This is a genomic window from Flagellimonas algicida, assembly GCF_049629585.1.
Lineage (GTDB): Bacteria > Bacteroidota > Bacteroidia > Flavobacteriales > Flavobacteriaceae > Flagellimonas.
Genome location: NZ_JBMYIX010000002.1, coordinates 1,036,093 through 1,093,763, shown reverse-complemented (window position 1 = coordinate 1,093,763; position 57,671 = coordinate 1,036,093). Strand labels below are relative to the sequence as shown.

Annotated in this window: 48 protein-coding genes and 1 tRNA gene (2 of these 49 only partly in view); 29 read left to right on the top strand and 20 right to left on the bottom strand. The window is 45.1% G+C overall.

The window, feature by feature from the left end; all coding sequences use genetic code 11:
• From lysS to ACPD8L_RS13730, 3 genes are all read left to right on the top strand, one after another.
• On the top strand, positions 1-438 hold the 3' portion of the coding sequence (gene lysS, locus ACPD8L_RS13740; RefSeq protein WP_423943842.1) for a lysine--tRNA ligase. 1,254 nt of this gene lie to the left of the window's left edge; 438 of the gene's 1,692 nt are visible here — the last part of the coding sequence; its start codon lies beyond the left edge, outside the window; its stop codon occupies positions 436-438.
• Between the two features lie 243 nt (positions 439-681).
• Positions 682-3,534 carry a TonB-dependent receptor gene (locus tag ACPD8L_RS13735; protein WP_423943841.1) on the top strand — a complete coding sequence of 951 codons (2,853 nt, stop codon included), beginning with the start codon at positions 682-684 and terminating at the stop codon, positions 3,532-3,534.
• Positions 3,535-3,638: 104 nt separating this feature from the next.
• The gene (locus tag ACPD8L_RS13730) at positions 3,639-5,069 is read left to right on the top strand and encodes an SLC13 family permease (RefSeq protein WP_423943839.1); all 1,431 of its coding nucleotides are present in this window, start codon (positions 3,639-3,641) and stop codon (positions 5,067-5,069) included.
• Between the two features lie 498 nt (positions 5,070-5,567).
• Here ACPD8L_RS13730 and ACPD8L_RS13725 read toward each other — a convergent pair whose 3' ends face one another.
• Positions 5,568-6,299 (bottom strand): hypothetical protein, encoded by a 732-nt coding sequence (locus ACPD8L_RS13725; RefSeq protein WP_147300787.1) that lies wholly within the window; start codon positions 6,297-6,299, stop codon positions 5,568-5,570.
• A 267-nt stretch (positions 6,300-6,566) separates the two neighbouring features.
• Between ACPD8L_RS13725 and ACPD8L_RS13720 the strand changes: the two genes are divergently transcribed.
• The 6 genes from ACPD8L_RS13720 to ACPD8L_RS13695 all read left to right on the top strand — a co-directional run bounded on the left by ACPD8L_RS13720 (position 6,567) and on the right by ACPD8L_RS13695 (position 12,416).
• Positions 6,567-9,065: a zinc-dependent metalloprotease gene (locus ACPD8L_RS13720; protein ID WP_423943838.1), complete on the top strand. Its 2,499-nt coding sequence runs from the start codon at positions 6,567-6,569 to the stop codon at positions 9,063-9,065.
• 176 nt (positions 9,066-9,241) lie between these two features.
• Positions 9,242-9,430 carry a hypothetical protein gene (locus ACPD8L_RS13715; protein WP_116216141.1) on the top strand — a complete coding sequence of 63 codons (189 nt, stop codon included), beginning with the start codon at positions 9,242-9,244 and terminating at the stop codon, positions 9,428-9,430.
• A gap of 105 nt (positions 9,431-9,535) precedes the next feature.
• A complete protein-coding gene (locus tag ACPD8L_RS13710; protein WP_423943837.1) occupies positions 9,536-9,982 on the top strand; it encodes a hypothetical protein in 447 nt (148 codons plus the stop codon).
• A gap of 172 nt (positions 9,983-10,154) precedes the next feature.
• Positions 10,155-10,970, top strand: a complete 816-nt coding sequence (locus ACPD8L_RS13705; protein WP_116216143.1) for an SH3 domain-containing protein — start codon at positions 10,155-10,157, stop codon at positions 10,968-10,970.
• Between the two features lie 127 nt (positions 10,971-11,097).
• The gene (locus tag ACPD8L_RS13700) at positions 11,098-11,697 is read left to right on the top strand and encodes a transcriptional regulator (RefSeq protein WP_116216144.1); all 600 of its coding nucleotides are present in this window, start codon (positions 11,098-11,100) and stop codon (positions 11,695-11,697) included.
• Positions 11,694-12,416: a DUF3307 domain-containing protein gene (locus ACPD8L_RS13695; RefSeq protein WP_116216145.1), complete on the top strand. Its 723-nt coding sequence runs from the start codon at positions 11,694-11,696 to the stop codon at positions 12,414-12,416. The genes ACPD8L_RS13700 and ACPD8L_RS13695 overlap by 4 nt, the downstream gene beginning before the upstream one ends.
• A 48-nt stretch (positions 12,417-12,464) precedes the next feature.
• On the opposite strand, the gene ACPD8L_RS13690 is transcribed toward ACPD8L_RS13695, so the two are convergent.
• The 5 genes from ACPD8L_RS13690 to ACPD8L_RS13670 form a co-directional block, all read right to left on the bottom strand.
• Positions 12,465-13,295, bottom strand: coding sequence for an NAD(P)H-binding protein (locus tag ACPD8L_RS13690; RefSeq protein WP_423943834.1), 831 nt, complete (start codon positions 13,293-13,295; stop codon positions 12,465-12,467).
• 31 nt (positions 13,296-13,326) lie between these two features.
• Entirely contained in the window at positions 13,327-13,731 is a 405-nt protein-coding gene (locus ACPD8L_RS13685; protein WP_423943832.1) for a DUF5367 family protein, read from the bottom strand.
• A gap of 130 nt (positions 13,732-13,861) precedes the next feature.
• Positions 13,862-14,719: a helix-turn-helix domain-containing protein gene (locus ACPD8L_RS13680; RefSeq protein WP_423943830.1), complete on the bottom strand. Its 858-nt coding sequence runs from the start codon at positions 14,717-14,719 to the stop codon at positions 13,862-13,864.
• Between the two features lie 99 nt (positions 14,720-14,818).
• Complete coding sequence (locus ACPD8L_RS13675) at positions 14,819-15,373, bottom strand: FMN-binding protein (RefSeq protein WP_423943828.1); 555 nt, start codon at positions 15,371-15,373, stop codon at positions 14,819-14,821.
• The gene (locus ACPD8L_RS13670) at positions 15,357-16,280 is read right to left on the bottom strand and encodes a DUF6607 family protein (RefSeq protein ID WP_423943827.1); all 924 of its coding nucleotides are present in this window, start codon (positions 16,278-16,280) and stop codon (positions 15,357-15,359) included. Before ACPD8L_RS13670 ends, ACPD8L_RS13675 begins: the two co-directional genes overlap by 17 nt.
• Before the next feature lie 101 nt (positions 16,281-16,381).
• Here ACPD8L_RS13670 and ACPD8L_RS13665 point away from each other — a divergent pair, with 101 nt between their 5' ends.
• The 6 genes from ACPD8L_RS13665 (at position 16,382) to ACPD8L_RS13640 (ending at position 23,401) form a co-directional block, all read left to right on the top strand.
• Entirely contained in the window at positions 16,382-18,523 is a 2,142-nt protein-coding gene (locus tag ACPD8L_RS13665) for a TonB-dependent receptor plug domain-containing protein (protein WP_423943825.1), read from the top strand.
• Positions 18,524-18,546: 23 nt separating this feature from the next.
• The gene (locus tag ACPD8L_RS13660; protein WP_423943823.1) at positions 18,547-19,965 is read left to right on the top strand and encodes an HmuY family protein; all 1,419 of its coding nucleotides are present in this window, start codon (positions 18,547-18,549) and stop codon (positions 19,963-19,965) included.
• A gap of 350 nt (positions 19,966-20,315) precedes the next feature.
• Positions 20,316-21,056: a hypothetical protein gene (locus tag ACPD8L_RS13655; protein WP_423943822.1), complete on the top strand. Its 741-nt coding sequence runs from the start codon at positions 20,316-20,318 to the stop codon at positions 21,054-21,056.
• 151 nt (positions 21,057-21,207) lie between these two features.
• A complete protein-coding gene (locus ACPD8L_RS13650; RefSeq protein ID WP_136567390.1) occupies positions 21,208-21,618 on the top strand; it encodes a hypothetical protein in 411 nt (136 codons plus the stop codon).
• 597 nt (positions 21,619-22,215) lie between these two features.
• A complete protein-coding gene (locus ACPD8L_RS13645) occupies positions 22,216-22,410 on the top strand; it encodes a helix-turn-helix transcriptional regulator (protein ID WP_423943820.1) in 195 nt (64 codons plus the stop codon).
• Positions 22,411-22,501: 91 nt separating this feature from the next.
• Positions 22,502-23,401, top strand: coding sequence for a leucine-rich repeat domain-containing protein (locus ACPD8L_RS13640; protein WP_423943818.1), 900 nt, complete (start codon positions 22,502-22,504; stop codon positions 23,399-23,401).
• A gap of 3 nt (positions 23,402-23,404) precedes the next feature.
• Here the strand turns inward: ACPD8L_RS13640 and hemL are convergent, their stop codons facing one another.
• From hemL to ACPD8L_RS13620, 4 genes are all read right to left on the bottom strand, one after another.
• Positions 23,405-24,682, bottom strand: a complete 1,278-nt coding sequence (gene hemL, locus ACPD8L_RS13635) for a glutamate-1-semialdehyde 2,1-aminomutase (protein ID WP_423943871.1) — start codon at positions 24,680-24,682, stop codon at positions 23,405-23,407.
• Between the two features lie 273 nt (positions 24,683-24,955).
• Entirely contained in the window at positions 24,956-25,810 is an 855-nt protein-coding gene (locus ACPD8L_RS13630) for a glucosaminidase domain-containing protein (RefSeq protein WP_423943816.1), read from the bottom strand.
• Entirely contained in the window at positions 25,807-26,712 is a 906-nt protein-coding gene (locus ACPD8L_RS13625; RefSeq protein WP_423943814.1) for a 1-aminocyclopropane-1-carboxylate deaminase/D-cysteine desulfhydrase, read from the bottom strand. The genes ACPD8L_RS13630 and ACPD8L_RS13625 overlap by 4 nt, the downstream gene beginning before the upstream one ends.
• A 9-nt stretch (positions 26,713-26,721) precedes the next feature.
• Positions 26,722-27,051, bottom strand: a complete 330-nt coding sequence (locus tag ACPD8L_RS13620) for a hypothetical protein (protein ID WP_116216163.1) — start codon at positions 27,049-27,051, stop codon at positions 26,722-26,724.
• A 173-nt stretch (positions 27,052-27,224) separates the two neighbouring features.
• Between ACPD8L_RS13620 and ACPD8L_RS13615 the strand changes: the two genes are divergently transcribed.
• The 3 genes from ACPD8L_RS13615 (at position 27,225) to ACPD8L_RS13605 (ending at position 29,881) form a co-directional block, all read left to right on the top strand.
• Positions 27,225-27,386 carry a C1orf53 family protein gene (locus ACPD8L_RS13615; protein WP_165357291.1) on the top strand — a complete coding sequence of 54 codons (162 nt, stop codon included), beginning with the start codon at positions 27,225-27,227 and terminating at the stop codon, positions 27,384-27,386.
• Between the two features lie 63 nt (positions 27,387-27,449).
• The gene (locus ACPD8L_RS13610; protein WP_116216164.1) at positions 27,450-28,022 is read left to right on the top strand and encodes a DUF4136 domain-containing protein; all 573 of its coding nucleotides are present in this window, start codon (positions 27,450-27,452) and stop codon (positions 28,020-28,022) included.
• A 101-nt stretch (positions 28,023-28,123) separates the two neighbouring features.
• Complete coding sequence (locus ACPD8L_RS13605; RefSeq protein ID WP_423943812.1) at positions 28,124-29,881, top strand: aromatic amino acid hydroxylase; 1,758 nt, start codon at positions 28,124-28,126, stop codon at positions 29,879-29,881.
• On the opposite strand, the gene ACPD8L_RS13600 is transcribed toward ACPD8L_RS13605, so the two are convergent.
• The 4 genes from ACPD8L_RS13600 to alaS are packed head-to-tail and all read right to left on the bottom strand — an operon-like array spanning position 29,849 to position 34,731.
• Complete coding sequence (locus ACPD8L_RS13600; RefSeq protein ID WP_293304563.1) at positions 29,849-30,475, bottom strand: DUF4230 domain-containing protein; 627 nt, start codon at positions 30,473-30,475, stop codon at positions 29,849-29,851. The two genes, ACPD8L_RS13605 and ACPD8L_RS13600, sit on opposite strands and share 33 nt — an antisense overlap.
• Positions 30,476-31,435, bottom strand: coding sequence for a GSCFA domain-containing protein (locus tag ACPD8L_RS13595; protein ID WP_423943811.1), 960 nt, complete (start codon positions 31,433-31,435; stop codon positions 30,476-30,478).
• A 12-nt stretch (positions 31,436-31,447) separates the two neighbouring features.
• Positions 31,448-32,104 carry a hypothetical protein gene (locus ACPD8L_RS13590; protein WP_116216168.1) on the bottom strand — a complete coding sequence of 219 codons (657 nt, stop codon included), beginning with the start codon at positions 32,102-32,104 and terminating at the stop codon, positions 31,448-31,450.
• Between the two features lie 2 nt (positions 32,105-32,106).
• Positions 32,107-34,731, bottom strand: coding sequence for an alanine--tRNA ligase (gene alaS, locus ACPD8L_RS13585; RefSeq protein WP_423943810.1), 2,625 nt, complete (start codon positions 34,729-34,731; stop codon positions 32,107-32,109).
• A 104-nt stretch (positions 34,732-34,835) separates the two neighbouring features.
• Here alaS and ACPD8L_RS13580 point away from each other — a divergent pair, with 104 nt between their 5' ends.
• The 5 genes from ACPD8L_RS13580 to ACPD8L_RS13560 are packed head-to-tail and all read left to right on the top strand — an operon-like array spanning position 34,836 to position 37,971.
• On the top strand, positions 34,836-35,813 hold the full coding sequence (locus ACPD8L_RS13580) for a M23 family metallopeptidase (protein ID WP_116216170.1): 978 nt from the start codon (positions 34,836-34,838) through the stop codon (positions 35,811-35,813).
• Complete coding sequence (locus ACPD8L_RS13575) at positions 35,813-36,142, top strand: MerR family transcriptional regulator (RefSeq protein ID WP_116216171.1); 330 nt, start codon at positions 35,813-35,815, stop codon at positions 36,140-36,142. Before ACPD8L_RS13580 ends, ACPD8L_RS13575 begins: the two co-directional genes overlap by 1 nt.
• 17 nt (positions 36,143-36,159) lie before the next feature.
• Positions 36,160-36,759, top strand: a complete 600-nt coding sequence (locus ACPD8L_RS13570; RefSeq protein WP_423943807.1) for a LemA family protein — start codon at positions 36,160-36,162, stop codon at positions 36,757-36,759.
• Between the two features lie 2 nt (positions 36,760-36,761).
• The gene (locus tag ACPD8L_RS13565) at positions 36,762-37,199 is read left to right on the top strand and encodes a TPM domain-containing protein (RefSeq protein ID WP_116216173.1); all 438 of its coding nucleotides are present in this window, start codon (positions 36,762-36,764) and stop codon (positions 37,197-37,199) included.
• Entirely contained in the window at positions 37,180-37,971 is a 792-nt protein-coding gene (locus ACPD8L_RS13560; protein WP_423943805.1) for a TPM domain-containing protein, read from the top strand. Before ACPD8L_RS13565 ends, ACPD8L_RS13560 begins: the two co-directional genes overlap by 20 nt.
• Positions 37,972-37,985: 14 nt before the next feature.
• Here the strand turns inward: ACPD8L_RS13560 and ACPD8L_RS13555 are convergent, their stop codons facing one another.
• Together ACPD8L_RS13555 and ACPD8L_RS13550 are read right to left on the bottom strand one after the other, a co-directional pair.
• The gene (locus ACPD8L_RS13555) at positions 37,986-40,685 is read right to left on the bottom strand and encodes an outer membrane beta-barrel protein (RefSeq protein WP_423943803.1); all 2,700 of its coding nucleotides are present in this window, start codon (positions 40,683-40,685) and stop codon (positions 37,986-37,988) included.
• 290 nt (positions 40,686-40,975) lie between these two features.
• The gene (locus ACPD8L_RS13550) at positions 40,976-41,389 is read right to left on the bottom strand and encodes a nuclear transport factor 2 family protein (protein ID WP_293304545.1); all 414 of its coding nucleotides are present in this window, start codon (positions 41,387-41,389) and stop codon (positions 40,976-40,978) included.
• Positions 41,390-41,607: 218 nt separating this feature from the next.
• Here ACPD8L_RS13550 and ACPD8L_RS13545 point away from each other — a divergent pair, with 218 nt between their 5' ends.
• Positions 41,608-47,163 carry an alpha-2-macroglobulin family protein gene (locus ACPD8L_RS13545; protein ID WP_423943802.1) on the top strand — a complete coding sequence of 1,852 codons (5,556 nt, stop codon included), beginning with the start codon at positions 41,608-41,610 and terminating at the stop codon, positions 47,161-47,163.
• Between the two features lies 1 nt (position 47,164).
• Complete coding sequence (gene pbpC, locus ACPD8L_RS13540; protein WP_423943800.1) at positions 47,165-49,543, top strand: penicillin-binding protein 1C; 2,379 nt, start codon at positions 47,165-47,167, stop codon at positions 49,541-49,543.
• Here the strand turns inward: pbpC and ACPD8L_RS13535 are convergent.
• Positions 49,540-50,127, bottom strand: a complete 588-nt coding sequence (locus tag ACPD8L_RS13535) for a hypothetical protein (RefSeq protein ID WP_421810102.1) — start codon at positions 50,125-50,127, stop codon at positions 49,540-49,542. The genes pbpC and ACPD8L_RS13535 overlap by 4 nt on opposite strands.
• 36 nt (positions 50,128-50,163) lie before the next feature.
• On the bottom strand, positions 50,164-51,465 hold the full coding sequence (gene der, locus ACPD8L_RS13530) for a ribosome biogenesis GTPase Der (RefSeq protein ID WP_423943799.1): 1,302 nt from the start codon (positions 51,463-51,465) through the stop codon (positions 50,164-50,166).
• Positions 51,466-51,541: 76 nt separating this feature from the next.
• On the opposite strand from der, the gene ACPD8L_RS13525 reads away from it, so the two are divergent.
• Positions 51,542-52,051 (top strand): GTP-binding protein, encoded by a 510-nt coding sequence (locus ACPD8L_RS13525; RefSeq protein ID WP_116216178.1) that lies wholly within the window; start codon positions 51,542-51,544, stop codon positions 52,049-52,051.
• Here the strand turns inward: ACPD8L_RS13525 and era are convergent.
• A complete protein-coding gene (era, locus tag ACPD8L_RS13520; protein WP_423943797.1) occupies positions 52,048-52,929 on the bottom strand; it encodes a GTPase Era in 882 nt (293 codons plus the stop codon). The genes ACPD8L_RS13525 and era overlap by 4 nt on opposite strands.
• A complete protein-coding gene (locus ACPD8L_RS13515; protein WP_423943796.1) occupies positions 52,919-54,283 on the bottom strand; it encodes an alanine/glycine:cation symporter family protein in 1,365 nt (454 codons plus the stop codon). The genes era and ACPD8L_RS13515 overlap by 11 nt, the downstream gene beginning before the upstream one ends.
• Before the next feature lie 114 nt (positions 54,284-54,397).
• On the opposite strand from ACPD8L_RS13515, the gene ACPD8L_RS13510 reads away from it, so the two are divergent.
• From ACPD8L_RS13510 to ACPD8L_RS13500, 3 genes are all read left to right on the top strand, one after another.
• Positions 54,398-54,470, top strand: a tRNA-Met gene (locus ACPD8L_RS13510).
• Positions 54,471-54,734: 264 nt separating this feature from the next.
• The gene (locus ACPD8L_RS13505; RefSeq protein ID WP_116216181.1) at positions 54,735-55,460 is read left to right on the top strand and encodes an NUDIX hydrolase; all 726 of its coding nucleotides are present in this window, start codon (positions 54,735-54,737) and stop codon (positions 55,458-55,460) included.
• Between the two features lie 20 nt (positions 55,461-55,480).
• Positions 55,481-57,671: the 5' portion of a ThuA domain-containing protein gene (locus ACPD8L_RS13500; RefSeq protein WP_423943793.1), read on the top strand. The gene runs 326 nt beyond the window's last position; 2,191 of the gene's 2,517 nt are visible here — the first part of the coding sequence; its start codon is at positions 55,481-55,483; its stop codon lies off the right edge, out of view.

The following is a 57,671-nucleotide window of genomic DNA, read 5'->3' as shown; positions in this document are numbered from 1 at the left end:
TACTCGGAGCTCAATGATCCCATTGATCAACGGGAGCGTTTTGAAGATCAGCTCAAACTTTCCGAAAAAGGGGATGATGAGGCCATGTTCATAGACCAGGATTTTCTCCGTGCCTTGGAATATGGTATGCCACCAACCTCTGGAATCGGGATCGGGATAGACCGTTTGGTCATGTTGATGACCAACAATTCCTCTATCCAAGAAGTGTTGTTCTTCCCACAAATGCGACCCGAAAAGAAAAAAGTGGAGCTTACTGAGGAGGAAAAAATCATCATGGACCTCCTCAAACCTCTAGGCGAAATGCCCTTGGCAGAACTCAAGGAAAAAGCCGGTCTCAGTGGAAAAAAATGGGATAAAAGCACCAAAGGCCTATCCAAACATGGGCTCTTAAAAATTGAGAAAGTAGACGATACCCTTTTAGCCAAATTTACTGGATAAAATAGTATTCTTTCACGGCTGATTGAACTAAAAAATCCAGTTGGTTGAGTCAATATTTAACGCTATTTACAATCTAGCAATTTCATAGATAAAAGGCCCATTTAGGGCCTTTGTTTTTTCATTAAAGTACTGTGCCTCAATACCCATATTAAAAAAAACCTTTACCTTAATGGGTAATTCCTTCGAAATATGAAAGGAATTTCAGCAGCCCCCATCATAATATCTAACTTAAAAACTAATGACATGAAAAAATTGAAACTACCATTTTTTCTGGCCTTCTTGGCTACATTAACCACCATGGCACAAGAAATTACCGGAACGGTTTATGATGACCAAAACATTCCTTTGCCAGGCGTATCCATTTTATTAAAAGGTACAACTACGGGAACCATTACGGATTTCGATGGGAAATATACCATAGAGGCAGATTCTGGCGATATCCTTGTATTTTCCTATGTTGGCTTCAATACTCAAGAAAAAACTGTGGACGGTCCCCTACTCAATGTCACCCTACAAGCAGGACTCGAATTGGAAAATGTAGTGGTCGTAGGTTCACGGAATGCCAATAGGACCGCCACGGACACCCCGGTACCTGTGGATGTTCTGGACGTTACCGAATTGGTACAATCCGCTCCCCAAGTATCCGTTACGGAAATCCTGAACTATGCAGCCCCTTCATTTTCATCCAATCCGCAAAGTATTTCGGATGGGACCGACCACATCGCTCCAGCCTCGCTACGTGGACTTGGGCCAGATCAAGTATTGGTGCTCATCAATGGAAAAAGAAGGCACAAAACTGGCCTTGTCAATGTAAATGGGACCTTTGGTCGCGGTAGCGTGGGAACCGATATGACGACCATACCATCCAACTCCATCTCCCGCATTGAAATTTTGAGGGACGGTGCAGCGGCACAATACGGTTCTGATGCCATTGCAGGAGTCATTAACATTGTGCTTAAAAAGAGTGTGAACGAACTGCAGGTAGACTTGACCACTGGGGCCAATTTCACCAGTGAACATGGCCCTGATAAAAGTGTAGACGGTGAAAAGGTAAACCTAGGGCTCAACTACGGTCTCCCCATTGGCGAGGATGGAGGATACATCAATTTCACAGGAAACTTTAATTACAGAGGTTCCACCAATCGCATGCAGGAATGGGAGGGCACCATTTTTAATGCATACAACAGCATTGAACGGGTTGCTTCCAATGATAATTATGATATTTCCTTGCTTTTGGATGACGATTTGGATGATATTTTCCAGTACGCCGGAAGTGCAGGAATCACCCTTAATGGCGATGAGACCAAGGAGGAACTTCAAGGTATTCTCAGTGCAGATGCCACGGATTCCGAGCTCTCCGCCAGAGGCCTCCAACGAAGCGATTTCAATATGCAGGTAGGACAGTCCGAAATACGCGGGGCACAGTTCTTTGCCAATCTTTCCATCCCATTGGGTGAAAATTTGGAACTGTACAGTTTTGGGGGACTTAGCTTTAAAACTGGTACTGCCGCAGGGTTTTACCGATTGCCCAACCAATCCAGAACCTATACCCCTGCCTATCTCAATGGATTTCTACCAGAGATCAACTCAAACATCTCCGATCAATCAGTGGCATTTGGGATAAAAGGTATGTTGGGCGATTGGAATGTTGATTTTAGTAACTCCTACGGAAGAAATGAATTTTTGTATCGCATCACCAATTCCAACAATGCCTCTTTGGCCAACTCCACTCCTTTTGAAGCAGATTCGGGAGGTTTCAACTACAGTGAAAACACCACCAATTTTGATATGAGTCAGTTTTTCGATGATATTTTGGCCGGTCTCAACATTGCCTTTGGTGCAGAATATCGAGTAGAGAACTATGCCATTGTAGCTGGAGAAGAAGTGTCTTATGCACAATACAACACCCTAGGAAATGTGCATGATCCCACGGACCCCGATTCTATGGTTCCTACAGACTTTTTTGGTTCTTCCCGTCCCGGCGGCATCCAAGTGTTCCCTGGTTTTAAACCTGACAATGAAGTGGATGCTTTTAGAAATGCCATTGCTGGTTATTTTGATGTGGAGGCAGATTTTACAGAAAGTATTTTGGTGAGCGGAGCCGTCCGTTATGAAAATTTCTCCGACTTCGGGGGAACCTTGAACTTTAAGCTGGCTTCCCGGATAAAAGCCTCGGAAAATTTCAATATCAGAGGTGGATTACAAACTGGGTTCAGGGCACCTTCCCTGCACCAAATCCACTACAGTTCTACATCCACATTGTTTGTTGACGGTATACCCAATGAGGTGGGGATTTTCTCCAACACATCAAGGGTGGCCCGCCTTTTGGGCATAGAAACCCTAAAGGAAGAGACTTCTTTTGGGGGAACGGTTGGTTTCACGGCCAGAGTGCCCAGTGCCAACCTTAAAATCACCTTGGACGGGTACTTGGTCAACATAGATGACCGGGTCATATTGACCGGGCAATTTGATGACAATGGAAATGCGGAACTGGCCAACCTGTTTCAGCAAGCCAATGCAACCCAAGCTGCGTTCTTTGCCAATTCGGTGGATACCCAAACCAAGGGGATAGACCTTGTAATTGACCACAAGGCAACCCTTTCAGACGAAATTTCATTGACCAATACCTTGGCCTTTACCTTTTCAGAAACTACGGTAGAAAAAGTAAAGGTTCCCGAGGCTGTTGCCAATGCAGGATTAAGTGACACCTATTTTGACCCCACCAGTCGAATTTATTTGGAATCTGCGGTTCCTACCACCAAAGGAAATCTCTCCCATAACCTAAAGGTAGGAGACCACTGGAACTTCTTTTTACGAAATGGATATTTTGGTGAAGTCGAGGAAGCTACCAACAACGATGACCCAACCATAGACACCACCTTTGGTGGAAAAATCATCACCGATCTTACTGTGGGTTATAATTTTTCAAGCAATCTAAGGCTTACGGTTGGGGCCAATAATCTCCTTGATGTGTATCCAGACGAAAACGACCCAGCCTTTAGATCCGATGGAAGGTTTATCTACTCAAGACGGTCGGTGCAGTTCGGCACAAATGGGCGACACGTTTTTGGAAGGCTCACGTTTAAAATAAGATAATTGTTATATCACCCTCCATATAAAGCCCCACATTTGTTGGGGCTTTTTTTGAAATGAAAACTGAATTTTCAAGTTTTCCTAAAAAAGCATAGCTTAGGACCTCAATGGAACTAAGCAAAAAACTAGGGCTCTTTCTTGGGCCTATCGCCTTTCTTATTCTTGTTAATTTGCCCGTGGAACTGGTTTCGGAAAAAGGGGATGCCGTAATTTCCGTTGCCGTATGGATGCTGATTTGGTGGATTACCGAAGCGGTCTCCATTTCAGTCACAGCACTTCTCCCCTTGCTGTTGTTGCCCATACTTAAAATATTGCCCATTGCCGAAGTGGGGGCCAATTATGGGAGCCCCATTGTATTTCTCTTCTTTGGAGGGTTTGTCATGGCCTTGGCCCTGGAAAAGGTAAATCTGCATCGGCGCATAGCGCTCAACATCATAAAATTGACAGGTACCACACCCAACAAGGTAATCTTGGGCTTTATGATCGCCACGGGCTCGCTGAGCATGTGGATCAGCAATACGGCCAGTACCGTGGTCATGCTGCCCATTGCCCTATCCGTGATCAATTTATTGATCAATGATGAGGATGGTTTCACCAAAAACGACCAGAATTTTGCCCTGAGTGTTATGCTCGGAATTGCCTTTTCGGCCAATGCGGGTGGTATAGCCACCGTGATCGGCACCCCGCCCAACTCGGTACTCATTGGGCTTTTGGAAAACGAATACAATACCGAGATTTCCTTTTTAAAATGGATGACCATAGGACTTCCCTTTTCCATTGTAATGATCAGTATTTGCTACTTGGTCTTGGTAAAATGGATGTATCCCAACCGAGATTTGAAGTTCAATGCTTCCAAAGAGGTCATACAATCGGAGTTGGAGAAATTGGGCCCTACTTCGGGCAAGGAAAAACTGGTATTGGCCATATTTGGAGTTACCGTATTCCTATGGATCTTCCGGACCTTGATCAACAGTATTTTTCCCGACCTAGGTCTAACCGATACCATGATCAGTATTTTTGCGGCCCTTGCCTTGTTCTCCGTTCCATATAGCCTAAAAAGAGGAGACTTTATTATTGAATGGAAGGACACCAGCAAATTGGCTTGGGGCATATTGATCTTGTTTGGAGGTGGACTCGCCTTGGCACAGGGCATGTCCAGTAGCGGTATAGTGGATATGGTGGCCAACGCCATTGCGCAAAGCGAGATAAGCATTATTCTGACCGCTTCCCTATTGATTTTCCTGATGTTGTTTATGACGGAACTCATGAGCAATGTGGCCCTTGTCGCAGTTTTGGCCCCTGTGGTGGCAGGTATTGCCTTAGGGTTGAACATTCCCATCCTCTACCTCTTGATCCCGGTTACCATTGCCAGCAGCTGTGCCTTTATGCTGCCTATGGCCACACCTCCCAATGCCATTGTATTTGCCAGCGGGCACGTAAAAATTGCCCAAATGGCCCGGGTAGGCATCATCTTGAACCTGATAGCGGTACTCCTTTTGATATTGGTGTTCCAGTTTGTGATTCCAGTATTGTTCTAAAAAAACAATGCCCCTCCGATGGGAAGGGCATTGACAAACTAACTAACTCAAAAAAATAGTAGAAACTAACTCAACTCTATTCCAATACATACTTTTTAAATCCTCCTTGGTTCAACTTGTTCATTTTTCATCTTTTCAGAGTACTTCGGAAAGATTTGAAAGCGACGTCACCTGTTTACCATCGTGGCGTCTATTTTTAATAACACTACAAAGATATAACCCTAAATAGTGAAGATTATTATAATTAGTTTTTTGTTAACGTAGTAGGAAAAGCAACACGAAAATAACATTGTCAAACTTGTCCATCATCCGTTGAAAGACCTTCGTCCTTTGTTTTCAAAATTTAATGGATTGACAAAATAAGTGCTGTTTCTTTGCTTTCTGCGCTTTGCTGATTTTTGTGTTATATTTTTGTTAATCAGCATTTTGAAGATGAAAGACCCTCAAAAAGAGGGCCTTCCTAATTCAAAAAAATTGTAAAATGAAAACCAACTCATTTTACCTCGTCTGACCCGCGTAGGGATCAAAGTTTTCGGGCAGATACTTGGATGTATCAAAACCCAATTCCACTTCGTCATCTTCCATATAGTTCACCGATGCGATTTCAATAACATTGGTGTAGGGATCAAAATCCTCAGGAAGCATGTACTCGGTATCCAGACCAAGTTCCAGTTCCACATCGTCCTCGATGTAGGCAATGGTGTTCAAATCCACATAGACCTCATAGGGAGAGAATCCTTCCGGGAGATAATCCCATGTATTGAAACCCAACTCCATGTCTTCTTCCTCAAGAAAGTTGATTCCATGTACATCCACTACTTCGGTGTAGGGATCAAACCCATTGGGAAGGTAGTTCTGGGTGTCAAACCCTAGATCCAGTTCAACTTCGCTCTCTAGGTATATAACGGAATTCAAATCAAAATAGGTTTCATAGGGGTTAAAGCCCTTGGGAAGATACTCTGAGGTATTGAACCCAAGGTCCATATCCATTTCTTCCTCCATAAACTCTATTTCGTCCAAATTCAGTTCATAGAACCCTGTATTTGTCCCATCGGAAAAATTAAAGGTCGTTTCGTTCCAATCAGCATTAATATTCAATGCTGTAAAACTGTTTTCAAAAGTGCTTTTGGTCTCCGGTTTCGATTGTTGGACCACACCGGGTTGTTGGTCTGCGGCTATGGCGGAACTACTTAAAAGTACACATCCATACATTAATAATAACTTGTTCATTTTTTGATTGAATTTTTTGATTGATGATATGCTTATAAGACTGCTCAACTTCTAGATTGTTACAGTATTTTGAAATTTTTCACAAAAACCAGATGCCCGTTCAGCCCAGACATACATGGGGTTTTAACTCGAATCATTAGTAAAACGCAGGACTCCCAAGGATTGCATCATTTCACAAAAAAAACAATCATTAATATTTATTTAACAGTTCATTTTGTCCATTTTTTAGTTCTTTGACCTCATTGCTTTTTTCAAACCGACGAGAAAATGATCAAAAAACTACTTCCTCAACTATTCATTGTATTTGTTTTATTGGGTGCTTTTCAATCTGCTGAAGCACAACTTTTCAAAAAGAAAAAAAAGGACACCGAACAAAAAAAAGAAGACAAGCCGAAACCCGGTGACATTCAACCGTATGACAAAGTCATTACCAAAGAGGCCAAAACCGATGCTGGTCTTTTTAGCGTGCATGAGGTTGAAGATAAATATTACTACGAAATTCCAGATTCACTCTTCAACAGGGAAATGCTAATGGTGAGCCGTATTTCCAAAACTGCCACTGGAATAGGTTTTGGTGGGGGAAAAATCAACACCCAAGTGCTCCGTTGGGAAAAAAAGCCCAAAAAAGTATTGCTCCGTGTGGTTTCCTACGGAAATGTTGCCGCGGACTCATTACCTGTACACGAAGCGGTGGTCAACTCCAATTTTGAACCCGTACTCTTTGCGTTCAATATAAAGGCATTCAACAAAAAAGACTCCTTGAACCCGGCAACGGTAATCGAGGTGGATCCACTGTTCACCAAAGATGTAAATGCCTTGGGCATGCCCGATGGGTATCGCAAGCAGTACAAGGTTAGCCGTGTGGATGGTGATCGTAGTTTTATCGAGTCCATTAAAAGTTACCCTTTGAACATTGAGGCACGGCACGTAAAAACCTATATGGCTGGAGAGCCACCCAGCAATCAAAGTACCGGTTCCATATCCATAGAGATCAACAATTCCATGATCCTATTGCCCAAAGAACCCATGAAACGCAGGTATTTTGATGAGCGTGTGGGATGGTTTGCCAGAGGCCAAGTGGATTATGGTTTGGATGCCCAAGAGAGCAAAACCGTTCGCTATTTGGATCGTTGGCGTTTGGAAGTAAAAGATGAGGATATTGAAAAATACAAAGCGGGCGAATTGGTAGAGCCCAAAAAACCTATTGTATATTATGTGGACCGTGCCACCCCAAAAGAATGGGTCCCTTATATTAAAAAGGGTATTGAAGATTGGCAGGTAGCCTTTGAGGAAGCAGGGTTTAAAAATGCCATTATTGCCAAAGACCCTCCCACCAAGGAAGAAGACCCGGAATGGTCCCCCGAGGACGTTCGCTATTCCGTGGTCCGTTATCTGGCCTCCCCTATCCCCAATGCCAATGGTCCGCACGTAAGCGACCCCAGGAGTGGGGAGATTTTGGAATCCGACATCAACTGGTACCACAACGTCATGAGCTTGTTGCGCAATTGGTTCTTCGTCCAAACGGCAGCCATCAATCCCAATGCACGAAGCGTACAGTTCAAAGAAGATATTATGGGTAGGTTGATACGTTTCGTTTCTGCCCATGAAGTAGGACACACCCTTGGGCTTCCCCACAATATGGGAAGTAGTGTGGCTTATCCAGTGGATTCACTACGTTCCGCAAGCTTTACCAAAAAATACGGTACGGCACCCGCCATCATGGACTATGCCCGATTCAACTATGTGGCCCAGCCCGGTGATGAAGGGGTTGCCCTTATGCCCAATATTGGTGTGTATGACAAGTATGCCATTCGATGGGGATACAAACCCATTTTGGACAAGTCGGCCGAAGAAGAAAAACCCATCCTGAACAATTGGATCAGAGCACATGAGAACGACCCCATGTACCGATTTGGACATCAACAAGTTGGGGATATCCATGACCCAAGCTCACAAACAGAGGATTTAGGGGACGATGCCATAAAAGCCAGTTTATATGGTATTGCCAATCTTAAGCGTATTGTGCCCAATCTTATGGAATGGACCACGGAGGATGGCAAGGATTACGAAGACCTGAAAACCATGTACGGGCAGATCATTGCGCAGTTCCAAAGATATATGGGGCATGTATCCAATAATATCGGAGGGGTATACGAATACCACAAAACTGCCGATCAAGACGGTGCCGTGTATACCCATGTAGATCGCGAACATCAAAAAAACTGCATGGACTTTCTCCAAGAGCAGCTCTTTGAAACCCCTGAATGGTTGTTAGACCAGAACATCATCAACAAAATCCAATATTCGGGTTCGGTAGACCGTATCCGTGGCATGCAGGTACGCTACTTGAACACGGTTCTGCATTTGGGCAAGTTGGCCCGGATCATAGAAAATGAGACCATCAATGGTAAGAATGCCTACGGTCTGTTGGAAATGATGCGTGACCTTCGCAGGGGAATCTGGTCCGAAACCCGAAGTGGAAAGGCCATTGATACCTATAGAAGGAACCTCCAAAAAGCCCATATAGATCGTTTGGAATACTTGATGACCGCAGATAATTTGGGTAAGCTTCCTGATTTTGGAGGGTACCAAAAATCGACAGTGGTCAATACCAGCCAATCCGATATTCGTTCCGTGGCCAGAGCCGAGCTCAACAATTTGAAAAGCGATATCCGAAGTGGATTGGGTGGAATTTCAGATACGATGAGCCGGTACCACCTTCAAGATGCCTTGGAGCGTATTGATATGATTTTGGAACCAAAATAGTCATAACCCTTTTGTAAGAATTTACTTTGGAAATGGGTTCTTGAAGGGTAAACCGTGCATTTTATCGGTTATACCATACATTTTATCCCGTTCACATCTAAAACGAGGCGTTTCGCAACATATCGTGGAGTTTGATATTTGGATTACCTACTTTAGTAGTCCCAAATCTCAAAATCATGACCTACAAAACAAAAAGCCTTATCTATTTTTCGTGCTTTGTAGTTGCCTCCTTGATGTACTACCAAATTGAGCAACAGGACGAGTTCCAAGAGCACATGGATTCCGAAACCTTCGTAGAGGCAGAGTTCCAAGATGAAATGGAACCTGAAAACCCACAACTTGATTTTGAGGAAGATCAAAAGTAATCTCCCTTTGACCCACTACTGTTAAAAGCTTCACAATTGTTGTTTTAGTGATTAAACCATGGAACAGAACCCATGTCCAAGGACAAATCATTAAAATTTAAACATATGAAACGATTCGCAGTATTGATGGCACTATTGGTAAGCCTTGGTGCCATGGCGCAAAAGCAAGGTGGTCCTAAAATGCACAAAGGTCCCAAAATGGACATGACAGCAGAACAGATGGCCACACTCCAGACCAAAAAAATGACGTTGGCCCTTGATCTGACCGATGCGCAACAACAAAAGGTCATGAAAATACATTTGGATGAGGCACAGTTCAGAAAAGCCAAGTGGGATGAAATGAAAGCCAAAAAAGAAAGTGGCGAAAGGACAAAACCCACTTCCGAGGAACGATTTGAAATGGAAAACGCCAGATTGGACCATCAAATCGCCCATCAGGAAAAAATGAAAGAGGTATTGAACGATGAGCAATACCAGATCTGGAAAAAAATGAGAAAGCATAAAGCCATGCATGGCAAAAAGAGAATGCAGGAGAGAGGAAGAAGAGGATAGTGTTTTTTGTTGATTTTTAGAAGCCGCGCCTGCCATGGACGCGGCTTCTCTGTTTTTATAAACTTGTTCGGGACCCTTTTCGCATGGCCCGTAAACCATTCCCCTATTTCTGGCCGTATATATTAAGACCTCCCTAAGAACTGCCTTAGTCTAATCTTTAAAATTTATAATCATGAAGGCACGTTTTTATATCACATTACTCGTTTCCGTATTTACATTTTCTTCCATTTTTTCCCAGCACATCCCAGAGCAGTCCGGTTTCGGTGAATTTCAACCTGGCCAACAAGTCTACGTCTTTGGCAATGAGGCACAACTGAGAACAGCTCCGGACACCTCCTCGGACGTTTTACAAAAACTGAAAATCGGGGAATGGGTCAAAATCATTGAAATAACCCCAAATTCTTGGCCCTACAACGGTTTTGATTCCCCGTTTTACAAAGTAAAGTACAATGAAATGACCGGGTACATCCTTGGTGGACTGCTATCCATCCAAAGGAAAACCTTGAAGGGTACCCATTACTATTTTGCGTTTTCCAAACAGGGAAACTCCATTTTTTTGAACATCAGGCATGTACAGGACGGTACCTATTGGGAAAAAAAGACCCGCTTGGTCCATACGGATTTTAAGATCACGGTCTTGGGCGATAAAGGGGTACCTAATTTGGATGGAATCCTTTTTATTGATTATATGTCCAATACCGAGGATAGGGAAAATGGGGGTATTTATTTGTTTCCCCACAACCATATGCTCACCGAAGTGGTCCGACTTTCCCAAGTTTCGGACACCGGGAGTTCCTATTATGCCGAAAATCTCATCTTTCCGGATGATCAAGGTGGCATCCCTGATAAAATTTTCTATAAGAAAGAGCAAGGGAAAAACTTGGATGCTTCCTCCAATTGGATACAGACTGCCGTGGAGACCCGTGAGCTAAGTTGGGTGGATGGTAAACTAATCCCCAATTACAACGAGAAGGTTCCCAATCCTTGATTAGGGTCATTGTACAGATATCTCCCGTTATCTGCCCATAAACAGATATTTGCAATTATCTGCTATTTTACAGATATTTTTGTTTATCTGCCAATAAACAGATATTTTTACACAAACAAAGATCAAAATGGTAGGTATTCTTACGGGAGATATCAAAAACTCCACAGACCATAAGACGGCAAAGTGGTTGCCTCTTTTAAAGCAGGCCTTGGACCAATATGGCCATGAACCTTTGCAATGGGAAATCTATCGTGGGGACAGTTTTCAACTACAGACCATTCCAGAGCAGGCTTTGGAAGCCGCAGTGTATATCAAGGCCTGCATAAAACAGATTCGCCAAATGGATGTAAGGATAGCCATTGGCTTGGGTGAAAAAACCTATGAGGCACAAAAAATTACGGAATCCAATGGGCCGGCCTTTGTATATTCGGGAAAGTGTTTTGAAAATCTCAAAAAACAGAATCTGGCCATCAAAACAGCGAATGCCCAATTTGATGACCACATCAACCTATTGCTGGAATTGGCCCTTCTGACCATGGACAACTGGACCCCGGCCATATCCAAAACAGTGCAAAAGGCGATTGAAAACCCCAAAATGAACCAAAAAGAACTGGCCTCCATATTGAACAAGTCTCAAGGGAACATTAGCGAGGAACTGAACAAGGCCGGATTTGACGAAGTGCAAAAAATGATCCATTTTTATAGAACCCAACTCGCACAACTATGATACTCGCCCTAAAACTCATACTCGCCCATTTTATCGGGGATTTTGTTCTGCAACCTGCCCATTGGGTGGATGGCAAGCTCCAGCACAAATGGAAATCCAAATACCTCTATTGGCATATTGGGGTGCATTTGATCACTTTGTTGGTTATCCTACAGTTTCAGCATTTGGGGGCCGTTGCCATCATCATCGTCACCCATTACCTCATCGATATGGGAAAATTGGCCTTGACCAACGAAAAAAACTTCCGATGGCTCTTTGCAGCGGACCAAATCCTACATCTGGTGGTTCTTGGAATCGTGGCACATTGGATAAGCCCTTTTGAGGTTGATGTCCAGTCCATCATTACAGAGCAACATCTCCTACTCGCCACTTTCTTGGTGTTTGTCACTTTTGTGTGCGGTATTCTTATGCGGATGCTCTTGGCGCCCTACATTGATGAAATCGCCCGCGATGATGAATCTGAAGAAGGGGGTTCCCTAAAAAATGCCGGAAAATACATTGGCATGCTGGAACGTCTTTTTGTGTTCGGATTCATTTTATTGCAACAATGGGCGGCCATAGGCTTGTTGATTGCGGCCAAGTCCGTGTTCCGGTTTGGCGACCTCAACAAAGGAAAAAATAGAAAACTTACCGAATATGTCCTCATTGGTACACTATTGAGTTTTGGGTTGGCCATACTATCTGGATTGGCTTATAGTCATTTAAAAGAATTGCTCTGATCAGAAAACAGGCCCTATGGGCCTGTCTTTATCTTTCCATCCACAAACCTAAGCGGGTGGGTTCCAAATTCCGGTAGCAGCGGTTTCCTGTACGTATTCCGAAAAATCCTTGGGCTGTCTTCCCAATATGTTTTCGATATCATGGGCAATTACCTCATTTTCCTTGTTTCCCAACACTTCTGAGAACAAATAATTGATCAACCAGACATAGTCTGAGGGTACGCCAACTTCCTCCATCATCTTGGTATAGGCTGGAAGCGATATTGGGGTAAAGGCAATCTCCCGACCGGTTGCCGTGGCAATATCGTTCACCACCTCTTCAAAAGTCAAGAAACGGGCCCCGGTCAATTCATAGGTCTTGCCATCATACCCGTCGTTCATCAATACCTCAACCACCACATCGGCAATATCATCCGTATCCACAAAAGGTATTTTTGCCTGGGCCATGGGCAAGGCTACATGCCCGGCCAAAATGGGATCTAAAAAGAAGCTCTCGCTAAAATTCTGGTTGAACCAACTGGCCCGGACTATGGTATAGTCTATCCCGGAATGGACCACCACCTGCTCACAAAGCTCTGCTTCCCGCTCTCCCTTTCCGGACAAAAGCACCAACTTTTTTACGTTTTTCTGCTGGGCCACTTTCACCAATTCCTCAATGGCTTTTAAAGCGCCTGGTACAGCAAGGTCAGGCTGAAAGGTAATATATACCTTGTCCATACCCTCCAGTGCATCTGCCCAAGTGGCCCTCTTCTCCCAATCGAAAGGGATGGCCTCACTGCGCGAACCCACTCGCACATGTTGTTGCCGCTTTGTAAGCCGCTCAACAACCTTACGTCCTGTTTTTCCTTTTCCTCCTAAAACTAAAATGTTACTTGTCATGATTCTATTGTTTATGATTTGATTTCAATGTTTATGTATTGATGGTCCTTCCTGATTCGGACTTCACCCTGAAATACCAGAACAGTACTGTGGTGATAATAAATTCAGTCCCTATCAGCCAGAAGCCGGGTGCCGTAAAAAAACTGTAATACGAACCTCCGAACGGAACCATTAAATAAGGTACGGTGACCAAGGCATCCATCAAGGCGCTGGTCGCGAACAACACCATGCCTAGCTTAAGTCCATGGATAGTACCATTCTTTTGGTAGTACATCCAGGCCCCAGCCCAAACCAAGGGCAGAACGACCAATGAAAGAACCAGATTGGCCTGAAAATCCAAATCCTTCATGATGGGAAAGAAATAGGAAAGTAAAAAAATGCTTACCCCTAAAACCCAAATGATAAGTCCGATCAATACTGCTCTAAAAAATTTCATCTTGCTATGGCTTTTTTGATTACGGGACAAAACTAGAGCAGTACCTTATGGCCCATTTGTTCCAAAAGCAGTAAGATTTGTTTGAAAAGGATTATGATGAAAAAGAGGCGTGTTTTAGCGGTATAGCCTACTATTTACGAATCTCGCTGGGCCGAAATCCATATTTTTTGGAAAATGCATTGGAAAAGGAGCTCAGACTATCATAGCCCACCTGCCATGCGGCTTCCTGTACCGAGGCTTCTTGGTTGCGAAGTAGCTCATGTGCCCTTTCCATACGCTGGTTTTGAAGGTATTTGAACACGGGTACGCCAAAGAGTTCCTTGAAATTTTTCTTCAACTTAAAACTATTGAGTCCTATTTCCCGGGAAAGTTCGGTGAGGGATGGAGGATTCTCCAAATGGGCAGAAAGGATTTCCTTGGCCTGAAAAAGTTTTTCCTGTTCGGTTTTTTTGATGGAAGGCCGGTCCATTTGGGCCAATTGCCCAAAAAAATGGGACATCAGGGCCGTCATCTGGCTTCGAAAGAACATCATTTTGGTCTTTCCTTCGTAGGTGTTGTGAAAAACCCCATCCACAATGGACTGCATGGCAGGGGTCATCAAAAAATCGGGGCCCTCTACATAATGGTCACTGGGATCAACCAGTTCGTTCAACATACTCGAGAACAGTTCCCCCTCCTGATTGGGCAGCTTTTCAAGGTTTCTGGGCGAAGTGGCGATTACAATACACTCCAGCGGCTTGTCTGCATGGACGATATGCTCAAATTGCACATTTTCATCTGCGTAGAAGGACAATGCCAAGCCTTTGGTATTCTGAAAATTCTTTTGTTTGTCCCCATACTTCACGGACAAATCCACATTACCGGAACCATAAAAGGCCACCGCTATGACGGGCTCATCAAAGGTACAGACATCCTTGGTGGCTTGCCCCACCCGTGCCTCTTCCACCAAGATGGTAAAGTCGTTGATATCCAAAATGTCCCTGGTCATACAACTGCCTTTGTTCAAATGTAACCAGAATGTGGATTCCCTTCAACAAAAAAGCCACCTTAAGGTGGCCTCTTACTGATTGATATGTGATTTCTTCCATTAAAAAATTTGGTTCTCGTCCAATATCTGCATGCTTTCCAGAACTTGGCCCACGGCCAAGGTCATGGATTTTGCGGAAATGGTAGCTCCGGAAATGGCATCGATGTCCTCGCCATACACCAAACTTTCCCCAGGTTTTTTGCCAATAAACTGTTTCAACCACCGTTGGCTGCCCACCTGCCGTCCATAGTCTTCGCGATAGATAAGGATCTTGGATTTTTTTATGCTCCTATCGGGATTGAACAGGACCACGTAATCAAAAATGTTCTTCATACTGGGTGCCTGGCCCACATACACATAACCCAAAATGGAGCCATCCACAGTAATTTTGAACAGATTTTCCCCACCCAATTCCGAAGGGGTCTGTCCATTCAGTTCGCTATTGACCAAAATAGGCTCCAGACCAAAATCCGAGACTTCGTAAGTCGTTTGCACCGCTTGGTCAATCTTCGCTTGGAGCTTTGGTGAAATCTGTTGGGTCCCAAACCCAAAAAGTAAAAGGGCCGCAATACATACGGCCCCACTGAGCACCTTAAACTTACTTACCCTCAGCATTTACACTAGCTTTTTCCGTGATGAATTTTTCTATGGTCTTGGATATTTCCTTCTTTTTGGCATTGGCCTTTTCCAATTCATAAAAATGTATGAACAATGGTTTTTTATCCACACTTTTCAGCAAGGTCAGGTCTCCTTCCCGCTTATACACCTTATCCCAAGACGCCCTGGCATTGGCCCAAAAGTCTTTATGCTTGGCCCACCATTCTTGTGCTATCTTGCATTTTTCATCGGCAATCTTGGTGTAGATGTTCATTCCCTTTTCCTGGGCCAACAACACATCCTCGGCGCCCTCCTTACGAATGATCTTGTCATTGTCTTGCTCATGTACCCATCCGTACGAAGTGATCTCTTGTCGATTACCACGCTTCATAACATTGTAATCACTCCTTTTGCTATATTCTCTTCGCGGCAGGGGCGAATCCGAAGTGTTTTCCCAATAATGTTTTCCATCATAGTGCACCCATGTGGCCGAACCGGAATATCGGGGGCTGTCATCCACCTGGTACACTTTCTGGGTCCACTGCCCTTTCACGGCATCCGCAGGCAATTTTGAAAAAGTCCAGTTGTTGTCCTTGTCATAGTGGAAGACCTCTTGGTTTTCGTACAACCAATCCTGTCTCCAGTGTTTGATGATGGTGGTGTCATGGATCACCAACAAATGCTGGATCGAGATTTTGTTCTCCTCATCAATAATGGGAAGGGCCAATTCCAACGCCTTGGCCGTGTAATCCAATTTTTTCTCATAATCGATTTCAGGGGCGAAGGTCTCGGTATACTTAAAAGTGATCTCGTAGCACCCGCACATATCCATGATGGCCTGTCGGTCCAATTCTTTCTTCTCTTGGGCTTTCAAAACGGTAAAAACACCCATAAGGGCCATGGAAAGCATCAATGATTTTTTCATAATAGTTTTCAGTTAGACGGTTAAAGATTGTGAAACAAAAATATTAAACTTATTTAGATTCAATAAAAATAAAATATATATTTGCCACAAATCTAAATAGAATGAGTCTAAATAAAAATAAGTTGTTCATTTATTTTTCATTTTTCTTCAGTGTGGTGATTCTTGCCCAAGAACCCGCTTCCGTTGAAAAAGACTCAATGGCCATGCAAAACCTGAATGAAGTCGTGGTCACCGGACAGATCAACAAACAAAGTGTGGACAAATCTGTTTTTGAGGTCAAAGTGATCCCTCGGGAAACCTTGGACCGCTTGGCAGGCAACACCTTGGCCGATGTACTCAACCAATCCCTCAACATCAGCATCCAGCCCAACCCCTCCTCTGGCAAGAGCAGTGTGGAACTGTTTGGGTTGGACGGACAGTACTTTAAAATTCTGGTGGACAATATCCCCCTGATCAATGACGAGGGACTGGGCAACAACACGGACCTCACCCAAATCAATCTGGATGACATAGAACAGGTTGAAATCGTGGAAGGGTCCATGGGGGTCCAATATGGCTCCAACGCCGTTTCGGGCATCATCAACATCATTACCCGAAAAGATTCCGATTACCAATGGGAAATCACTCCGTATGTACAGGAAGAGACCATTGGCAATGAATATGGTTTTTTTGATCAGGGCAGGCACATTCAATCCTTAAAAGTGGGACATCGGTTCTCGGACCAATGGTATGTGAACGGCAATGTGACCCATAATGATTTTACTGGGCACCAGAACAACCGAGAGGGTGAGTTCCATGCCTTGAATGATGGCCGAAGGGGCTACGAATGGCTCCCCAAACTCCAATACTCGGGCAAAGGACTGGTAAGTTATACAGGGGACCATTTCCGTTCCTTCTATCGGATGGAGTACTTCAACGAGCAAGTGGATCGCTATGATTCCGTGGTACGGGAGAACTTCAACCCCTCTACCCAAACGAGCAACCCTACCGCATCCGACGATATTTTCACGTCCAGACGGTTCTTTAACCACCTTAATGTTGCCGGGCAGCTCTTCCAAAAAGTCAACTACGATATCTCCGCCTCCTACCAACAACAAAAACGGGATGTGGAACAATTTACCTATCGCATCAATAGCCGGGAAAAGTTCGATGTGGAATCGCAAGAATACGAATCCAGGAAAGGGTTCTACTCCCGGGGCACGTTCAACAATTTCTTTGCCTCTGAAAAGGCAAATCTTCAACTGGGGTATGAACTGAGCAACATCAACGGGTATTCCTCTTCGGCCGCCATCGCTTTCAGTGGCAACAACATTGCACGCAGGTTGGAGTCCTATGATGCCTTTGCCACGGCCGAGTTTGCCTTGGGGGAACGCTTTTCGTTCCGACCGGGTACGCGGACCATGTTCTCGTCCCAGTTCAAGACCCAAATGGCCCACTCGTTGAGTGCCAAATATGCTTTTGACAACGGATATCAGCTTCGGGCCGTGGTAGGAAAAGCGCCCCGTAACCCCAATTTTGATGAACTCTTCACTTATTTTGTGGATGTCAACCACGATGTGCAGGGCAATATCAACCTGGAACCAGAGCGCAGTCTGTCCACCTTCCTGCACCTCAAAAAGAATTTTTTCCAAAAAGACCTGAAATGGCGCTTGAGCTCCAAGATCTCGGCCTGGTACCTTACCGTGGACGACCGTATAGAGCTGACCGTGGTCAATGAGACTCCCTTGGCCTTCCAGTACAACAATATAGATGAATACCGCAACTGGGGTACTTCCTTTACCAACAAACTGGTCCATGGCGATTTTCAATTTGACCTGGGCCTGTCCCTCTCCGGCGAAAGCAAGGTATTGAACAGCGAGGACTCCTTCAATGACGATTACCTCTATGCCTTGCAGGTGAGTTCCAACGTGGGCTATCAAATCCCCAAGATCAACACCACTTTCTCCCTGTTCTTCAAATACAATGGGCCCGAGTACCAGTTTGTATTGGACCCCGAACAGGACGACCCCACATTTATCCGCTCCAAACGGGAAGGCTATGGTTGGATGGACGCCTCCATCAAAAAAACCTTTATGGAAGATAAGCTCCAACTGACCCTTGGCGCACGAAATCTACTGGACATTACCCGGGTCAATACCTCATCGGTTTCCGGAAGTGGAGTACACTCCTCTCCCAACACGGGATTACTCTTGGGATATGGCAGGTCCTTATTTATAAAACTTTTATACAACCTTAAAATTTAATCTTAATCCTAAAACCAAATTTTATGAAAAATCATTTTCTATATGTAGCCGCATTGGCCATGACGCTCTTCGGTGCCAGTTGTAGCAGCGATGACGGTGGAGGGTCCATCCCTGCGGAATTTGTGGTCGCCTTTCAAAACCCTTCCCTGAGCTTTGATGCGGTGGACAGCCAAAAGCAGATCAACCTTGTATTTTCCACCACGGCCCCCGAGGATGGGTCCATCACCATTTCGTTCACCACGGAGAATACGGAATACGATACCGATTTCACCACCGAACCCGCCGCGGCTTCGGGCCAACTGACCGTTGATTTCACGGGCGGCGCCACAGGGACCGCATTTACCTTCAACAAGTTGCAGGATGCCATTGAAGGCACCACCAAGGCCGTGAACTTTACCATATCCGCCGTAAGTGTGGCCGATGCCAAGATCCAAGGGAACACCCAATTGGCCGTGAGCTTTACCGAAACAGCGGCCCCATCCGGCAGTGTATCCCCCGAAGTGGGTGGTCCCAATGAGGACAACCAGGTGTATGTGGACCTGAGCTCCCTGACCCAGACCAGTGCCAAGCGCGATAGCTGGGACCTTGGATTTTATAGCGGAAGTGACTTTAGGGTAGCCATCAACGGTTCCATTTATATGGCCGTGGCCGCTTTGGAGAGCACCGATATCGATGCCGTTACCGAAGCCGATGTGGAAACCCTTCAGCCCCAAGTGGCCGTGGGTACTTTTGATGCCGCCAACACCATCTATGTGGATGATGTTACCGGCAGCTTGGACGGAACCGCCATTGCCGCCATTTCGGAAACCGATGCCGATAACCCCGTATACTTGGTAAACCTCGGCTTTGCCGTGGGCACCACAGAACCAGAGGTCGGTAGCGAAGCCGTCAAAGGCGATGCCAGGGGATGGAAGAAAATACGCATCCTGCGCAGTGGGGAGGATTACGTACTGCAATATGCCGATTTGGACGCCACCGACCATGAGGAAGTGACCCTTTCAAAAGCTGCGGGACACCACTTCACCTTCTTTAGTTTTGATACCGAAGAGGTGGTGGACGTACAGCCGCAAGCGGACCGTTGGGACATCAACTTTACCGTGTTCACCAACGAGATTGAAGGGTTTGGTTCTTACGGCTATGCCGATTTTATCACCACCAATAGCTTAAGCGGCGCCTTGGCCTACCAAGTGGAAACCGCCACAATAGCCTATGCCGATTTTGCCTTGGCCGATGTGGACGAAGCCTCTTTTGAGGACGACCAACGTGGTATTGGCAGCCAATGGAGAAACGGTGGAGGACCCGGCACCTTGCCCTCTTTGAAGAACGATGTGTTCTTTGTGCTCAAGGATACCGACGGCAATCTGTACAAGATCAGGTTCACGGCGTTGACCAACGAAAGCGGCGTACGGGGCTACCCGGCCTTTGAGTTTGAACTCTTGTAGCCGAACGATTTTTATTTGGATGCTCTGGGCTGGACCGTTGCCCCCTTTTGTTATCGTTTTCGAATGTAACGGTTTAGTTTTGAGTTAGTTTGTGTGAAGGCCGGGGCAGGTAAACTGTCTCGGCTTTTGTTTTGGCCTTATGGAAAAACCCTAGTTTTTTTAAGGTTTTGGTGCAATCGCCAGTTTGGGAAAAGTGGTATTTTGTACGGCAACTCCCCTCCCTCAAGTCTTAACGGAACATGCTTTATTTAAAATAAAGATGACTGGTCATAAGCAGTTACCTACCCATTTGGGATGCATAGGAATGCATTTTATGCTGATATAAACAAGTTGTGCATAATTAAAACTGAATGAATAAAACAGAATTTCTGAAAATAGCTGGGCAATACAGAAGTCAAAAGCAAAAACTTATAAATGATACTTTTTTATGGGTTTCAGTTTCAATTATCGCTATGGAGACTATAGCTGAATCAGATGATTTCCTTAACATTAAAAAATTTGAAGTTCCTTCTCGAGTTAAAGGAAAAACTGTAAAAAGAAAACCCGAAGATTTAAAGAAGATAATAGGTTTGGCTGTTAATACGGATTTGTATCAATCAACATTTATATACATTGTAGCCCAATTTGAAGCATTTCTATCCGATATTATAAGCTTATGTCTAAAATATGACCAAAGAAAATTAAGAATGAATGTTTCTGGTGGTGCGAGTAATAAAAAAGTTGATATATCAGAAGTATTAAATTGTAAAACACAGGATAATATCATTGACCTAATAATTGACAAACAACTTGGAGACCTTTTTTACGCTGGACCAAAAAAACAAAGAGAATACATTGAAAAGGTCCTGAGTGTTGAACTTGAGGAAGCACAATGGCTTAATTGGTTTGAATATAAGGCTACTAGAGATTTATTAGTACATAATAGTGGGAAAATTAACTCAATATATCTTGAAAAAACCGGAGAAAAAGCTAGGGGAAAGTTAAACGAAAAAATTGAATTAAATAAAGAATATTTTGATGACGCATTGTCAAATATAAAATCGATGATTGGTAGAATTGACAAAGGAATTAGAAAATCAGTGAAAGATTAATAACTATGCACAACAATGGCTATAAGTAATGGCGCCGTTCTCGCCTACTTATGAAAATCCTCGCGGATTTTCAGTTTGGTGTGTACTTGCAAAGTTAAGTGTTAAACCACGCAACTACTCATAGTCGAGACAGTTGTGGTGCATTAAGAAAATGGACGAGAAAATAGGAGCATATAAATCACCAGGAAAAATTCACGGATTTGACTTCATATTTGAAGGAGAAATCAGATTTGGACCGACTTACTATAAACTGAAGTTGGACGGGGAGTTGATTAAGGACAGAGTTTTTGGATTTGAATTTAAATGGCATCCTGAATCAAAATATTTGGCGTTACAAGAATGGCTGACAACTGACTACCAAAAAGGACCTATTACGGCTTTGACGATTGTTGATTTGAAAACAAGGAAGTTTGCAAAAATCTCAAAAGCCGAAAAAGGATTTATAAAACCACTAAAATTTCAAAACGAATTGATAATTTTTGAAAAAGAGTATTTGGCATCAGGAAAAACGGTTGAATATGAAATCAACTATGAACAAATAAAGAATTGGGAAAAAGAATAAAAAAAACACCACAACAATGGCCGTAAGTAATGGCACCATTCTCTCCTACCCCTCCAAACACCCCAACAACTTTTTATAACACTCTTCCGCCACGGGCAACAAGGCTTCCCCTAAATAGGTGGTGGGGTACTGTGGCGCTTCGTCCAAAAAGGTGCCATACACTTGTGCAAAATCATCCATTTGGTGGGGCGGTACTTTCATAAGTTGGGCTACGATAGTGATCAGGTCCAAAGCATACAATCCGCCATCGTCCAAACCCATATGGCGGAGGGTTTCGGTAAGTTGGCTATGCTTTAAATCTTGCTGTATGAGCTGCACCAAAAGTTCTCTGTTGTNCAAAGCATACAATCCGCCATCGTCCAAACCCATATGGCGGAGGGTTTCGGTAAGTTGGCTATGCTTTAAATCTTGCTGTATGAGCTGCACCAAAAGTTCTCTGTTGTTCATTTTATATTGTTTTTCAATATAAATATATATTATAATATATTATTTCACAACATTTTTTTGTATTGTATTTTGCTATATGATAAAAATTCAGCTTGTGATATGGTACAATTTCATATTACAAAGTAATATGCTGTGGTATCGCATCTGCGTATGAATAGAATCAAAGCCGTATTAAAACAACAGGGCAGGACCCAAACCTGGCTGGCCGAGCAAATTGGCAAAAGCTATGTGGTGGTCACCAATTACTGCAACAACAAAACACAGCCCAGCATTCCCATTTTATATGAGATGGCCAAGGTCTTGGACGTGGATGTATGTGAACTGTTGGTGCCTTCCAAAGAGTAATCCTAAAAGTTAATAAAATGCTAAAGCCTACCTATGCTGTAACGCATGGGGCATAATCCCGTCTTGTAGGCAATCATCAAAAAACCTAAACATGAAAAAAGCCTACGCTATCGTAGCACTCCCTTTATTTTTCCTTGCCGCATGCTCCAAAAGCGATGAGCAATCCAATCCCAACGAAGATGCCTACCTGCACATTCCAGACCCTCATTTTGAGACCGTTCTGGTGGAACAGGGCATAGACACGGACGGTACCGTGGACCAACAAATGCTGCGCACCGATGCGGAAAAGCTAACCTATTTGGACCTCAGCCCTTCGGGCCAGTTTGGCGATATTGCCGACCTTACCGGTATTGAGGGTTTTGTAAACTTGAAATTCCTGGCCGCCAGCGGGCAAAAATTGGAGGAAATCGATTTAAGTGCCAACACCCAGTTGGACACCCTGTACCTGCAGGCCAATTACCTTACCCATATTGATCTGGCCAACAACCCCAACCTTTTATTGGTGAACGCGGAGTCCAACGAACTGACTTCCATTGAAGGTCTGTCCGAGGCCGCTCAATTGAAAAAGTTGTACCTGTCCTTTAACAACGTGGAAGATCTGCAGTTGGACAATCCCGATTTGGAGTTGTTGCACATGGGCCAGAACCTGTTAACATCCATCGATATCAGCGGGGCGGTGAACCTCAAGAACATCTTCTTGATCAGCAATGCACTCACCTCGGTGGACCTGAGCCACAACACTTTGGTGGAGACTATTTTACTTTCGGACAATGCGATCCAAACCATTGACCTTTCGCACAACAGCAGCCTGACGCATCTTTATATTTCGAGCAATACGCTGACCAGTCTCGATGTGAGCAGCAACCACGAACTTATCGATCTACGTGCCGATAGGAATCCGACCTTGAGCTGTATCAAAATTGGGTCCGGGCAGGAGATTCCCACCGTATCAAAATCGGATTACCAAGAACTGAACACTGTTTGTGAATAGGGACTAAAACACTTTTCGGACCGCCTCAATGGTCCTGTCCAGATCGTCGTAGCTGAGGGCATCGTTCAAAAAGTAGCTTTCAAAGGCAGAGGGCGGTAAGTATACCCCGTTCTCCAACATGCCGTGGAAGTATTTCTTAAAGGTATCGTTGTTCCCTTTGGCCGAGGAGACAAAATCCACCACAGGTTGGTCCGTAAAGTGTACGGAGATCATGCTTCCATAGCGGTTGATTTGGTGTACCACCCCTTTTTCGGTAAGCACCTCGGCAATGCCCTTGTGCAGGTGTTCGGTTTTTTCCGCCAAGCTGGTAAACACTTCAGGGCGATTGTTGAGTTCGGTGAGCATGGCCAGTCCGGCACTCATGGCCAAGGGGTTCCCACTGAGGGTCCCTGCTTGGTACACTGGCCCTTCGGGGGCCAAATGTGCCATGATCTCGGCACGTGCGGCAAAGGCCCCAACGGGCAGTCCGCCCCCGATCACCTTTCCGAACATCACCATATCGGCATCCACGCCCAAGGCTTCCTGCGCACCGCCTTTTCCCAAACGGAAACCGGTCATCACCTCATCGAACAGCAATAAAATGCCTTCCTCGGTGCAGAGTTTTCGGAGTCCATGAATAAATTCATCGGTGGGGATGATACAACCCATGTTCCCGGCCACGGGTTCCAGAATAATGGCGGCTATCTCGCCTTTATTGGCCTCCGTCAACGCCTTTACACTGTCCAAATCGTTATAAGTGGCCAAAAGGGTGTCCTTGGCCGTACCTTGGGTGACCCCGGGACTGTTGGGGCTCCCGAACGTAACGGCACCACTCCCCGCCTGGATCAAAAACGAGTCGGAATGGCCATGGTAGCAACCCGCAAACTTGATGATCTTGTCCTTGCCCGTGTACCCGCGTGCGAGGCGAACGGCACTCATACAGGCTTCGGTGCCACTGTTCACAAAGCGAATTTTGTCAATGTTGGGCACCATGGAAACGGCCAGTTGGGCCAGTTCGGTCTCAATTTCGGTGGGCATCCCGAAGGAAGTGCCCTTTTTGGCCTTTTCCACCACGGCATTGATCACGGGTTCAAAGGCGTGGCCCAAAATCAGCGGGCCCCAGGAGGCAATGTAATCGATAAGCTGGTTGCCGTCCACATCATAGAGGTAGGCGCCTTTGGCTTCCTTTACAAAAATAGGGTCGCCGCCCACGGCTTTAAACGCCCGAACGGGTGAATTGACCCCTCCGGGGATATATTTTTTCGCCTCGGCAAACAAGGCACTGCTTCGTTGGTAGATCATAAATTTAAATATCCATGTCATTCCCGTGGATGCGGGAATCTTTTTAATCTATAATTGTCAGTTCGAGCGCAGTCGAGAACAACATCAATAAGCACCCCTCGACTGCGCTCGGGATGACAGAAACGTGCTATTCGAACAGCTCCCCGCAAAGGTAAGTAACCTCATACTTTCATGGAAATTGAAAATGTCAGTTCGAGCGCAGTCGAGAACGACAATCAATAAGCATCCCTCGACTACGCTCGGGATGACAGCTCGACATAACAAAGGAAAAAATTATTTTGATTTTTCTTTTCGGATGTTCAATACCTGCCCGATGGATAAATGGGTGCCCTTCAAATTGTTGAGCCTTTGGATCTCATCCACGGAGATGGCATATTTTCTGGAAATGGCATATAGCGTTTCCCCTTTTTCCACCACATGGGTGAGCACTTCAAAGCTTTTGGGTTCCCGGACCACTTCCAGACCTCCTCGAACCACATCCTCGTCATATTGGTGCAGATTGTATCGCTCAATCAAAGCGATAAGCTTTTGCGGATATTTACGATCGGTGGCATAACCCGCCTGACGCAAACCGTGAGCCCATTTTTTATAGTCGTCCTTCCGGTAATTGAACAAAAAGGCATATCGGGAACGGGACGAAAGGAAAATGCTATGGTCCCGGAACGAAAACATGGGGTGGTTGTATTTTCTAAAACACTCCCCTTTGGCGTCATCGTCATGAAAATCGTATTCGCCCTGCCATCCGGTATGGCATTTGATCCCAAAGTGGTTGTTGGTCTTTTTGGTCAACTCCCCTCTTCCCGAGCCACTCTCCAAAATACCTTGGGCCAAGGTGATACTGGCCGGAATGCCAAAGGCACGCATTTCGTACTGGGCAATTTCGGCAAAGGTTTCAATATATTCCTCGGTATTTGTGATGGGAAAGTGCTCAAACCTTCCTGGATCCGCAGGCATGGGATACAGATCGGAACCTTCCGCGTTTTCATCCACAGCGACAGGCCTTTCATCCTTGTTTTCGGTATTCCTGACAATGGGAGCGCCCTTTTTGTGGGTCAAGGTCCGTTTTTTGGCACCACAAGAAGTCAACAGCAGTGCCACAACAAGTACATATCCAATTCGCCTGATCATATATCCAATAAGGGTAAATTTTTCTTTTTCAGCACAGTGTTCATTCCCGCTATCCCTTGCAGACCACCCGTATGGATGGCCAAAATATGGGTTTCCTTTGGGAAAAAATCCTGTTTTGCCAGTTCAAAAATACCAAAAAGCAGTTTACCTGTGTAGATGGGATCCAACGGAACCCCGGTTTCTTCTTTAAAGGTATTGATGAAATGAATCAATTCTTCACTCACTTTGGCATATCCCCCAAAATGAAAATCGGTCATCAATTTCCATTGATCGCTCCGTACAAATGTATGAATATCCTGTTTCAAAAAATCACCCTTCAAAGCGGGAAAGCCCAAAACGGTCTGGTGGGGTTTTGCTGAATTGATGAGTCCGGCCAAGGTCCCTCCCGTTCCCACACTACTACAGATATAGTCGAAGTTGGAATCGGCCTCCGTTACAATTTCCTCGCAACCTTTTACGGCAAGGGCATTGGTACCGCCTTCGGGCAGTAGGTAGAAATTGCCAAATGCCTCTTTCAAAATCCGGAGAAAACCCGCTTCGCTCTTTTGTCGATAATCGCCACGGGACACAAAATGGAACCGCATGCCATGGTCATGGGCCAAAATCAGAGTGGGATTGTCCTGCCACTTACCTTGCAACTCCTCGCCCCTGATCACGCCAACAGTATTAAATCCCTGTTCTTGTCCGGCACAGGCCACTGCAGCAATATGGTTGGAAAAGGCGCCACCAAAGGTGAGCAGGGTCTCGTGTCTCAATTTTTGGGCTTCGAGCAGATTGTACTTCAGCTTTCGGTATTTGTTTCCGGAAATCTGCGGATGGATGGTATCTTCCCTTTTGATATGGAGCGTCACGCCCTTTTCTCGAAGCAAGGGCACATCAATATGCTGATTGGGAATGTTCAAAGTGAATGCTTATCGCGTCAGGTACTGCATAAAACCAAACCGTTTCCGCTTGGAAAGATACTCCATATCCCTTTCATTGGCATAAGCCTCACGCTCAAAACTGATGTTCTGGTAGGCACGGTAGCTATCCAAATATAGGACGGTACGCAAAATCCATTCTGAAAAATAGAGGAAGTAAAAAGGTACAAGTAACAGTTCCCGCTGCTGTCGGAGATGGATGCGCTCGTGGTTGATGAGCACATCATCGGTTCGCAGGGCACCTTCCTTCAGGATGATGAAAGGCCAGAGCGATAGCCCGACATAGTTTTTATAGAAGAAATGTTTAAAGATCAATATCACTTGAAAACGTTCAAGGGTTCCTCACAAATATAACAGCTTACGGAAAAGAAAAATGGACCTTATCGACAATACCATTAACATTTTCGGTGAATAACCTGTTTCGGAAATCTTAAAATCCTAGCGGTTCTGCCATGAAAGCCTTACTTTTAAGTAACGAATCGGTGCCGTAGTGTATGAAAGAGCGTATTCCCTTGGAAGAGGGTGATTTTTACTTTTCAGAGGAGGGATATAAGGTTTTTACAGCCCAATACCACCTAAAAAGGGGGTATTGTTGTGAAAGTGGCTGCCGTCACTGTCCGTATGGCTATAGTACGAAAACGAACACAAGGCGCTGAAACCGGTTTTCGGCATAATCTTTGTGGTTTTTATCATAATCTCAACACTTCAAAAAAAGTACTATGAAAAATTTTAAACTATACATTTTGACTGCACTTTCGGTGGTTCTGTTGGCCTCCTGCAGTTCCGTTAGGGTGGTTTCCGACTACGACAAGCAAGCGGACTTCAATACGTACAGAAGCTATGCTTTTTACAAAACTGGGATTGACAAGGCTCAGATTTCAGACTTGGACAAGAAGCGTATTTTACGGGCCATTGAGGCCGAATTGGGTTCCCGTGGTTTTGTAAAATCCGACAATCCTGACGTTTTGATCAGCATTTTTACCAAGGAACGGGAACGTGTGGACGTCTACAACAACAACTTCGGTTGGGGTTATGGTGCATTCTACAACCCATGGGTCTGGGGTCCCGGTTGGGGATGGGGCTGGAACAACAATAATGTGAGCACCCGCACTGAAGGCTCCCTGTACATTGATGTCATTGATGCCAACAAAAAGGAATTGGTATGGCAAGGTCGCGGTGTAGGCACCTTGAACAATACCAAGGATATTGAAAAAAAGGAAGCGCGCATCAAGGAATTTGTTTCGCAGATCCTACAGGAATATCCTCCCGCCACGGCAGTTGCCGTCAACTAAAAATATAAGCCGCCCAAAGGGCGGTTTTTTATTGCCCTTCCTCCAAATTTTCTGGTTTGCGATAACGATTTCGTATCTTTAGGCTGCACAAAATTGCACCTATGAGTTACGAATCCAATCCTATACTGGACAAATTGCCCAAACACCTCAAGCAGTTCATAAAACCGCAAAATTATGGGGACTATACCGCTATTGACCAAGCGGTATGGCGATATGTAATGCGCAAAAATGTAGACTATTTAAGTCGCGTGGCCCATAGTTCTTATGTGGATGGATTGAAAAAAACCGGGATTTCCATAGACCATATCCCCAATATGTATGGGATGAACCGAATCCTCAAGGAAATCGGTTGGGCCGCCGTGGCCGTGGATGGGTTTATTCCCCCATCGGCCTTTATGGAATTCCAAGCGTACAATGTGCTGGTCATTGCTTCGGACATACGGCAATTGGAAAATATTGAGTACACCCCTGCACCGGACATCATCCATGAGGGCGCAGGACATGCACCCATCATTGCCAATCCAGAATATGCTGAATACCTGCGTCGTTTTGGGGAAATAGGCTGTAAGGCCATTTCCAGTGCCAAGGATTACGAACTGTACAATGCCGTGCGGCACCTGAGCATCATCAAGGAAGCCCATGGCACCCCGGAAAAGGAAATCGAGGAAGCGGAAAAACACATAGAACACCTTCAAAAAAACATGGGCAAACCCAGTGAAATGGCTTTGATTCGGAATCTGCACTGGTGGACGGTGGAATACGGTCTCATTGGTACGGTGGACATGCCTAAAATTTATGGAGCGGGACTACTTTCCTCCATTGGCGAAAGTGCATGGTGCATGACGGACCAAGTAAAAAAAATACCCTATTCCATTGAGGCAGCGCATACCGAGTTCGATATCACCAAACCCCAACCCCAATTGTTCGTTACGCCCGACTTTGCCTTTTTGAGTCAGGTTTTGGAGGATTTCGCCAACACCATGGCCTTGCGGAAGGGCGGACTATCGGGGGTTCAAAAATTGATTGAATCCCATGCATTGGGCACCATTGAACTGAGTACCGGGCTACAAGTTTCGGGACAGTTCCATGATGTCCTCGAACAGGATGGCAAACCCATATACATCCAAACCAAAGGGGCAACGGCCCTAGCCTATCGTGAAAAGGAATTGGTGGGGCACAGCACAGCACAGCATCCCGATGGTTTTGGCATGCCTGTGGGCAAACTGAGAGGCATCAACATTGCCATTGAGGATATGGGACCCCGCGATCTTAAAGCCTACAAAATCTACGAAGGCGAAGAAGTCTCTTTGGAGTTTGAAGGCGGGGTAAAAGTTGAAGGGACCATCATCACCGGAACTAGAAATCTAAGAGGAAAGATTCTCTTGGTAACCTTTGAGAACTGTACGGTGACCCATAACGGCAAAGTGCTGTTCGCTCCGGAATGGGGGCTTTACCATATGGCCGTGGGGCAGCACGTGGTCTCCGCTTTTAACGGTCCGGCCGATTTGGGCAGTTTTGACCTCATCACCCATGAGATCACCGAAACCACCATCAAACCCAAAAAAAGTCCTGAACGCCAACAACTGGAACTCTATTACCAACAAATCCGGGAGTTCAGGGAAGGAAAGAACACGACCATTTCCCGCAACAAGGTATTCCAAGAACTTAAGGAAAATCACCCCCATGATTGGTTGTTACCCGTTGAGCTGTACGAATTGGCCAAAAAAGGGAACAATGTTGGATTTCAGGAAGAAATCCTATCCCATTTGGAGGATATCAAACGGAACAATCCCAAAGTGGGGCATTTGATTGATGATGGCATTCGCTTAATCGACCATAGTTTTTTGAAGGTCGATTAGTTTTTCGGGAGAGTCAACGCTTTCATCGCCATAGACCAAGGTCCATCCCAGTGAGTTGGTGAGCACATAGATTCGGGAAAGTTCGCTCAACAGTCGGTTCTCAGCATTTTTCCGCAAGGAGGAAGCTTCCACCTTTTTGGATAGGGACACATTCACATTTCGCTTGATGGCGTTATAATCTTGCGCATTGAACGGATTGAAGTAATCCGCCGTGACATCGTAGTACTCAAAATCCGGATTGATCTTCACCTCTGGCTGGGGAATTTCCGTAATGCGAATGGTCTTGTTGGCCTCATCCATTTCATAGGCAATCTTGGACAGGTCATAGCCAATGGTCACCTCTGCATTTACCACTACCAAAGCTTTTTTATCTGCTGTGACCAAGGAACCGAACAATTCCCTGGAATCCTTATAGTTGTAGACTTCCACAAAGTGGCCTTCGGTCACAATGAGTTTGGAGACATTTTTCAGTTCCTGTTGGATGAGCATGGAATTCTCCTGCAATACCGTTTTCCGTTCCCGTTCATCGACACAGGATTTATAGATCAATACGGAGGCCAGTGCAATGACAACTCCCATAAGTATTTTCTTCATTTATTCGAATTTCATGAAAGGATACCTTTCTTGAAGATACGTAATTTTTGTGCGAAGCGATTTCCTGAACGTTTGATGGGCCTCGGAATCGGGATTAAAGGGACGGTGTTGCAATCCTTTTTGAACACTATCGACCTCGTCCATGACCGAATAACAATCGGGCGAAATCCATGTATCCTTGAACTTTTCCCAAATATACTCCACCGCCAATTCATTGGGATGTACCAAATCCTTTCCATAAAAACGGTAGTCGCGCAGCTCGTCCATCATGATTTCATAGGCCGGAAAGTAGGATACATCTCTGGACTGCGCTCGAGATGACAAAACGGAATGTAGTGCGGTAATTAGATGTGATTTGCTTTGCTGATTTTCCACAAAACCGTCTTTCAGATGCCTAACAGGTGAAACGGTAAAAATGTGGTTCGCCTTTGGATTCACTTGTTGGACCAAATCCACCAAACGGGCCAAACTTGACTGTATTTCTTCCGGAGTAAGCAATCTTTTCACGAACTCCTTTTGGGGCACTTTATGGCAATTGGCGACTACTTTTCGTGAAGCAATATTCTTGTACACCCAAGCTGTTCCTAAAGTGATGATCATATGGGTGGTATTTTTCAGCCCTGTTTCGGTTTCCTGCAACCTTTGATTGAGATGATTGAGCAAAGCTTCTCTTGAATGGGCATTCAAATCGGAATGGGCGTCAAAGCAATGCCAAATCCCATTTTGTTCAAACACCTCATCTTCTTGATAGGTTTTATCTCCCAGAGCACGTTCCATTAAATTCTCAAGTGCAAGCGGGTGAAATAGAATTCCGAATGGGTTTTGCAGTTGTTGGAATTTGAAGTATTCCAGCCTACTCCCCATATTTTCTACAAAACAAGACCCTAAAAGCAATATTTTGCTCGAGTAATCGATGGGGTATTCTGCTTTTTGAAGTGGAACAATGGTCTGTAACTTCATGGAAAAAGGGTTTTATCTGCAGTCCTTGATATTTTGGAGCATGTCCCGGTATTGCTTTTCCAACTGTTCTTCCAGTTGATTTAAAATACCCAGAGTACGCACCAAATCCTTCATGGATGTATTTCGCAAGGCTTCCGTGGCCTTGTTCAGCTCGTTTTTCACCAAATCTTGGGTATTGTACAAAGATTGCAGGTCATATAGGCAATCATAGCCAAACTCATGGAATATCCCTGTGGATTTTGAGATTTCCCACGCAATACTGCTCAAATCGGTGATTTCCAGATTGATGTAGGAATCGATTCGATAGGCATACTGGCCATCACCCAATTCGGTAGAGTCCACTTCCCGAATATACCCAGCATATTTTTTTTGAAGCCTCCCCATGGTTTCCGGCGAAGCTATAAAGTTTCCATCTTCACCTTCAAGGGCATCAAAATCAGAAAAGAAAGAAGGTATTTTTTGGTTCACCACATGGTCTTTCACCAATTGGTCCAAATTGGCCTTGATCTCCCCTTCAATCTTTTCCAAGGCCACCACCTTGTCCTTTTCCATGCTCTTGGACGTGTTCCAATTGTTGAACCAAATGGCCAAATTGATACCCACGAACAATAGAAAAATCTCTCCGAAGATGTATTTCCAATTAATACTTTTTATGTTGAAGAAGCCCATGCTTATGTTGTTGTCCTGATCATCTCTTCGGCATTTGCCAAAGCGACCGGAATGCCTTCAGGGTTTTTACCCCCGGCAGTGGCGAAAAACGGCTGTCCGCCCCCACCTCCTTGGATATGTTTGCCCAGTTCGCGTACTATGCTCCCGGCATTCAGTCCTTTGTTGGACGCCAAATCCTTGGAAATGTAACACGAAAGCAATGCTTTTCCGTCATTTTCAGCAGCGAGCAATAGGAAAACATCCGAAACCTGTCCCCCTATCTCAAAGGAAAGGTCTTTGATGCCAGCTGCATCCAAGTCCACCTTTTTAGCCAAAAACTGAACACCATTGATATCCTTCAATTCGGAAATCAATTCATTTTTCAGTCCTTTGGCCTTGTCTTTCAGCAGCTGTTCCACTTGCTTTTTAAGGGTTGTATTTTCTTCCTGTAACCCCGCAACCGCCTTTACAGGGTCTTGGGCATTGCTCAACAGATCTTTGATTTCATAGAGCATGCGATTGTTCTGGAAGTAGAAATCCTTGGCCGCATCGGAGGTAATGGCCTCTATCCTTCGGATTCCTGCCGCAACGGCTCCTTCGGAAACAATCTTGAAATGCCAGATATCACCTGTATTCTTTACGTGGGTCCCACCACACAGTTCTATGGACTGACCAAAGCGGACCGTACGGACGGTATCCCCATACTTTTCTCCAAAAAGTGCCATGGCCCCTTGTTCCATGGCCTCCTTAATGGGTATATTCCTATTTTCCTCGAAGGGTAATTGGCCTTCAATACGGGCATTGACAAAGTTTTCCACTTCGCGTAGTTCCTTGACTGTCAATTTTGAGAAGTGGGAAAAGTCGAAACGAAGGTATTTGGAGTGGACCGCTGACCCTTTTTGTTCCACATGATCTCCCAAAACCTCGCGAAGGGCTTGGTGCAACAAATGCGTTGCGGTATGATTGCTCGCGGTACGCCAGCGTTGTTTTTTATCGACCATGGCCTTAAAACTTCCCGAAACGTCTTTGGGAAGGCCATCAGCAAAATGGACAATTTCGTTGTTCTCCCGTTTGGTATCCACAATATAGGTCACATCTCCATTGGATGCCTCCAGATATCCTTTGTCGCCTACCTGTCCCCCTCCTTCGGCATAGAACGGGGTAAGGTTGAACACGAGTTGGTATTGATCACCTTCCTTTTTGCTGGTCACCTTTCTATATTTGACCAACTTCACCGTTGCTTCCAGACTATCGTAACCAATAAATTCCTGTTCGGAATCCTGCATCAGCACCGTCCAATCGTCCTTGGAAACCTCTGATGCCGCACGGGAACGGTCTTTTTGGGCTTTCAAGGCCTTTTCAAATCCTTCCACATCCAATTGGTAACCTTTCTCTTCCAAAATCAGGGAAGTAAGGTCGATCGGGAATCCGAAGGTGTCGTACAACTCGAAAGCCTTTTCCCCAGAAACCGTTTTGTCCTTTGAGGATTTGATGACCGAATCCAACAGCACCAATCCTTGCTCCAAGGTGCCCAAAAAGGAATTTTCTTCCTCCTTGATCACATTCTCGATCAATTGACGATGTTTGGAAAGCTCGGGAAAGGCTTTCCCCATACTTTCAACCAAAACATTCACCAATCGGTAGATAAAAGGTTGCTTGGTCCCCAAGAAGGTAAAGCCATACCGGATGGCCCTACGGAGTATCCTTCGGATAACATAGCCCGCTCCGGTATTGCTCGGTAACTGCCCATCGGCAATGGCGAAGGCCACGGCACGGATGTGGTCGGCCACTACCCTAATGGCTATATCCGTCTCTTCATTCTTCCCATATTTTTGCCCGGTAATGGTATCGATTTCACGAATGAGGGGGGTAAACACATCGGTATCGTAGTTGGATTTCACCCCTTGCAATGCCATACACAGGCGTTCAAAGCCCATTCCGGTATCAATATGTTTTTCGGGAAGGTCCTCCAAATCACCATTGGCCTTTCGGTTGTACTGTATGAATACCAAGTTCCAAATTTCAACCACAAGCGGATCATCTTGGTTGACCAGCGATGCACCGGGAACTTTTGCTTTTTCTTCCTTGGAACGAAGGTCTACATGGATTTCGGAACAGGGACCACAGGGGCCTTGATCTCCCATTTCCCAGAAATTGTCCTTCTTGTTCCCCATGATGATGCGGTCCTCGGGCACTATGGCCTTCCATAGGTCATAGGCTTCCTTGTCCATTTCCAGTTGATCGGCATCCTTACTACCTTCAAAAACAGAAACGTACAAGCTATCTTTGTCAATTTTGTATACTTCGGTCAGCAATTCCCAGGCCCATTGAATGGCTTCTTTCTTGAAATAATCCCCAAAACTCCAGTTACCCAACATCTCAAACATGGTATGGTGGTAGGTGTCCTTGCCCACTTCCTCCAAATCATTGTGCTTACCGCTAACCCGAAGACATTTTTGGGTGTCCGTGACCCGTTTAGACTTTGGAACGGTATTTCCCAAAAAAAACTCTTTAAACTGGTTCATGCCCGCATTGGTGAACATCAATGTGGGGTCGTTCTTCATCACCATGGGCGCGGAAGGCACTATTTTATGGTTTTTCTCTTTGAAAAAGTTTAAAAACTGGTTTCTAACTTCTTGGGATGTCATTGCGATTGCTAGGGTTTTCTTAAATTTAACACTTTAAGCAAAACAATTTTTATATTTGCTTGTTTTGATAAAAAGAGTGAGCAAAAATAGGATAAAATCCATTCATGTCTAAAGTTAAGTACTATTACGACCCGGATACGCTTTCCTATAGAAAGATCGAACCGAAGAAATCCAAGAAATACAGGAATCTCTTCCTATTTTTATTGGGTTCCGCTTTGTTCGGCTTTCTTGGCCTTATCATTCTGTTGAACACCCGATGGGTGAATACTCCCAAAGAACTTTCTTTGGAGCGCGAAGTACGGAACTACGAGCTTCAATTTGAGATATTGGACAAGAAGATGGAGCAGATGGAGCAGGTATTGGCCAATATTGAAGATCGCGACAACAATATCTACCGCCTTTATTTTGAGGCAAATCCCATACCTGAAGAACAGCGCAGAGCTGGTTTCGGGGGAATCAACCGGTACAAGTCCCTGGAAGGTTTCAACAACTCCGAGATCATTACCAACGCCACAAAGCGCTTGGACATCATCCAGAAACAAATGGTGATCCAATCCAAGTCGTTGGATGAAATTGCCAAACTGGCCGAGGAGAAGGAAAAATTACTGGCGGCCATCCCGGCCATCCAGCCCGTAAGCAACAAAGACCTCACCCGAATGGCCTCTGGTTATGGGTGGCGTTCGGATCCCTTTACCAAAGCCAGAAAAATGCACTGGGGAATGGATTTCACTGCACCGCGCGGCACCCCGATCTATGCGTCCGGTGATGGAAAAGTTACCCGCTCGGACAATAGGTCTTCCGGATACGGAAAACATATCCGAATAGATCACGGATATGGTTACGTGTCCCTATATGCGCACTTGAGCAAGTACAATGTAACCGTAGGTCAAAAGGTAAAACGAGGTGACCTTATCGGTTTTGTGGGAAACACAGGACGCTCAGAGGCCCCTCACCTGCACTACGAAGTCTTTAAGGACGGTGAACGTATCAACCCCATAAACTTCTACTATGGAAGTTTAACGGCGGAAGAATTTGAAAATATGCTCAAGTTTGCCAACCAAGAGAACCAATCCCTGGATTAATGCACGTAGATCTTCCTGAAAAACGGTACTATGGCATTGGCGAAGTGGCCAAGGCATTTGGGGTGAACACCTCTCTCATCCGTTTTTGGGAGAAAGAGTTTGATGTACTTCAACCTAAAAAAAACGCCAAGGGCAACCGTAAGTTCACTCCACAGGACATCCATAACCTGCAACTGATCTATCATTTGGTCAAGGAACGTGGTTTTACCCTGGAAGGCGCCAAAACACATTTGAAGGAAGAGAAGCAAAAGACCCTTTCCACCTTTGAGGTCATCCAAAAACTGCAAAAGGTCAAGGCCGAGCTTATTAAGATCAAAGAACAACTATAAACACTAAACCACAGAAAATGAAAAAAGGTATCATCGCCATTATCATCCTAATTGTATTGGGGGTAATCATAGGAGGTTGGTATATCCGCACCAATAATATGTTGGTCGATATGAAAGGACAGGCCACAAAGCAATGGGCCAATGTGGAAAGTTCCTATCAACGGAGAAGCGACCTTATTGGAAACTTGGTAAAAACGGTGCAAGGTGCAGCAGATTTTGAAGAGCGGGTGCTAACAGAAGTCACAGAAGCTCGAGCAAAGGCCACATCCACAAATTTGGACCCCTCCAATATTACTCAAGATAGGTTAAATGAATTCCAACAGGCCCAAACCGGTCTTTCTTCCTCACTTGCCAGGCTCTTGGCCACCATTGAACGCTATCCTGATTTAAAGGGTAGTCAAAACTTTTTGGAGCTGCAGTCCCAACTTGAGGGTACAGAGAACCGAATCAATGTGGAGCGGAACCGATTCAACGATTTGGCAGGGGAATACAATATCAAAATCAAGCAGATTCCCACAAATATTATTGCCAGTTTGGCCAATTTTGACGAAATGGCCTTGTTCGCTTCCAATCCAGGAGCTGAAAATGCCCCGGATGCCAACTTCGATTTTGAATAGACATGTCGCACGTAGAGGAATTTTTAACGGCAGAGGAGGAGCAAGAGATTATCGATGCCATTGTTGTGGCCGAGAAAAATACCTCTGGTGAAGTCCGTGTGCATATTGAGGCCACTTCCAAAATAGATCATTTCAGCAGGGCCCAACAACTGTTCCATTTCCTTAAAATGGATAATACCAAGGATGGCAACGGCGTACTCATCTATGTGGCCGTGGATGATAAAAAGTTTGTGATCTATGGCGATAAAGGCATTGACCGCGCCGTACCGAAAGGATTTTGGGACAGCACCAAGGACGCCATGGCCTCCCACTTTAAAAACGGAAACTTTAAACAGGGGATTGTAGAGGGTGTATTAATGGCTGGAAAGGAATTGGAGGCCCATTTTCCATGGGACCATAACGACACGAACGAATTGAGCGATGCCATATCCAAAGGGTAGCCTTCTTATACTTGCTTTTTTAAGTTTTTCCCTATCATGGGGGCAATTCACCATACCCGAAAAACCGGAGAAGCAGACCAGCGTCTATGATTATGTAAATCTACTCTCTCCATCCCAAAGTCAAGCTTTGGAGCAAAAGCTCATTCGATACTCGGACAGCACCTCCACACAGATTGTCATTGCCATTATTAGTTCCACCGAAGGGGAGGACATTACCTATTTGGGAGCCCAATGGGGGCAGAAATGGGGTATTGGACAAGCCGATAAGGACAATGGCGTGTTGGTGCTCTTGGCCAAGGATGACCGTAGGATTGCCATCAATACCGGATATGGCGTAGAAGGCTCTTTGACCGATCTTATGTCGAAACGCATCATTGAGTCCATAATCATTCCCGAATTTAAGCGAGGGGACTATTACAGTGGTCTGGACAAAGGGGCCGATGCCATTTTTCAGGTCCTCAACGGAGAGTTTACGGAAGACCGCACCTTTGGAAACAACCCAGGGTTTCCTTTTAAGGCCCTGTTCCCTTTTATCATTTTCATCATTATCATGATCATTCTTTGGAGTCGCAAGAACAACAATAACGGTAGGGGCGGTGGACGCCGTGGCAGTGGTCTCGACATTTGGGATATGATCATCCTCAGCAACATGGGGCGGAGTTCTGGTTCCTCCGGGAGCTTTCGAGGCGGCGGTGGATTCAGTGGAGGCGGTTTTGGTGGCGGCTTCGGAGGTGGTGGCTTTGGCGGAGGCGGTGCTTCCGGCGGATGGTAAGCCAATTCAACCCACTAAAGTCTTATAAAACGGGGACCTCCCCTTCTTTTGGGACCTCCTCCCTCTCCAAAGGAGTTGAATTTAATGGTAAGACTCCCCATAAAATAGCGTTTTAATGCCGTTCCTTGAAAATCCTGCACAAAATCCTGCCCTGTGGTCCTTCGTGTATTGATGTTTTGGTTGAGCAGGTCATACGCCAACACTTTAAGGGTGGTCGTCTTCTTGAACATTTGTACGCCCAAGCTCATGTTCCAAAAGAGGGCATCCTTATCAAAACCACTTCCCAAGTTTCCGTTGTAGGTGTACACAATATCATTGCCCCACACCACATTTTCGGGCCAGAAAGTGGTCGTTTTAACCGATAGGCTATGGGTAATAAAATCAATATCATCCACCATGTCCAAATTATAGCGGGTAGCATTTACCCCCAAGGTGTAATTGGGTTCCAGTTCCACCATTTCCATATAATTGAACCTTAATCCAATCCTAGGATTCAGGTTAAGGTTCGTTGCCTCCAATCTATTGCCGTTGGTAAAGCCTACCTCCTTTCTGAAGTTGGCATTGGGATTGAATGTGATTCCGAGGGTGTACAGACTGTCTTTTTTAATCTGTTTTGAATAGTTGATTCCTGCCCATCCACGGTAATTACCTTCTATATTTTGATAGGTAGTGGTCCGTATAAAGTTGGCATCGGTGGTGGTGCTGGAAACCACCTTGTCCTTTTCAAAACTCATCCCGGAATACAAAAATATTCCTGTGCGCTCCTTCCAATTGTAATCATTGAAATTCAGGTAGACGTTATGGGTGACCTGGGGCTCCAAATCCGGATTTCCCTCCACAATGTTCAATGGATTGCTAACATTGGGCACAGGTTGCAATTGGTTCACCGAAGGCACATTGACATTAGTGTTATAGTTGGCACTGATTCTTTTATTGTTTCCCAAATTGTAGTTGAAATAAGAACTGAGCAAGAACTTGGAATAATCCTTGGAAAATGAAACGGACTGTATACGGTCCTCATTCTCAAGATCAATGCCCTCATACCTTGCCTTAAGGTTGAACCTGATCTTTTGCCCATTGGATACAATCCCCACTTCAGGGACATGTTTTCGGGTGCCAAAGTCAAAATCCGAACTTAAGGTGGGGTTAAAGACATAATCCCCGGTAATCTCGCTAAAATCCATGACCGACCGCTTGTTTTTTTGGTCGCTATCACTATACTGATACTCAAAATCAAGAAAAAGGTCCTTTTTCAATGGATGCCTATATACCATTCCCATTTCATAGGAATCCTCGGCATTCTCCATCATGGTCTGCTGGTCTAGAATCTGCTCACTGGGATCATCCCCAAAAATAATACGTTCCGAGTTCAATACCGATTCGGTGTCATTTATCCTGTTATTGTTGTTGAAATAGACCCGGACAAATCTCCCCAGAGTATCCAGCTTCTTCATGATGTCGAGCTTATTGGCAAAATTGCGTTGCATCCCATCACTGGTTCTAAGGGAGGTGTTGCTGTTGATCAAATCCCCAGATTCGTTTCTGGACATGGTATTTTCCGTATCGGTTGAGTTGGTCCGGTTTACACTTAGGGAAGGTTCCAGACTGATGCGGGTAGTCTTGTCAATATCGAACTCCATGTTGGCCGTTGCCTGATTGGAATTGGTGGTCCCTACAAAATTGGTTTCGGTATCGGTAAAGAAATTACCGGTGGGCAATATGTTCTCCCTTGATATTCTTTCATCGTTGTAAGAATCGCTGTAAGAATAGAAATAGTTGCCATCTGTCCTGTAGCGGTCCTTCTCCTGATTGGCATAACTGGCCCCAACGGTGGAGGAAGTTGCGATTCCCTGACCAAATCCAAAAGAGGTGTTTCCCACGGCAAAGGAACCATTCTGACCAAATCTCATCCCATTCCCCCTTGCTCTTCCTACCATATCATAGATTTCATCGAATGAAAATCCAGCATTGTTCACATTGTTGGAACTTCCCAATAGGCTAACCCTTTGGGTATCGTTAAAGTAGTTTACCAAGCCATTGGCCTGATAACGTTCGTCCGTACCATATCCCGCAGACAGACGTCCCATATATCCCTTGTTCATGTTCTCTTTTAGGGTGAGGTTGATGGTCTTGGTCTCCCCATCCCCTTCTTCCCCCATAAACCGCTGCTGCTTGGTCTTGGTATTGGTGATTTGGATTTTACTGATCACATCCTTGGAAAGGCTCTTAGTGACCACCTTGGGGTCTTTGCTAAAAAATACCTGATCGTTCACCAAAACCTGATTGACCTCTTTTCCGTTCACCGTGATCTTCCCCTCACTATCCACTTCCACACCGGGCAGTTGTTTCAGTAATTCTTCCACCGTTGCATCAGGTCGGGCAGTAAAAGAATCCGCATTGAACTCCAAAGTATCCTTTCGTATGGCTATGGGAACTCGTTCGGCAATTACATCCACTCCTTGAAGTTCTTGCAAACGTTCCTCCATTTTTATTGTACCAAGATCCACCGTGGGCTTAAGAGGCACCTCTATACTTTTTGACTCAAATCCATTATAGGAAAAATTCACCCTAACCTTTTTTACCGAGGTTTTGCCCTCCAAGGCAAAGCTTCCGTTGGCATTGGTAATGGTATATGAAATAAGGGTACTGTCCTGAACAGACTCCGCATATATGGTAGCCCCCTCCAAAGGAGTTTCATTGGTTGAATCCACCATTTTTCCCTTTACGAGAAAATCTTGCGCTGAAACGGATAAACAGGATAAAAAAATGAGAGTAGATACTATGAACGGCTTGGTCAAATGGTTGTCTATTTTCTGGTTTTGAGGTAATTCCTACAGAAAAATATTATTTTATATAACGCGAACCATCTGGTTTAACGAAAATTTGGTATCGAATAATCCAAAATCACAAATATTTCATAACAAAATAGTGCATCAAGACCATGATGCCCATTTCTCTTCAATTTTCAATGGCATTGTGTCCGTTTGTGGAAAGCAAGTATATTCTAATCTACTTTCCTGTAAAAAATCTTGCTCACAATTTTCCATTCCCCATCAATCTTCAGCAAGTTCATAAAATCAATAAAGGTAAATGTGGGGTATTCAATTTCCAATCTTGCATTGGCTGCATTCCCTGCAATGGTGATATCTGCAATCCTCGTTTGCCGGTCCTGTTTCGGTCCGGGCTTCATTCCTTTGCCAAAGAACTCAATGGCATTTACCTCGGTATACCCCTCTTTACCAATGAACTTCATCGTGGCAGTTTCGTGAAAGGCCTTTTTTAAGGTTTCAAAATCGTTATTGGTCCCTCCATCCAGATAATAATTTACGGTTTGCTCTACCAGTTGATAGTCTGACTGGGCCTGAAGTGTCCCAAAACCGACCATTGCTAAAAAGAATACACTTAATTTTTGAATCATGATGTTGTTTTTTGATGGTTGTTGATGGGATTCAAGATATTTCTTTTATCATTCAATCAATCTTAGAAAAATCATAAATGTTTCATAATGAGACATCCCACCCAAAAGATCCTCTCGTAAATCTAAAGACGCCATCCGTAAACTAGTAAAGGCCTTGTATCCAATTTTAACTATCTTGGTTCTGGCAAAAATCTTAGTTTAATCAATTCCCGTTTGGCATGTCCCCTTTTTGTAAATTTCTTTTCGTATCCCTACTTGTTTTAGCTGCTTCCTGTAAGAAAAAATCTGATGAAACCGCAACGGACAACCTCTTTAAGTTCAAGGATTATATCAGTTACCATACCCACGGCAACCAAAGTATTTCAACACCCATTACCGTTGCCCTTGCACAGCAACTGGACCAATTTGAACTTACCCAGGAACTCCCCAATGAATATTTCAAGATTTCTCCCAAGGTCGATGGAAAACTGATCATAGAAAATGGACGGGAACTTACCTTCCAACCTTCGGAATACCTAAAACCCGATACCGAGTACACCGTCACCGTGGCCCTCAACAAACTTTATGAGGGTATCGAGGGGGATTTTAAAAAATACACCTTCAGCTTTAAGACCATTGCCCCAAACTTTAAGATCAATCTGGGTACCTTGCAATCCTACAGCAAGGATTGGCAATATTTGACCGGGACTTTGGATGCTTCCGACATCCTCGAAGCCTCAAAAGCCATTCGAGTACTTTCCGTACAACAAAATGGCAACAACGTACCGGTTACATGGGATGAAACCACGGAAAATGCCCAATATTTCAGTTTCCGAATCGATAGTATTTCCCGAAAAGCAGAGGACAGTGAGTTGCTCATCAATTGGAACGGAAAGGCTTTGGGCGTGGACAACCAAGGCTCCGAGACCTATCCCATTCCAGGGTTGAACAAATTTGTGATCGTGGATGCCAAGACCACTTCGGCACCCAATGCGGTACTGACCCTTAACTTTTCCGAACCCCTTAAACCAAACCAAAATTTAAAGGGTCTGGTCACCATTGAAAATGCGGAGAGCCTCCGTTATGAAATTGATGGAAACTTGCTCAAAGTATATCCATCCAACCGCATCTTGGGCGAGGTTCGGGTCAATGCCTTTGAGGGTATTAAAAGTGAATATGGCTTTACCTTAAAAAACACATTTTCGGAACTGGTTTCCTTTGAGCAATTAAAACCTGCCGTCCGACTCATTTCCAAAGGAACCATCCTGCCCAATGCGGCATCCACGCCCATTTATTTTGAAACCGTGAACCTTTCCGCCGTTGAAGTACGGGTGATCCAGGTGTTTGAGAACAATATGCTGCAATACCTCCAAAACAATGACCTCACCCAAGATTACGACCCCGATTTTAGACCTGTGGGGCGAAGGGTGGCCTACAAGGTCATTCCCTTGGCAGAAAACGGAACTGAAAACTCAAGCTACTGGAAGGCCCATGCATTGGACCTATCCGAGTTGATAAAAATTCACCCTGGTTCCCTGTACCGGGTAGAGTTCAGTTTTAAAAAAGAGCACACCACCTATGATTGTGGCAATACGGACAACCCAGAAGAAACCCAAGAGTACACTTCCCAAAGCTCCAGTGATGAATCTTTGGAGGAACGGTACTGGGACAATGAAATATACTATTGGAGAAATTACAACTACAACTGGGAAGAGCGTGACAATCCATGTCATGAAGCCTATTACAACTACGATCGTATTGCATCCACCAACTTATTGGGCAGTGATCTTGGGCTTATCGTAAAAAAGGGAAACAATCGCTCTCATCATTTTGCAGTGACCAATCTACTGACCACCAAGCCGGAGGCCGACACTCCCATAAAACTGTACAATTTCCAACAGCAATTGGTGGGTGAAGTGATCACAGATGCTTCTGGCTTTGCCGTTTTTGACAGTGATAAGTCCATCGCTTTTGCCGTGGCCCAAAAGAACAACAACTTTGCCTATGCCAAACTAGCGGATGGCAATGCCCTTTCCTTGAGCAAATTTGATGTTTCCGGGGAAGAACTTCAAAAGGGGCTCCAAGGTTTCATTTATACCGAAAGAGGGGTGCACCGCCCGGGCGATGTCATCCACCTTACCTTTGTATTGGACGACAAGGGCAATCCCTTGCCCAAAGATCATCCGGTAACCTTGGAGGTCAGCGATGCCCGTGGCAAATTGGTGCAGCGCAATGTGCTCACAGGGGAAGCCGCTCCCATATCGGACGGGCTGTACGCCAAAAAAGAGGAAAAATTCCACTATTTCCCCATTCCCACCCAACCCAATTCCCCAACCGGGACCTGGAATGCCAAAATCATTGTAGGCGGGGCCCAGTTCAATAAGAGTTTAAAGGTGGCCACCGTAAAACCCAACAGGCTCAAGGTGGATTTTGCCTTTGATGATGACGTCCTTAAAGCCAACACCAACAATACGGGAAAAGCAACAGTGCAATGGTTGCACGGAGCGCCTGCCCGAAATCTTAAGATCGATATCAATGCCTCCTTGCAGCAAAGCAGCAGCGCATTCCCCAACTTCAAGGGGTACGTTTTCCAAGATCCCGTGCGGAGCTTCAACCAAACCGAGCTACAATGGATCACCTCAAAACTGGATGCCAACGGGGTACTGGACATCAACGAAAAAATCAGCATCAATGGCAATGCCCCCGGCATGCTGCAGGCCACTTTTACCACTAAGGTGTTTGAAGGCGGTGGGGACTTCTCCATCGATGTCTTCTCCAAAAAACTGGCCCCATTTTCACATTTTATAGGGCTTCGCTCCCCAGAGGCCAAACGATATGGCTCCTTCCTCACCGATGAGAACACCTCCTTTGATGTGGTTTCGGTCAATGATCAGGGAAAACCATCAGGCAACCGAAAATTAAAGGTTCAAGTATTCAAAATTGAATGGCGTTGGTGGTGGAACCGGGGCTATGACAATCTCTCACGATATGAAAATGCCACGGTACACCGTCCCTTCAAGGAAATGGAACTAACTACGGGTGCCGATGGAAAAGCCAACTTCAACATCAATGTTCCCGATGAGGAGGGTGGGCGTTTCCTGATTCGGGTAATCGATGAAGCCTCCGGCCATGCTACGGGCCGAACTGCCTATTTCTACCGGAATTGGTGGAAAAGGCCCACTTCCGGGGATACCGAAAGTTCCAAAATTCTGGTTTTCTCTGCCGATAAAGAAAAATACCAATTGGGTGAGGAAGCTGTGGTCACCTTCCCATCGGATAGAGGTGGACGCGCTTTGATCAGTATTGAAAACGGAACCGAGGTTCTTTCCCAACAATGGATCGAGACCTCGGCCCAAGAAACCAAGGCCACGATTCCCATCACGGCCGAAATGGCACCCAATGCCTATATCAATATCTCGTTGTTGCAACCCCATGGACAGGTAAAGAATGATCTGCCCATCCGTCTGTATGGCGTGGTGCCCCTTTTGGTTGAAAACCCGGCCACCTTTTTGGAACCTCAGCTTTCCATGCCCGAGGTGCTGCAACCTGAAAAATCCTATACGGTGACCGTTTCCGAAGCCAATAAAAAACCTATGACCTATTCCTTGGCCGTGGTGGACGAAGGTCTATTGGACCTGACCCGTTTCAAGACCCCAGATATCCACAGTTCATTTTACGCAAGGCAGGCCTTGGGCGTAAAGACCTTTGATGTTTTTGATGATGTCATGGGGGCTTATTCCATCAGTGTGGATAATATTTACGCCATTGGTGGGGGTGGTATCGGAGCCGGGGCCAAAAATCGCAAGGCACAACGCTTTAAACCTGTAGTCACCTATTTGGGTCCCTTCACCCTAAAAGCTGGCGAAAAAGCATCCCATACCATTGACATGCCCAACTACGTGGGTGCCGTCCGAACCATGGTGGTGGCCGGAAATCGTAACAGCGCTTATGGGAATACCGAAAAAACCACGCCGGTTCGCAAGCCCTTGATGGTATTGACTTCCATTCCCAGAAAATTGTCCCCCGGCGAAAAAGTGACCATCCCAGTAACAGTATTTGCCATGGAACCCAAAGTGAAAAACGTAACGGTTTCCATTGATGCGGGCAAGGCCTTGGAACCCATTGGGGATACTGCCAAAAACATTTCGTTCAGCTCGGTTGGGGAACAGATTGTGAATTTTGATTTTAAAGTCAATCCCGCGATCTCCTACCAAACCATAAAGGTCAAAGCTTCGGGCGCTGGGGAAAATGCCAGTAGTGAAACCGAGATTGATGTGGAAAACCCCAACCCCATCACCACAAAAAGTGAACTGTACACCATCGACGCCAATGGTTCGCAGACCCTATCCTTTGACACCTTCGGCACTTCGGGAACCAATGAGGCTTTTGTGGAGTTCTCTACCCTTCCCCCCATGGATTTCTCAAAACGGATGGATTATCTGCTGCGCTACCCCCATGGCTGTGTAGAACAGACCACATCCGCAGCGTTCCCGCAGTTGTTCTTGGCCGATGTCTTGGACATCACCTTTGAGCGAAAAAAAGACATCGAGAAAAATGTAAAGGCGGCCATACGCAGGTTGGGTGATTTTCAAACCCCATCTGGCGGACTCAGCTATTGGGCCGGTTATGGCAATGCTGATGATTGGGGCACTTCGTATGCCGGTCATTTTATGTTGGAAGCCAAACAACAAGGCTATCAACTGCCATTGACCTTCTTGAGTAATTGGCTTCGATACCAAAAGAACACGGCCCGCCAATGGAGCAATCAGGCTACGGGATACAACACCGATGTTGCGCAGGCCTATCGACTATACACCTTGGCCTTGGCACAACAACCGGAATTGGCGGCCATGAACCGACTCCGCGAATCCAAAAACCTGAGCAATGAGGCCAAATGGCGTTTGGCAGCGGCTTACGCCTTGGCTGGAAAGAAAGAAGTGGCACAAGAGATTGCGCAAAAGGCCAACATCGACTTCACTCCCAACAATTACAATTACAGAACCTATGGTTCCGTGTTCCGAAACCGGGCCATGGCATTGGAAACCTTGGTCATTTTGGGGGATGCCCAGCAACGGGAGTTAGCAATTTCTTTGGCCAAAAATCTATCCTCCCAACGTTGGTACAGCACCCAAGAAACGGCTTATGCCTTACTCTCCATGTCTAAAATGGTGTTAAAGAACGGCGGTAAGTCCATTGATTTGACTTTTACCCAAAACGGGAAAGAAACGGCCGTGAAAACCGATAGAGCCATTGCACAAAGAGGTCTTGCCATTACTTCTTTCAACAATGCGTTGCAGATAAACAACAAACAGGGCAATACCATTTATGCCACCCTCACGCAAACTGGGAAGCTTCCTGTTGGTGAAGAATTGGCGCAACAGCAAAACCTGAATCTATCTGTGGGCTATTTGGATGCCATTGGAAACGCCATCAATGTGAACGAGCTTAGACAAGGAAGCGAGTTTCAAGCAAAAATCACGGTCTACAACAGTTCCAATGATTATGTGGACAATGTGGCCCTGACCCATATTGTACCCAGCGGATGGGAAATCGTGGACACTTCCTATGCAGGTGGTGACAATGGCAATGCTTCCAAAGCGGATTATGTGGATACGAGGGACGATCGTACTCACCTATATTTTGATCTTGGTCCGAAAAAATCGAAAAGCTTCACTATAAAACTGAATGCTTCGTTCTTGGGCGATTATTATCTACCCGGAGCACAAGTAGAGGCCATGTACGACAACAACTACCAAGCTCGAAACAAAGGGCAATGGATTAAAGTGGTTCAGTGATGTGGCGTGGATAAAGAACATATCGCCCCTGCGAAAAACTCTTACCAAGCATAAAATCAAGATAAGTGTCCTTGGCGCTGTCTTGATTTTATGGCTGTTCTGTCTGCCCAAAAAATTGTTCGAAGACCCCACCTCAACCGTCGTCAACAGTTCCGATGGGATTCTGATGGGGGCAAGGATCGCTGATGACGGACAATGGCGGTTTCCCCGGTTGGATTCGGTTCCCAAGCGTTTTGAGCAATGCATCCTGCTATTTGAGGATGAATATTTTTACCAACATCCGGGTTTCAATCCCATCTCCATCGTCAAGGCGATTGGACACAACCTTACCAAAAAAACCCGCAGGGGAGGAAGCACGATTACCCAACAAGTGATTCGCCTAAGTCGGAAAAACAGGGGTCGCACCTATTGGGAAAAGTGCATTGAGATTTTTATGGCCACCCGATTGGAACTAGGATATTCCAAAGAGCAGATTTTAAATTTATATGCTTCGCATACCCCCTATGGTGGAAACGTGGTGGGGTTGGAAACGGCTGCATGGCGTTACTTTGGCCTTCCCGCCCACGAATTGAGTTGGGGTCAATCCGCAACACTGGCGGTCTTGCCCAATGCACCCTCCTTGATCTTTCCAGGAAGAAATGAGCAGGTACTTTTGGACAAACGTAACCGATTGCTGCAAAAGCTACGGGATAAGGGTATGATTGACAAAACCACCTACGAATTGGCCCTGGAAGAGCCCTTGCCCCAAAAACCCATGCCACTCCCCGATGTGGCGCCCCATCTTACGGAACGCATTAGAAATGAACACCACGGACAGCGCATCACAACCTCCATTGACCGACCGCTACAAAACCGACTCAACCTTTTGGCCGAAAGACACTATCAGCAACTAAAGAGCAACGAAATCCATAATCTGGCCATTTTGGTACTGGATGTGGAAACCCGCAAAGTGTTGGGCTATGTGGGGAATTCCCCTTCGGGGAAAGACCATGCCAATTATGTGGACATCATCACCAAGAACAGAAGTACGGGAAGCACCCTAAAACCCTTTCTTTTCGCTTCTTTGCTGGATGAAGGTCTGGTGTTGCCCCATAGTTTGGTCGAGGATGTACCCACGGTCATTAATGGATACCATCCTCAGAATTTTGACAAAAAACATGTGGGCGCGGTACCCGCCAGCAGGGCACTTTCCCGCTCCTTGAATGTCCCCGCGGTACGATTGCTCAGGGAATATGGGTTGCAAAAATTCTACAACAAGCTCAAGAAAATGAATTTGGAATCACTGGACCGGCCTTCTTCCTATTACGGATTGTCCTTGATTCTCGGAGGAGCCGAAAGTTCTTTATGGGAGGTGACCCAAACCTATGCTGCCTTGGCTTCCACATTGAATTATTTTATGGACCACTCGAGCACCTACCGCCCGACCGAATTTGTGGAACCTTCTTATGTCCTGGAGGATAAAATTGATTTTGGGGAACAACAATTTGACCCACCCATTTTTGGGGCGGGGGCCATTTATGGCACCTTTCAATCCATGATGGAGGTGAACCGCCCGGAAGGAAGTGAGAATTGGCAATTTTTTGATTCCTCCCAGCCCATCGCTTGGAAAACAGGCACCAGTTTCGGGTTTAAGGATGCTTGGGCTGTGGGCACCACCCCCAAATACACCATTGGGGTCTGGGTAGGCAATGCCGATGGCGAAGGCAGACCCGGCTTAACGGGAATCACCGCAGCAGCCCCCATTCTTTTTGATGTGTTGGACGCCCTGCCCCACAGCAATTGGTTCCAAGAACCTTTTGATGACCTGACCGAATTGGGGGTGTGTACCCAAAGTGGTTACCGTGCTTCGGTCTACTGCAATGAGACCCAAAAAGAGTATGTGCCCACCCACGGCACCCGAAGTGGTCCCTGCCCTTATCATCAGCAGGTATTTCTGGATGCCTCGGAACAATTTCGGGTGCATTCCGACTGCTATCCTTTAGAAAACATGGTGGCAAAAAACTGGTTTATGCTTCCCCCCGTACTGGAGTACTATTATACCACATCGCACCCCAATTACGCACCGCTTCCTCCGTATCTGGACGGATGCTCTTCCATGGAAAGTCAAGGTATGGACTTTCTTTATCCGAAACGGAATGAGACCATTCTGCTCCCCAAGGACCTAGGAAACAAGACTTCGGATATTGTTTTAAAGTTGGCACATCAGCAGTCCAATGCCATTGTGTATTGGTATTTGGATGAAACCTACTTGGGAAAGACCGAAAACTTTCACGAACTTCTTTTGGGCATTCAACCTGGGGAATACATCTTGACCGTGGTAGATAGTGAAGGAAACCGTATGCAACAACAGATGGAGGTTCGACGGGCTTCTGAAAATTAATGGTCTAATTCAACTCTTTCAAAAGCACCTTTATAAGTCGTATATTTTTCGACGGCTTTTAGATAATTCATTGCTCCATTCATCGTCATATCATTTACAAAACCATCTAGATCAGGATGATTATCCCTTATCCAATTGACCAAAGAATCTCTTTTTTGGCTCCAAACTTCCCAATTGACATCAATGTAATCCAAATCCTCCATTTTTGAGACTTTCCCTGAATCAAAAGATACCTTTACTTTATAGACCAAAGGGTTGTTCTCCAAATACTCATTGCGAATGTTCTCTTGGGCAACAGTTACAATAATATCATTGTTCTGTTCTTCTAATTCAACTATTTCATAAGATGATTTAAATATTGAATCCCATTTAAAAAATTCATAAAAACTTTCATGGGTATAAGAGGTAACATAGTCTCCAGAGGTAATCGTTATGCTATCATTTGTTAGCGTTTTTATTTCATTGTAATTGGCCGAATCAAAAGCATAGTAGTATCTAGTGACGGTCTCTTGACGAGTCAATTTCTCGTTGTTGCATCCAACCAATAAAACCAAAAGAATTAGTATAAGGAGCTTATTTTTCATTGCCTATTTATTTGGCCTTTTGCAATCAAATTGATGCTACTTCTTCCGCATAAAAATGGTGATGGGCACTCCGGTAAAATCAAAATGCTCCCTGAGCTTGTTCTCCAAAAATCGCTTGTACGGGTCTCGTACATATTGTGGCAGGTTACAGAAAAAAGCAAACTGCGGATAGGGCGTAGGCAATTGGGTGCAGAATTTGATCTTCACGTATTTGCCCTTGTAGGCCGGTGGAGGTGTATGCTCAATGATAGGGAGCATAATATCGTTCAATTTTCGGGTCACGATTTTCTTTGAACGGTTTTTGAAAACATCCACAGCTGTTTCAATGGCTTTGTAAATCCGCTGCTTGGTCATTACCGAAATAAAGAGAATGGGCACATCCTCAAAGGGTGAGATGGCCTGCTTAATCTTAGCGGTATATTCTTTCACGGAATTGGTCTCCTTTTCCACCAAATCCCATTTATTCACCAGTATCACAATTCCTTTGTTGTTCCGTTGGGCCAACCAGAAAATGTTTTCCACCTGTCCATCGAAACCACGGGTGGCATCCAACATGAGAATACAAACATCACAATGTTCAATGGCCCGTACGGAGCGCATTACGGAGTAAAACTCCAAATCTTCCTTGACCTTGGATTTTCTTCGGATTCCGGCGGTATCCACCAAATTGAACTCAAACCCGAACTGGTTGTATTTGGTGTCAATGCTGTCCCGGGTAGTTCCGGCAATATCGGTAACAATGTAGCGGTCTTCGCCTATCAAGGCATTTATAAAAGAAGATTTTCCTGCATTGGGTCGCCCCACTACGGCAAAACGAGGCAATTCACTCTCTTCTTCCTTCACATCGGGCAATACTTCCACCAAGGCATCCAACAACTCCCCTGTTCCACTTCCGTTGATGCTGGAAAGGGTGTAATACTCGCCCAATCCCAAGGCGTAAAACTCAACAGCATCTGCCATTCGTTGTGCATTATCCACCTTGTTCACTGCTAAAAAGACTGGCTTATCGACCTTACGGAGCAATTTGGCCACATCCTCATCCATGCCGGTAATGCCGGATTCCACATCGACCATGAAAATTATTGCATCGGCCTCGCCTATGGCGAGTTCCACCTGCCGGTCGATTTCCTTTTCAAAAACATCATCGCTCCCCAACACATATCCTCCGGTATCGATCAAGGAAAATTCCCGACCGTTCCAGTCGCTCTTCCCGTAATGACGGTCGCGGGTAACCCCGCTCACGGCATCCACTATGGCCTCACGGCGTTGTATCAATCGGTTGAAAAATGTGGATTTCCCTACATTGGGTCGCCCTACGATGGCTACTATAGCTCCCATCAGCATTAAATTTTGGCAAAAGTACCATTTATTATGAAGAAAAAATGATACCTTCTTTTATCTATTTCAATATGTTATGAGTGATTTCACCAATGAGATTGTCCTTAGGCCCCGATTTCAGTTGGCCTTGAAAACCGATTTGGACCATATAAAGCAGGTTTTTGATTCGGTTGGGGACGGACAATTTGTGGTAAAACGTCTGGATGAGCACATCTATATCCGGTTCCAGCCCTCGGAAATCACCTTTTGGTCCCCGCAACTCCATCTGGAACTCATTTCCTTCGAGGAAGGCGAGAGTCAAATCCATGGGGTCTTTGGACCCAACCCCACACTTTGGACATTTTTTATGTTCCTGCATTTTGGAGTGGGCACCCTTTTTGTAATCTTGGGTGTATTTGCCTATTCCAACCATTCGTTGGGAAAGGATGTGACCCTTTGGCTCGTGGGCATGTTCTTTTTGGTACTGATCTGGTTTGGGCTATATGCGTTTGGTCGTATGGGAAAATCCAAGGGAAAACCCCAAATGGAACAACTCAAGGATTTTTTCAGGAAAATGGTCTCAGGTTTCCCCCGAGAATCGGTCTAGTTATTGTACCCAAAGCGTTTGAGTTGTTGACTGTTGCTACGCCAATTTTTATTGACCTTCACATAAAGCTCGATATGTACTTGCTTTGCAAAGAATTTTTCCAAGTCTTTACGGGCTTCCACACCCACTCTTTTTAAGGCACTTCCCCTGTGTCCGATAATGATTCCCTTTTGGGTATCACGCTCCACCATGATCACGGAACGGATACGGATGATATCCTCGTCTTCCAAAAACTCCTCGGTCTCCACCTCAACCGAATAGGGAATCTCCTTTTTATAGTGCAGTAATATTTTTTCCCTGATGGTCTCATTGACAAAAAAACGTTCCGGTTTATCAGTCAATTGGTCTTTGGGATAATAAGGAGGTGCTTCGGGCAACAATTCCAAAATACGCTCAAAAACTTCCTTTACATTGAAGTTCTCCAAGGCCGATATGGGGTGGATCTCCGCATTGGGAAGCACGGTCTGCCAATGCTGCATCTGCTCCTCCAAAACAGCTTGGTCCGACGTATCTATCTTGTTGAGCAACAGCAACACCGGAATCTTACTGTTTTGAATTTTTTTGAAAAAGGCCTCATCCTTGAGTGCCTTTTCACCAATTTCCACCATATAGAGCAAAACATCGGCATCTTCAAAGGCCGATTTCACAAAGTCCATCATGGACGATTGGAGTTCATAGGCGGGTTTGATGATTCCCGGGGTATCGGAAAGGATCACCTGAAAATCGTCCCCGTTGACAATACCCAAAATCCGATGACGGGTCGTCTGGGCCTTGGAGGTAATAATGGAAAGTTTCTCCCCCACAAAAGCGTTCATTAGGGTAGACTTCCCTACGTTGGGGTTTCCAATGATATTTACAAAACCTGATCTATGCGCCACCTTGCTTCAATTTTTTAAAATAGTTTTTGGTCGACTCATTTACCTTGGGTGATAAATACAGTACGGCAATCATGTTGGGAATCACCATAAGGGCATAGGATAAATCTATGAGATTTTTAACTAAATCCAACGATGCAATCGTGGCAAAAACCACCATCACTATAAAAAATACATTGTACCACTTCCCTATTTTGGGATTGGTAAGGAATGAAAGGCATTTTACCCCGTAATAGGAATAGGTAAACAGTGTGGAAAGGGCAAATGCCGTTACTATCACCATCAACAAAATGTCCCCAACCCCATAAAGCGTTGTTTCAAAAGCGGTCATGGTCATGGTAATTCCGCTGCCATCCTCTAGGTAGGCCCCGCTCAAGATAATGACCACGGCGGTAAAGGTACAGACCATGATGGTATCTATAAATGGCCCCAACATGGCCACCAATCCTTCCTTGGTGGGCTCATCGTTACGGGATTGGCCATGGTACATGGGTGCACTACCCAGACCGGCTTCATTGGAAAACATGGCGCGACGCACCCCCACTATCACAAGGCCCCAAAATCCACCCGTGACTATGGTGTCAAAATTCCAAGCCTCCACAAAAATCATTTTAAGGGCGGGCAATACCTCGCCAGCATTATTGGCCATCACAAAAATCACAGCCAAGAGATATACCCCTACCATAAAGGGTACTATAGCCGATGCCACCTTGGCGATCTTGGAAAGTCCGCCAAAAATCACAATCGAGGTAACAATGGCCAAAACGAACCCTATGCCCAGTTTCCAATTAAATTCGCTGGTCAATAATAGTGTTTCATGGGGCTTCACCACCCCCATAAAGGCCTCGGTAAACTGGTTGGCGGTAAACACGCCCAGAAATCCAAACAATCCGCAAATACTAAAAAAAATGGCCATGGGCTTTGCCCATTTTCCCATTCCCTTAGTGATGTAGAACATAGGGCCTCCCTGCAATTTTCCATCAGCATCGGTATCCCGGAACATAATGGCCAAACTACCGGAATAGAATTTTATGCCCATGCCCAAAAGGGCGGTCATCCAAATCCAAAAAACAACCCCTGGGCCCCCATCATGGATGGCAATGGCCACACCGGATATATTCCCCAAGCCCACAGTGGCTGCCACCGCAGCGGATAATGCCTGAAATGAACTCACATCCCCTTTGGCATTCTTATCATCATACTTTCCCGAAACTACGGCAATAGCGTGCCCGAAATAGCGATAGGGCGTAAATTTGGAGTAAAAAATCAGGAAAATCCCTCCTCCTATCAGTAATAGAAGCATGGGCCATTCAGTGTATGGTAATATAGAGGACAGAAAATCATTGATTACTTTCATAGGGTCAAAAACTCCGAATTTAGGGATTTTCAGCAGTATAGCCCCAAATGATTTAGGAATATTGGGTTTTGTTTGGAAATAACCGAAAAACGGTTGTATATTTGCCGTCCACATCGCGGGGTAGAGCAGTAGGTAGCTCGTCGGGCTCATAACCCGAAGGTCGCTGGTTCGAGTCCAGTCCCCGCTACTAGAAACTTAAACGGATTGCTAATGCAATCCGTTTTTTTATGCCCTATCTTTCCGTATCCCAAAATGTTTTCCCCTTAATACTCCTGTCATTCAGACAAGGGCGAAGTCAAAAATCAATTCTAGAATCAATATCTATTGGGTTTTGTTCCATCCCCATAAAACAACCCAGAACCTTCCAAAAAATATTAATGCGTAAAAAATACGCTAATTAGTGCGTAAAATTTACACTAACTATTATATTTGTTTTCACCAACCAAGGAACATGTCAAATCAAAACATCAATATTCCAGAAGTTTCAGTGGATTGTGTCATTTTCGGTTTTCATGCAACAGACCTTAAAGTATTGTTGCTAAAAGTCGATGATTCAGAGTATTGGAGCCTTCCCATGGGTTCGGTCTCCCGTAAAGAATCGCTCGGCATGGCCGCATCCCGGGTACTTGAAGAGACAACGGGCATTGGAAATGTTTTTTTACAACAGTTTCAAACGTTCGGAGCTGTTGACCGTTACAAATACTACTCAAAAGAACAGACCAAAGCGGTTTTGGAATCTTCCAAAAAGGAAGTGACCGAGAGTCTGTCTTATCAAAGCACCATTTCAATAGGCTATTATGCATTGGTCGATTTTGAAAAAATCGCCCCCCCTTTCAAAGAATATCAATGGTGTGCCATTTCTGAAATTCCAAACCTTTTGTTTGACCACAACGATTTTGTGGATATGGCCCTTGTGGCCTTAAGAAAAGATTTGCGCTATTTACCCATCGCCAAGCTTTTACCCGAAAAGTTTACGCTGCGCGAGATGCAAAAACTCTATGAGACCATCCTTGATCGGGAATTTGACAGACGAAATTTTCACAAACTATTGATGCGCTATGAATTTCTCATCAAGCTTCCAGAGAAAAGAAAAGGAGGGGCCAACAAGCCCCCCAACCTATATAAAATAGATGTTGATAAATATGAAACCGCGTTGCAGGATGGTATCTCATACTAAACCCACCAATTGAACAAACCATGAAAAGTCGCCAGTTTTTAATCTCTGCTCTATGGGCCTTCACCATAATCAGCTTTGGAACATTGCATGCCCAAGAAGAACATGACATTAAAAAAACGAAGGTGTTCGTCATCGGAGCAGTGGACCAATACCACTCGCCCATGGCAGACAAATCGGTGAGCATGTTCGACCAACTGGCCAACGAAAACAATTTTGAACTGCATTTTACGCGGGACACCTCAGAGATCAATCCATTGAATCTGGCCCAATACGATGTGTTCGTTCAGCTTCATGTAGCTCCTTTTGACCTTTCCGCTCCCCAACAATATACCATTCAACAATTTATGGAGAAAGGTAAAGGCTGGATCGGGATCCATGCTGCCGGACTCACAGGCACCCAATTTGACCAAAAGGGAAAGGAATATTGGAAATGGTATGAACATCTTTTGGGTGGGGTAACCTATTCCCCACATCCTCCGCTCCAGGACGGTCTGGTACGGATCGTGAATTCAGAGCATCCAATTACCAAGGGATTATCCGCAAGCTTTACCCTCCGTGATGAGTGGTATGAGTTTGACCAGCTTCCGGCGCCACCGGTGAACATTCTTGCCATAGCCGATGAAAGCACCTACGAACCCCGAAAACCCATGGGATATCATCCCGTGGTTTGGACCAATCCCAGTTATGACAAAGCGGTGTATATCAGTATTGGCCACCACACCAGCTCCTGCGATAACCCAGATTATAGGACCCTGGTGGGAAATGCCATCAACTGGGCGGCCGACCAATACGGAAAGGAAGAAAGGCAGATGAACAGCTTTCTGGAAAGCCAAGCCACTATTTTGGTCAATCAGATAGGGTATAACCGTAACCTTCCCAAAGAGGCAGTCCTTAAAAGTAAAGTCCCCATAACTTCTGAGACCGTTTTTGCCATTGTTGATGCAAGAACAGGAGAAAAGGTATTTACCGGTTCCATTGGAAAATCGGAACAGGTCATGGATTGGTCGGATGATTGGTACACCCCCATCCATTTTTCCCAATTCAACACCCCGGGCTTTTACAACATTCAAATAACGCTTGACGGTAATAAGCTCCAATCCTTTGATTTTGAAATCAACCAACAATTGATTTCAAAAAGTTTGATTCCTGCCATCACCAAATTTTTCTACGGACAAAGGGCAGATTCAGAAGAAGAGCTCATGGGGGACGCCAACGTAAAACTTTTTGGCAGCGAAACCACCGTTGATCTTCGGGGAGGTTGGTGTGATGCTTCGGGGGATGTAAGCAAATATTTTTCGCATTTGGCGTATACCAACTACATGAATCCGCAACAAACCCCGTTGGTGGACTGGTCCATGATGGAAACCGTGGAATCCATACCCCATCTTTTAGACGATACGGGAATCAAGGAATCCCTCATTCAGGAAACGTTCTACGGAGCAGATTACATCATGAAATCGCTATCCCCCGAAGGCTATTTCTATATGACCCTATTCTCGTACTTCAAAAAAGATCCCAAGGAAAGACGTGTGGTGGGATTGTTGGCCGATAGTAAAACCACATCGGATTACCAAAGTGGCTTTCGTGAAGGTGGGGGCATGGGTGTGGCCGCATTGGCCCGTATCTCCACATGGAAATGGAAAAGTAAGTATAGGCCCAGTGAATATCTGAAAGCGGCCGAGAAGGCTTATGCACATTTGCTCAAGAACAGCACAAAATATATTGATGACCATACCGAAAACATCTTGGATGATTATTCTGCCTTAATGGCCAGTACCGAACTATGGTTGGCCACAGGAAAATCCAAATACCAAAAAGATGCCAGGGCAAGGGCGGAAAAGCTTGTCCAAAGACAGTCCGAGGAGGGGTTTTTCTGGAGTGATGATGCAAAAACAAGACCCTTTTGGCATGCTTCAGATGCCGGACTTCCCTTGATTGCCTTGATCCGATATTTGGATGCCGAAAAAGACAGATCATTAAGAAGCCGGACCCTAAGCACCATTAAAAAATTCATTGATTATCAACTACGTATTTCGGCAGAAACCGCCAATCCGTTCCAATATCCCAGACAGACCTTCAAATATGAAGGCACTATCATGAAAGGTTTCTTTATCCCGCATGAAAATGAAAGTGGTTGGTGGTGGCAAGGGGAAAATGCCAGGATCGGTTCACTGGCCACGGCATTGTTGAAAGGCGGGCGGTTGATATATC

What these genes read in the sequence shown, in the direction of transcription:
- ACPD8L_RS13595 (WP_423943811.1), bottom strand. Translation starts at nt 31,435, where the DNA reads ATGAAGTTACAGACCATTGTTCCACTTCAAAAAGCAGAATACCCCATC.
- ACPD8L_RS13720 (WP_423943838.1), top strand. Translation starts at nt 6,567, where the DNA reads ATGATCAAAAAACTACTTCCTCAACTATTCATTGTATTTGTTTTATTG.
- ACPD8L_RS13690 (WP_423943834.1), bottom strand. Translation starts at nt 13,295, where the DNA reads ATGACAAGTAACATTTTAGTTTTAGGAGGAAAAGGAAAAACAGGACGT.
- ACPD8L_RS13525 (WP_116216178.1), top strand. Translation starts at nt 51,542, where the DNA reads ATGAGTGATTTCACCAATGAGATTGTCCTTAGGCCCCGATTTCAGTTG.
- ACPD8L_RS13685 (WP_423943832.1), bottom strand. Translation starts at nt 13,731, where the DNA reads ATGAAATTTTTTAGAGCAGTATTGATCGGACTTATCATTTGGGTTTTA.
- ACPD8L_RS13730 (WP_423943839.1), top strand. Translation starts at nt 3,639, where the DNA reads ATGGAACTAAGCAAAAAACTAGGGCTCTTTCTTGGGCCTATCGCCTTT.
- ACPD8L_RS13670 (WP_423943827.1), bottom strand. Translation starts at nt 16,280, where the DNA reads ATGAAAAAATCATTGATGCTTTCCATGGCCCTTATGGGTGTTTTTACC.
- ACPD8L_RS13680 (WP_423943830.1), bottom strand. Translation starts at nt 14,719, where the DNA reads ATGACCAGGGACATTTTGGATATCAACGACTTTACCATCTTGGTGGAA.
- ACPD8L_RS13695 (WP_116216145.1), top strand. Translation starts at nt 11,694, where the DNA reads ATGATACTCGCCCTAAAACTCATACTCGCCCATTTTATCGGGGATTTT.
- ACPD8L_RS13580 (WP_116216170.1), top strand. Translation starts at nt 34,836, where the DNA reads ATGTCTAAAGTTAAGTACTATTACGACCCGGATACGCTTTCCTATAGA.
- ACPD8L_RS13505 (WP_116216181.1), top strand. Translation starts at nt 54,735, where the DNA reads ATGTCAAATCAAAACATCAATATTCCAGAAGTTTCAGTGGATTGTGTC.
- ACPD8L_RS13630 (WP_423943816.1), bottom strand. Translation starts at nt 25,810, where the DNA reads ATGATCAGGCGAATTGGATATGTACTTGTTGTGGCACTGCTGTTGACT.
- ACPD8L_RS13600 (WP_293304563.1), bottom strand. Translation starts at nt 30,475, where the DNA reads ATGAAGAAAATACTTATGGGAGTTGTCATTGCACTGGCCTCCGTATTG.
- ACPD8L_RS13665 (WP_423943825.1), top strand. Translation starts at nt 16,382, where the DNA reads ATGAGTCTAAATAAAAATAAGTTGTTCATTTATTTTTCATTTTTCTTC.
- alaS (WP_423943810.1), bottom strand. Translation starts at nt 34,731, where the DNA reads ATGACATCCCAAGAAGTTAGAAACCAGTTTTTAAACTTTTTCAAAGAG.
- ACPD8L_RS13700 (WP_116216144.1), top strand. Translation starts at nt 11,098, where the DNA reads ATGGTAGGTATTCTTACGGGAGATATCAAAAACTCCACAGACCATAAG.
- ACPD8L_RS13660 (WP_423943823.1), top strand. Translation starts at nt 18,547, where the DNA reads ATGAAAAATCATTTTCTATATGTAGCCGCATTGGCCATGACGCTCTTC.
- ACPD8L_RS13655 (WP_423943822.1), top strand. Translation starts at nt 20,316, where the DNA reads ATGAATAAAACAGAATTTCTGAAAATAGCTGGGCAATACAGAAGTCAA.
- ACPD8L_RS13615 (WP_165357291.1), top strand. Translation starts at nt 27,225, where the DNA reads ATGAAAGAGCGTATTCCCTTGGAAGAGGGTGATTTTTACTTTTCAGAG.
- ACPD8L_RS13515 (WP_423943796.1), bottom strand. Translation starts at nt 54,283, where the DNA reads ATGAAAGTAATCAATGATTTTCTGTCCTCTATATTACCATACACTGAA.
- ACPD8L_RS13645 (WP_423943820.1), top strand. Translation starts at nt 22,216, where the DNA reads ATGAATAGAATCAAAGCCGTATTAAAACAACAGGGCAGGACCCAAACC.
- der (WP_423943799.1), bottom strand. Translation starts at nt 51,465, where the DNA reads ATGGGAGCTATAGTAGCCATCGTAGGGCGACCCAATGTAGGGAAATCC.
- ACPD8L_RS13550 (WP_293304545.1), bottom strand. Translation starts at nt 41,389, where the DNA reads ATGATTCAAAAATTAAGTGTATTCTTTTTAGCAATGGTCGGTTTTGGG.
- ACPD8L_RS13705 (WP_116216143.1), top strand. Translation starts at nt 10,155, where the DNA reads ATGAAGGCACGTTTTTATATCACATTACTCGTTTCCGTATTTACATTT.
- ACPD8L_RS13610 (WP_116216164.1), top strand. Translation starts at nt 27,450, where the DNA reads ATGAAAAATTTTAAACTATACATTTTGACTGCACTTTCGGTGGTTCTG.
- ACPD8L_RS13555 (WP_423943803.1), bottom strand. Translation starts at nt 40,685, where the DNA reads ATGGTGGATTCAACCAATGAAACTCCTTTGGAGGGGGCTACCATATAT.
- ACPD8L_RS13545 (WP_423943802.1), top strand. Translation starts at nt 41,608, where the DNA reads ATGTCCCCTTTTTGTAAATTTCTTTTCGTATCCCTACTTGTTTTAGCT.
- ACPD8L_RS13735 (WP_423943841.1), top strand. Translation starts at nt 682, where the DNA reads ATGAAAAAATTGAAACTACCATTTTTTCTGGCCTTCTTGGCTACATTA.
- ACPD8L_RS13650 (WP_136567390.1), top strand. Translation starts at nt 21,208, where the DNA reads ATGGACGAGAAAATAGGAGCATATAAATCACCAGGAAAAATTCACGGA.
- ACPD8L_RS13715 (WP_116216141.1), top strand. Translation starts at nt 9,242, where the DNA reads ATGACCTACAAAACAAAAAGCCTTATCTATTTTTCGTGCTTTGTAGTT.
- ACPD8L_RS13605 (WP_423943812.1), top strand. Translation starts at nt 28,124, where the DNA reads ATGAGTTACGAATCCAATCCTATACTGGACAAATTGCCCAAACACCTC.
- ACPD8L_RS13675 (WP_423943828.1), bottom strand. Translation starts at nt 15,373, where the DNA reads ATGCTGAGGGTAAGTAAGTTTAAGGTGCTCAGTGGGGCCGTATGTATT.
- ACPD8L_RS13710 (WP_423943837.1), top strand. Translation starts at nt 9,536, where the DNA reads ATGAAACGATTCGCAGTATTGATGGCACTATTGGTAAGCCTTGGTGCC.
- ACPD8L_RS13575 (WP_116216171.1), top strand. Translation starts at nt 35,813, where the DNA reads ATGCACGTAGATCTTCCTGAAAAACGGTACTATGGCATTGGCGAAGTG.
- ACPD8L_RS13725 (WP_147300787.1), bottom strand. Translation starts at nt 6,299, where the DNA reads ATGAACAAGTTATTATTAATGTATGGATGTGTACTTTTAAGTAGTTCC.
- hemL (WP_423943871.1), bottom strand. Translation starts at nt 24,682, where the DNA reads ATGATCTACCAACGAAGCAGTGCCTTGTTTGCCGAGGCGAAAAAATAT.
- ACPD8L_RS13570 (WP_423943807.1), top strand. Translation starts at nt 36,160, where the DNA reads ATGAAAAAAGGTATCATCGCCATTATCATCCTAATTGTATTGGGGGTA.
- ACPD8L_RS13640 (WP_423943818.1), top strand. Translation starts at nt 22,502, where the DNA reads ATGAAAAAAGCCTACGCTATCGTAGCACTCCCTTTATTTTTCCTTGCC.
- ACPD8L_RS13590 (WP_116216168.1), bottom strand. Translation starts at nt 32,104, where the DNA reads ATGGGCTTCTTCAACATAAAAAGTATTAATTGGAAATACATCTTCGGA.
- ACPD8L_RS13535 (WP_421810102.1), bottom strand. Translation starts at nt 50,127, where the DNA reads ATGAAAAATAAGCTCCTTATACTAATTCTTTTGGTTTTATTGGTTGGA.
- ACPD8L_RS13565 (WP_116216173.1), top strand. Translation starts at nt 36,762, where the DNA reads ATGTCGCACGTAGAGGAATTTTTAACGGCAGAGGAGGAGCAAGAGATT.
- ACPD8L_RS13560 (WP_423943805.1), top strand. Translation starts at nt 37,180, where the DNA reads ATGCCATATCCAAAGGGTAGCCTTCTTATACTTGCTTTTTTAAGTTTT.